A 56753-nucleotide genomic window follows, 5' to 3' on the forward strand; every position below is an offset into this window, starting at 1 on the left:
ATCCCTCGGGCCTACCGGCGGCACTCCGAGCTGAGCCGCGAGGAGATCGTGGACATGCTCGAGGACCGGCTCCTGGACTACAAGGCGAACGTGTTCCGAGAGACGGCGGAGACCGTCGCGGAGCGCATTGCCAGCCAGCTCGGGGCGTCCGCGCGGTACGTGATCCCCGAGGGCTTCGACACCGCCCTACTGCCCGAGGACACCGCCGCACGACGCGTGATCGTGGACCCGAACGACTCCCGGGGGGCCTCCGCGCTGTCCGTGCGAGAGCTCAACCGGGTGGACGCCGTGGTGACTTCCTCGACCGTCTCGTGCGCCCAGACGGGGACCATCTTCCTGTCGGGACGTCCGGACGAGGGGCGCCGGGCCATCACGCTCGTACCCGACCACCACATCTGCATCGTGCCGCTGGAGACCGTGGTGGAGCTGATCCCCGAGGCGATCTCGCGGGTGGAGCCCACCGTGCCGACCACCATGATCTCGGGCCCCTCAGCGACGTCGGACATCGAGCTCGAACGAGTGGAGGGGGTGCACGGTCCCCGCACCCTGGACGTGATCCTGCTGGGCTGAGCCCTGAGGCGATGAACCCCAGCCGCTCCATCCCCGACCCATGGGGGCACCTGAGCCGGCTCGCGCTGTAAAAGTGCAGCTTTCGACGCATTCCTGCTGGAGGAGGTCGAAAGCTGCGCTTTTTCTGTGTGTGGCGGGCGGCCGGTCAGTACCTGGGAAGGGACGGGTCCACGGCGTCGATCCAGGCCAGGATGCCGCCGTCCAGGTGCTTGACGCTGTCCTCGCGCACTGCGTAGCCCGATCGCAGGGCGGCCAGCGCCCGGGCGGAGCGGACCCCGGCCTTGCAGTGCAGGATGACGTCCCCCTCTGTTCCGGCAGGCAGCGCACGAACGCCTTCCGAGAGCAGCCGGTCCAGCGGAGCGGAGACCGCCCCCGGAATGGAGACGAGCTCCCGTTCCCAGTCCTCGCGGACATCCACCAGCGTGAACGTGGCCTCCCCGCGGTCCCGGGCGGCCAGCAGCGCGGCCAGCTCGGCGGCGTCGACGGTCTCGACGGCGCTCGGGGCCGGCGGCGCGGATGGGTCCAGCGGAGCACGGCTCTGGCCTGAACCCCCGGGGCCCTGGAGCGTTTCGGGGCCGGACGGGCCGGTCACCCTCTGGCCGGGCGCGGACTGGCCAGATGCGGAGAGCGCCGCGGCGTCGTCGGGCCGGGCCAGCCCGCACGCGACCATGACCTCGGAGAGGTCGGTGACCGGCTGCCGCTCGGGGTCCGGCAGCACGGTGAGGGTGCGCCAGGTCTGGGCGAGGGCGTCGTGGACGAGCACCCGCCCCACGAGCGGATCGCCCATGCCGGTCAGCAGCTTGAGGGCCTCGGTGGCCATGACCGACCCGATGGTCGCGGGCAGCACGCCCAGCACACCGCCCTCAGCGCACGAGGGGACAGAGCCCGCAGGAGGAGCCCCCGGGTAGAGGTCGCGGTAGACGGGGCCGCGCCCCGCCCAGAAGACGGAGACCTGGCCGTCGAAGCGCAGGATGGAGCCCCACACCACGGGGATGCCGGTGAGCTCTGCGGCGTCGGCCACGAGGTAGCGCGTGGGGAAGTTGTCAGCGCCGTCCAGCACGAGGTCGTACTGCCCGAGGATTTCCAGGGCGTTCTCCGTGGTGAGCCTGGTGTCGTGGGTGCGCACGGTCACCAGCGGGTTGAGACGCGCGATCGCATCCGCCGCGGAGTCCACCTTGGGCCGCCCCAGGTCGCCGACCGTGTGGATGACCTGGCGCTGCAGGTTGGACACCGAGACGACGTCGTCGTCAACGACCCCCAGCGTTCCGACGCCCGCCGCGGCGAGGTACTGCAGCGCCGGCGCGCCCAGCCCGCCAGCGCCTACCACGAGCACACGGGCGTTCTTGAGCCGCCGCTGGCCCTCTGGCCCGAACCGCTCGAGGGTGAGGTGGCGAGAGTAGCGTTCCAATTCCTCCCGCGTGAGGCGTTCCGCGGGCGCCACGAGGGGCTCGAAGCGGGACTCGACGCTCATCGGGTGGTGCCTCCGCCGGGTGCGGGGTCGTCGAGGACGTCCCGGGGTGCTGGGTCGGACGACGTCACCCGCTCGCCACTGGGTACCGGATCACCCGCCGCCTTCGCTGCGGAACGGGCGGGCCAGTCCCCGCGGGGAGCGTCGTCGTCCGCGGGGTCGATCCGCCCGGCCATGGGTGAGGACGCGAGCGCGTGGGTGCGCCGGGCGATCCGCCCCGCGCCCCGGGCCAGCCGCCCCGCCTGCACGGCGTGCTTCATGGCCTGCGCCATGGCCACCGGGTCCTGGGCGCGCGTCACCGCGGAGGCGAGCAGCAGGGCGTCGCAGCCCAGCTCCATGGCCAGCGCGGCCTCCGAGGCCGTGCCGATCCCGGCGTCCAGCACCACGGGCACCGACGCGCGGGACGCGATGAGCTCGATGTTGTGCGGGTTCAGGATGCCCAGACCCGTGCCGATGGGCGCGCCCAGCGGCATGACGGCCGATGCCCCGGCGTCCTCGAGGCGCAGGGCGAGAACGGGGTCGTCCGAGGTGTAGGCGAAGACGGTGAAGCCCCGGCGCACGAGTTTCTCCGTGGCATCCAGCAGCTCCACGCCGTCCGGCAGCAGGGTGTCCTCGTCCGCGATGACCTCGAGCTTGACCCAGTCCGTCTCGAGTGCCTCTCGCCCCAGCTCAGCGGTCAGCAGCGCGTCCCGTGCGGTGTAGCAGCCGGCGGTGTTGGGCAGCACGCGGATGTCGTTGCGCCGCAGGATGCCGTACAGGCTGCCCTGCGGCCTTCCGCTGTACGCCACTGCATCGCCCGACGACGCCGCGCGGCCGGGTGCGAAGCGGCGAAGCGCCACCGTGGTCAGCTCGGTCCCCGAGGCGGTCAGCGCCCGTTCGAGCATGGCGAGGTCGGTGAGCCCGCCCGTTCCCATGATGAGCCGGGAGGACAGCTCCACCCCGGCCACAGTGAAGGGCGTGGTCCGTGTGTTCTGTGCGCTCATGCTCAGCCTCCCTGCACTGCGGTGACGATCTCCACGCTCCGACCCGGGGCCACGGGCGTCGAGGCCCACAGGGAACGGGGGACCACGGTGTCGTCCACCGCCACGGCGATCCCCAGGGGGTGACCGTCCGCAGCGGTGCCGGCCGGGGTGATCTCACGGCCGGTGAGCCGGGCGACGGCATCCGTGAGCGTGAACCCCTCGTGGACTGCCACGGGGGAGCCGTTCATGGTCGCGGTGCCCCGCGCTGCGGAGGGTGCGGTTGGCGTCGTCACCGCCGAGGGCGAGGGGTGCGAGGGGTCGGTGGTCATGCGAGTCCTCCCGAGATGTGGGGGTGGTCGAGCGAAACGGTGTCTGTGTCGGCCTGCGAGTGCCGGGCGGGATCCGTCGAGGCGAGGAACTCGCCGTCCGCGCCGTGCTCCACGCCCGGATCGAGCACACCGGTGACGAGTTCCGCCGCGAGTCGGGACGCGACCGGGGTCAGCAGGATGCCGTGACGGAAGTGGCCCGTGCTGACGACCAGTCCGTGCACGGAGGTGCGGCCGAGGTAGGGGAGGTCGTCCGGGGTGCCGGGCCGGGCGCGGGCCATCATCTCGAGGACGTCGCAGTCATCGATCGCGGGCACCACCGTGCGGGCGTCGCGCAGCAGCTGGTGGACGCCGCCGGCCAGCACGGACTCCCGCCCGTCCTCGCGGCTGGTGGCGCCGAGCACCAGGGTGTGGTCCGCGCGGGGGACCACGTAGACGGGCCGTCCGAGCACCTGGGCCCGCACCGTGCGGGAGAGCAGGTGCTCCTCCCCGGAGGCGAGCACGGACTCGGGCACGCGCAGCCGCAGGATGTCCCCGAAGACCGGGCGCAGGCGCAGGTCGAGGTCCTGCGGCAGACCGCCCACGGTGCTGGCCGTGAGACCGGTGGCGAGCACCACGGCGTCCGCGGTGATCTGCTCGCCGCTGTCCAGGCGCACGCCCGTGACCTGGCGGATCCTTCCCGAGGTTGTCAGCAGGGAGTCCACCTTGCTGGTGAACCACCGCGCGGGCCCGGCATCCGTGGCGCCCTCGGCGGTCTCGAGGTGCGCGGAGTTCAGCGCCTCCACCATGGAGGAGGCGAGCAGCCGGGGGTCCACCTGACGGTCGGAGACGATGCGGACCGCTCCGGCCAGGCGCGGCGCGAGCGCGGGTTCCAGGGACCGGGCCTCCCGCACCGGGATCTCCTGGACGTCCATGCCGGAGGCGATCTGGTGCGAGGCGAGGTCCGAGAGGGAGCGAGCATCCGCGGCGTCCGCGGCGACCACCAGGGTCTCCTCCGTGCGGTAGCCCGTGGGCAGCCCGGTGGCGGCGGTGACCCGCTCCACAAACCGGGGGTACTCGGCGGCCGAGGCGCGCATGAGGGGGTAGAGCGGTTCCTGGCCGTACTGGGTCTCCGCGACCGGGGCGAGCATCCCCGCGGCGGCGCGCGTGGCTCCCCACGCGGGGCGCGGGTCCACCACGGTGACGGCGGTGCCGCGGCGTCGCAGCTCGAAGGCAGTGGCGAGACCGATCAGACCGGCCCCGGCGACGACGACGTGCTCGGGCACGTTCTCGGACATTCTTCCTCCCTCCGGCGGCATGACCCGCATCAGGTGACCGGTCGGCGACTCACGCCCTCTCAGCCCGCTGCGGTGGTGTCGTGCGACGTGTGCGGGCTCCCGTGGAACTCGTGGGGCGGCAGCGGTGCCGACCACGATCAGTGTGCCCAGTCTAGCTGTGCCCACCGTCGGCGTCTCCGGGGGACCGGCGGTGAGGAGAGTGCTTGCCGTGCGCACCGGCAGCGGGCTCGTGCCACGATGGCGTCATGGGACACACGAACGAGCCGGGCACGCGACGTCGTGCCGCACTGCAGAACGCGCGCCTCTACGTGTGCGTTACCGCCCGCCGCGATCGCGGTGACCTGCGGGAGTTCCTGCACGCCGCCTACGAGGGCGGAGTGGACGTCATCCAGCTGCGGGACAAGAGCCTGGAGGCGGCCGCGGAGATGGAGGCCATCGAGGTCCTCGCGGAGGTTGCCCGCGAGCACGGCAAGCTCTTCGCCGTCAACGACCGCGCGGACGTGGCGCTGCTGACCGGCGCGGACGTCTTCCACGTGGGACAGGGGGATCTGAGCACCGAACAGGCGCGCAAGGTTCTCGGCCCGGACGTGGTGCTGGGGCGCTCGTGCCACTCCACCGGACAGGTGGACGCCGCGCTCACAGACCCCGGCCTCGACTACTTCTGCACCGGCCCGGTCTGGGAGACCCCCACCAAGCCCGGTCGCGCCGCCGTGGGCCTGGAGCTGCCGCGCTACGCCGCCGATAACGCCGGGGCCACGCCGTTCTTCGCGATCGGGGGGATCGACGCCGCCCGGGTGCCCGAGGTGCTCGGCACGGGTGCGTCGCGGATCGTGGTGGTGCGGGCCGTCACCGAGGCCGACGACGTCGCCGCAGCCGCCCGCGCGCTGCGCACCGCCCTGCCGGCGTGACCTCGGGGGACCCTGACGGAACGCGCCGACCTCTCACGCGGCGCCCACCGCCCCGTGACTGCACCGGGGGCAGGGGGCGGTCAGGCCCGCCCGGGGGACCCGCACTGTCCGGGATGGGCCTCGCACCACGGGGTGACGCCGGGAAACATGTACCGGTGCGCGGCGACCCAGCGGTAGGCCGCCTCCAGCGTCCACCCGACCAGCGGCAGCCGGTAGACCCGTTCGACGAGCCGTGTTCCGAGCGCCGTGTCGAGGACGACGGCCACCGCGTGGGCGCCGCCGGTGGTCTCGTCCCGTACCGCCCAGACCGCGCTGTGCACCTGCTCCCGGGTGAGCCCGAAGCGCTCCAGGATGTCCGGGCACTGGGACGCGTGCAGCTCTATCCTCCCGTGCCGGTCGATGACCCGTACCCACCCGACGGCTCGCGTGCAGAACCCGCAGTTGCCGTCGAAGACCACGTGCAGTTGCGCGCTCACAGCAGCACGCTCCCGCTGACGCACACGGTGCACGTTCCGCCCACGAGGACGTCCTCACCCCGGGACGAGATCTGGACGAGACCCCGCCGCCCGAGACAGGTGCCCTGCCGCGCCACGTACTCGCGGGGTGCGCGGTCCGTGCGGATGAGCCACTGGGCCAGGCTCGCGTTGAGGCTTCCCGTCACCGGGTCCTCGTAGCCGCGGGTGCCGGGGACGAAGGCGCGCACCTCGAAACGGTGCGCGGAACCTTCTGGGGCGGGCCCCACCACCCCCACCTTGTGCTCGCCGAGGGCGGCGTAATCGGGGTCGAGGGCCAGCACCTCCTCCGCGGATCCGAGCACCACGGCCGCCCAGGCGGGGCCGTTGTCCACCCACTGGTGCGCCACCACGTCCCGGGCAGTGATGCCGAGGCCCTCGACCATTGACCGCAGGACGCGATCCTCCAGGTCCCCGGAGCGGACGGTGGGCGGGGCCTCGAAGGACAGGGCGGCGGCGTCCTTCCCGGAGGCAGAGGCGTGGATGCGCACGAGACCCGCGGCGCACTCCTGGACCAGCGTGCCCGCGAACCGCGGGGTGTTCCCGGCCTGCAGCCACGCGCGCGCGGAGCCGAGCGTGGGGTGGCCAGCGAAGGGGAGTTCGCCGTGGGGTGTCCAGATGCGCAGGCGGTGGTCCGCGTCCGTCGTGGTGGCTGGCAGGACGAACGTGGTCTCGGACAGGTTGGTCCAGCGCGCGAAGCGGGCCATCTGCTCGTCCGTGAGGTCGGAGCCGTCCAGGACCACTGCCACGGGGTTGCCCAGGTAGGGGTCGGCGGAGAACACGTCCACCTGTGCGAACGGGCGGGAACGGGGCAACGAGGTCATGCTCCGATTTCACCACATCGGTTTGGACCGTTGCGCCACACACCTGGGGTGGAGCGGGGCATCCGCCGAGTTCCGCGCCGTGCGGAGAGAACCTGGCGGGCGGTGGGTGGGATCGACGGGGCGAAAGGCTGCCGGGGACGACACGGGCTTGAAGGACAGGCCGGCATGAAAAAATCCCCTTGCTCCTGCGGACAGGTGCAAGGGGATTCTGGTCGGGATGACAGGATTTGAACCTGCGACCTCGTCGTCCCGAACGACGCGCGCTACCAAGCTGCGCCACATCCCGCTGTCCCACGGAGGAACTCCGCGAACAACTGCTCCAGCATAGCGTCAGGATTCGGGGAATGCGAAATCCCGGGTGGGTCGTCCCGGTACGCTCACAGCCATGGAGCACTCGGAGGAAGAGGCGGTCATGCCGCGCACGTGGCGTCGGGTGGGCGCGGCCATGTTCACCGTGGCGTTCGGCGCGAACCTCTTCGCGCCCATGCTGGAAGTCTACCGGGAGCAGGACGGCCTCTCGGAGTCGTTCGTGACGGGGATGCTCGGGATCTACGCCGCGGGTCTGGTGCCCGCGCTGCTGGTCTTCGGACCTGTGTCGGACCACCGGGGGCGGCGGGCCGTGATGCGCCCGGCACTCGCGGTGGTCTTCGCGGCGTCGCTGATCCTGGCCGCGGCCTCCCAGACCTCCGAGTGGCTGCTCTACCTGGGCCGCTGGATCATGGGCTTCGGGGTGGGTATGGCCATGTCCTCGGGATCGGCGTGGGTCAAGCAGCTGAGCACGGACCAGCCCGGTGCGGGACCCCGCCGTGCGACCGTGGTGCTCTCTGCCGGCTTCGGCGCGGTTCCGCTCGCTGCCGGTCTGCTGGCGCAGTTCCTCCCCGCCCCGCAGGTCACCCCGTTCATGGTGCACCTTGTCCTGGTGCTCGTGGGCGCCGCCATGGTCTGGTGCGTCCCGGAGACCCAGCCGGCGATCCAGGGACCCCGTCCGCGGCAGCCGCTCGTGCCGCCGATCGCCCTCACGGGCCGCTTCTTCTGGGTGGTAGCAGCTTGGGCGCCGTGGGTCTTCGGCACGGCCACCGTGGCTTTCGCGAGCATCCCCCTCTATACGCTGTCGAGCGTGCGCTTTCCCATCGCCTACCTGGGTCTCGTGGCCTCGGTGGTGATGCTCACGGGAGTTCTGGTGCAGCCGCTGGCCGCCGGGCTGGGGGAGGACGGCTGGCTCCCGCTCTCGGTCACCGGGCTGGGGGCGGCGAGCGCGGGCCTGCTCCTGGGTGCGCTCACGGTCACGTGGCACCTGAGCTGGCTCGCGATCCCCACGGCCGTGCTGCTCGGCGTCAGCTACGGGTTCATGATGGTCGCGGGCCTGCGCGAGGTGGAGCTGCTGGCCCGCCCGCACGAGCTCGGTGCCCTGATCGGCGTGTTCTACACCCTCACGTACGTGGGCTTCGCGGTGCCGTTCGTGCTCTCGTTCCTGGCCCCTGCGGTGGCGCGCGTAGCCGGGGTGGGGGAGACCACGGGGTTCGTGTGGTGCCTGCTCGCGGGCGTGGTGGTGTGCGCGGCCTCCGCGGTCCCGGTGGCGCGGGCGGCCTCCCGCGTGGTGCCGGATCCGGGGACGACGGCGCAGCGCCGCCTCACAGGGCCCGGGCCCCGAGGCGTCGCCTCCCGGGCCCGGGCACTGGAGCGCCGTCCCGGACGTCGGGGCCCTGGACTGCCCGACCAGGAACCCCTGCCCGGAGATCCGCTGCCCGCGTGCACCCCGTGGGACCGCCCCGCACACGGGGCGGACACCCTCAGCGCGTGACCCGCTCCAGGACCTGCAGCACGTGCTCGTAGGGGCGGCCGGTGGCATCCGTGAGGGCCTGCTCGCACGTCCGGTTCAATGATGCATACGCATCAAAGTCACCGGATCGCACCTCCGCCGCCTCCGGGGCCGTGGCCGCGGCCGTCAGCTCGGGGTGCAGCATGCCGCGGTCTCCGGCGTAGCCGCAGCAGCCCCACGCGACCGGAACGGTTACGTCCTGCGCGCAGGCGTGGGCCACGCGCAGCAGGTCATCTGCGATCCCGAGGTGCACGGACGAGCACGTGGGGTGCACAGCCAGGGTCTCCAGCCGGGAGTGCTCGGGCAGCAGGGGCAGCACGTGCTCGGCGGCGAACGTCACCGCGTCCACGAACGTGAGTGCGCCGTAGCGGGGGTGGTCCTTGGCCAGCTCCCGCATGGTCTCCAGGCCCTCGGTGCACGAGGACGCGTCGCAGACCACTGGTAGGCGGCCCCCGTCGGAGGCGTCCCACACCAACCCGAGCGTCCGCTCGCTCATGGTGGCGTAGCCGGTGGGCAGACCCTTGGACTTCCACGGGGTTCCGCAGCACGCGGAGTCGATGCCCTCCGGGATGCGCACCGCGACCCCCGCGCGCTCGCACACCCGCAGGAACGCCTCGGACGTGCTCGGTCCCTCGCTGCCGACCGTGCCGAACATCGCGTTGATGCACGCGGGGAAGAACACGGCGCGGACCGTTGCCGACCCGGCGTCCGGAACGGTGGACTCGGCAGGTGCCGCCCACCCGGCGTCGTGCCCACCGTCGCGCTCGGCAGGGAGCTGCCCGGGCGACGTCGTCAACCGGGACCGCGCGGACCCGCCGGACGGGAGCGTGGGGCTGTAGCGCGGCACGGTGTCCGCCCCGAGCGCTGCGCGGGCCGCACGGGTCGCGGAGACGGGCAGCACCGGGGGCATCCGGGAGGCGAGCGTGAGTGCGAAGGAGGCCCCCGCGGACGTGGTCGCCCAGGACCTCGCGGCGGCACCCCAGGCGAGGTCCGCGACCTTCGAGTGGTTCTCCGCGCGCAGCCGACGCACCAGGTCACCGGTGTTGATGTTCACGGGACACGCCGTGACGCACATGCCGTCCACGGCGCACGTCTGCAGCCCCGCGTAGTCGTAGTCCCGCCGCAGCCGGTCCGCGAGACCGCTCTCCCCACGCGCCTCGGCCTGCGCAATCTCGCGGCGGCCCACGATGCGCTGCCGCGGCGTCAGCGTGAGGTCCTGGGAGGGGCACACCGGCTCGCAGTACCCGCACTCCACGCACCGGTCCACCTCGGACTCCACAGGCGGCGCGGTCTTCAGGTCCCGCAGGTACGCGCGCGGGTCCTCGGTGAGGATCACCCCGGGGTTGAAGCGGTTCTGCGGGTCGATCAGCGCCTTCAGCTCGCACATGACCTCGTAGAGCTCGTCCCCGTACTGCCGCCGCACGAACGGCGCCATGATGCGCCCCGTGCCGTGCTCGGCCTTCAGCGAGCCCCCGCGCTCGAGCACGAGGTCCACCATCTCCTCGGTGAAGCGCTCGTAGCGCCGCAGCTGCGCGGGGTCGTCGAACTGCTCGTTGAGCATGAAGTGGACGTTGCCGTCCTTGGCGTGGCCGAAGATCACGGAGTCCCGGTAGTCGTGCGCGTCGAAGAGCCCGGTGAGCTCCTCGCACGTGCTGCCGAGCTGGTCCACGGGTACCACCACGTCTTCCAGCAGCGCGTTCGTGCCCGTTGGCCGGTTGCCCGCCACGGTCGTGTAGAGCCCCTTGCGCACGGTCCACAGGCTCTTGCGCTCGCGGGGGTCGGTGGTCAGGGACACGGGCCCGGTCAGGTCCAGGGCGTCGAACGTCGACGATGCCGCCGCGGCCAGCTCCCGCACGCCCTCCTGCGTGTCGTGCTGGTACTCCACGAGCAGCGCGGCCTGCTGGTCCACGGGGATGTCCATGATCGCGGACGGGGCGAGGCCCGTGCGCTGGGAGACCGCCAGGGAGGTGGCGTCGAGCAGCTCGAGCGTGGCGCAGTGCGAGCCCACGAGGTCCGGGACCGCGCTGGTGGCGGCCACCACGGTGGGGAACACGAGCAGGCCGGTGGCCACGTGCGGGTGGACCGGGATGGTGCGCAGGGTCGCGCTCGCCACGAACCCCAGTGTGCCCTCCGAGCCGATCATCAGGTGCTCCAGGATCCGCACCGGGTCCCGGTGGTCCAGGAACGAGTTCAGCCCGTAGCCCATGGTGTTCTTCATGGCGAAGAGCCGCTCGACGGTCCGCACCGACTCCGGGTTGCCCGTGACCCGATCGCGCAGCCGGAGCAGGCCCTCGAAGAGCTCGGGCTCGCGTGTCCGCAGCTGTTCGGCGGCATCGGGGGCGGCGGTGTCCAGCACGGTGCCCGAGGGGAGCACGAGCACCATCGACTCCAGGGTGCGGTACGTGTTGGACTCCGTGCCGCATGCCATCCCGGAGGAGTTGTTCGCCACCACGCCGCCAAGCGTGCACGCGGTCTCGCTGGCCGGGTCCGGGCCCAGCAGCCGACCGTGCGGGGCGAGCCGCGCGTTGACCTGGCGTACGGTGACGCCGGGCTGTACCCGCACGCGGGCGCCGTCGTCGAGGACCTCCACCGCCTTGAAGTGGCGCCGCACGTCCACGAGCAGCTGGTCCGTCACCGCCTGCCCGGACAGGGACGTGCCGCCCGAGCGCAGGGTCAGCCCCGCGCCGGTCTCGGCGGCCGCGGCGAAGATGCTCCCCACCTCGGTCTCGTCCCGCGGGCGCAGCACGGCGTGGGGCTGCATCAGGTAGTGCGAGGCGTCGTGCGCCACCGCCCGCCGTTCGAGCTCCCCCGCGACCACGACCCCGCTCCCGCACTGCCGCTCGATCCGCTGCACCGCGCGCTCCAGGGGCGACGCCGCCGCGGTTGCCGTGCTGGGCGCGCCGGTCCCGGACGCGACCCCGGACCGGCCCCCGGCGGACGCCCAGGACCCGGCGACGTCGCCGTTCCCGGCGGGGGTGCCCCGGGCTGCGTCGTCCCCGGTGCCCGTACGGCGCCCGTCGCGGGAGCGGGAGCGGGGGAAGGGGAGGGTGAACGGTGCCATGGTGAACTTCGCTGGGTGAGACGGTCGGTGGACGGAAGCGGTCGGGCGGTCAGTCCGTGAGCGTGACCAGCACGGCCTGGGGCGGGCAGAACAGGCGGACCGGTGCGAAGCGGGACTCGCCCAGTCCCTGGGAGATGTTCACGGTCACCCCGCGGTGCTCGATCAGTCCCTTGCAGATCGCGGGGTCGAGGTCGCAGTTGCTCACCAGGGCGCGGCCGCCGGGCAGGCACACCTGCCCGCCGTGGGTGTGGCCCGCGAAGACGATGTCTGCCCCGTCCGCCGCGAAGCGGTCCAGGGTTCGCAGGTACGGAGCGTGGGCCACCCCGATGCGCACGTCCGCGGGAGTGTCGTGGCCCTGCGGGAAGCCCGGGTGGCGGTCGTAGTGCAGGTGGGGATCGTCCACGCCGGAGAAGTCGATCACGGTCCCGGCCACCTCCAAGCGCAGCGCGCGGTTGATCAGACCGGTCCATCCGTGCCCGTCGAAGGCTCGGTGCATCTGGGCGGTGGGCAGCAGCTGCGGTGCCTCGTCCTGCCCGGCGCGGTCCGCCGCGGAGGTGCGCCACAGGTACCGCGTGGGGTTCTTGGGCTGCGGCGCGAAGTAGCAGTTGGACCCCGGCACGTAGACCCCGGGGAACGCGAAGAGCGGGTCGAGGATCTCCAGCAGGAACGGCAGCGCCTGCAGGTGGGACAGGTTGTCCCCCGTGTCGATCACCAGGTCCGGTCGCAGGGCAGCGAGCGAGTGCATGAATCGCAGCTTCGCCGCCTGGCCCGGCACCGTGTGCAGATCCGAGATGTGCAGGATGCGCAGGGGCCGGGCACCGGTGGGCAGGACCCGCACCGTCTCCTGGCGCAGCTGGAACCGCCGACGCTCCCCGAGCACAGCCCACGCGAGCGTCCCGGTCCCTGCCGCGAACAGGCCCGCCCCGGCCGCGGTGATCTGGCGCGCGGCCGGGGCGGGCCCGGTGCTGGCGGAGGCCACTACTTGCTCGTGGACAGCACGCTGGCGGGCGGCGAGGAGAACGCGTCGGTGCTGTAGCGCGGCGCAATCTCCTTCATGTAGTTCTGCCACTGGCCACCGGCGTACGTGGCACCGTCCACCCACTCGGTACCGGAGCCACCGGAGCGGCCGCCGATGTTCAGGCCGTTCAGGGAGCGCGAGCCGTACTGGTAGTTGCCCACCCAAGATGCCGTGGACAGGCCCTCGGTGTAGCCCACCATCCACGTCTGGGTGGAGTTGTCCGTGGTACCAGTCTTGGCCGCGGACGCGCCGGGCAGGCCGATGGAGCGTTGGTAGCCGGACCCTCTCACGAGCACCTGTTCCAGCACGTAGTTCACGCCCTGGGCGACCTCCTTTTTGATGACCTGCTTGCAGGAGTCGTTGCCGACGTCGTACGACTTGCCCTGCGCGTCCACCACCTTGGTCACGGCGCGGGGTTCGCACATCACGCCGTCATTCGCGAAGGCCGAGAACGCGCGGGCCATGGTCATGGGGGAGATGTCCGCCGAGCCACCCAGCAGGGAGGAGAGCACCGTGGTGTCCACGGGGTCGCCGGTCTTGCCGTCGTGGATGCCCAGCGCCTTGGTCAGGTCGCCGATCTCGCACAGGTCGAGGTCTGCGGCCATCGCGTACAGCGCCGAGTTGATGGAGTTGTAGATGCCGTAGTCCACGTCCATGATCTTCTGGTAGCCCTCGGTGGCGTTCTGGAAGGTCAGGCCGTTGCCGTCGGTGCCCGGTTCGATCTTGTACCCGTTGGGCAGGCAGGACGCCTTCCACTTGTAGTCCGCCGGGTAGCTCACCCTGCGGGCGTCGATGCTGGCCTTTACACCCTTGCCCGAGTTGATCCACTGGGCCAGGGTGAACGGTTTGAATGTGGAACCCACCTGGAACCCGCCGGCGCCGCCCACCGACGTGTCCACGTTGAAGTTGTACGTGGTGTTGCTGTCGCCCTCAGCTGCGGAGTAGTTCGTGTTCTGCGCCATGGAGGCGATGTGTCCGCTGCCGGGCTCCAGGGAGATCAGGGACGTGGAGACGCTGTCCGGGTTGTTGTCCTTGGGCTGCGTCTGGTTGACCTGGGTGTCCGCCGCCTTCTGGGCTGTGGGATCCAGGGTGGTGGTGATCGTCAGACCACCGCGCTGCAGGGTGGCCAGCCGCTCCTCCGGCGTGGTGCCGTAGGTGTCCGACTGCATGACCTCGTTCTCCACGTAGTCGCAGAAGTACGGTGCGGTCTTCGCCGCGGAGCACCCGGAGCTCGTGGTGTGGATGTCGAGGTTCATCGGCTCGTTGGCCGCCTTGTCCGCCTCCGCCCGGGTGATGGACCCGGTCTGGACCATGGTGTCCAGCACCAGGTTTCGACGCTGCGTGGACAGCTCGGGGTTCACCTGGGGGTTGTACGTGTTCGGGGACTGCACCATGCCCGCGAGGGTGGCCGCCTGGGCCACGCTCAGCTGTGAGGCGTGGATGCCCCAGAAGTACTGCGACGCCGCTTCGACACCGTAGTTGGAACCACCGAAGAGCACGATGTTGAGGTAGCCCTCGAGGATCTCGTCCTTGGACTTCTCCTGCTCCATGGACAGCGCGAGCTTCATCTCCTTGATCTTGTCGACCACGCCCTTGTCGGCGCCGATGGTGCTGGCCTGCTCGCCGTTGCGCACCTGCTGGTCGATGATGAGGTTGTTCACGTACTGCTGCGTGATCGTGGAGGCGCCCTGACGGTTGCTCGGGCGCAGCAGGTTGTTGCCGATGGCGCGCACAATGCCCCACGGGTCCACCGCACCGTGCTCGTAGAACTCTCGGTCTTCGATGGACAGCAGCGCCTTCTGCATGTTGGGGGAGATCTCGTCCAGGGGCACGGGGTCCCGGTTCTGGGCGAAGAACTTGGCGATCTCGGAACCGTCCTTCGCAACAACAGTGGAGGCGCGGGAGAGCGGGCCCGTCTCCATGTCCGCGGGCAGGGACTTGAACCATCCGATGGACGCGTTGGCGGCCAGCCCGGCTGCCGCGGCGGGGGGGACCAGGAGCCCGGCTGCGACCACTCCGGTGACCACAGCAACGGCGATGAACGCCACCACGTTGCCCAGTACCGACGTGGGCTCGGAGCCCGAGTTGTTGCGTGATGCCATTGCGCCAGTGTACAAGCCGGGGGCGGGTGGATCCGTGTATCCGAAGCTGCGGTCACACTGTGATCTCCCCGGGACCGGGGACGCGCGCCGCGCCCGCCTGGACAGTAGGGTGGTGGCCATGACCACTTGGGAATACGCAACCGTTCCGCTGATGATCCACGCCACCAAGCAGATCCTCGACAACTGGGGTGACGACGGCTGGGAGCTCGTGACCGTGCTGCCCGGCACCCAGGCCGCGGACACCCCCGCCGCGAACATGAACGCGCCGGTGCAGACCAACCCCATCGCCTACTTCAAGCGCCCCAAGAACTGACACGGCGAGGGAGGACCCGGACATGAGTGACAGGTACGAGGACCGGCTCGCGGAGCTGGGGCTGCAGCTGCCCGACGTCGCGGCACCCCTGGCCGCCTACGCACCAGCGGTGACCACCGGCAACCACGTGTACACCGCGGGCCAGCTGCCCCTGGTCTCGGGATCGTTGCCCCAGACCGGTGTGGTGAGCGACAGCGGCGCCGAGGGCACCGTGGACCCGCAGCGGGCGGCGGAGCTCGCCGAACGCTGCGCACTTAACGCGCTCGCGGCGGTGAAGTCGCAGATCGGCGAGCTGGAGCGCATCCGGCGCATCGTGAAGGTCACGGGTTTCGTGGCCTCCGCCCCGGACTTCTTCGCGCAGCCTGCGGTGGTGGACGGCGCGTCCCAGCTGCTCGGCCGGGTCTTCGGAGATGTCGGCGTGCATGCGCGCTCCGCGGTGGGCGTGAGCGTGCTGCCGCTGAACTCCCCGGTGGAGGTCGAACTGATCGTCGAGTTCGGCTGAGCATGAGCGGCGCGCCGGCGGGGGAGCGGATCTTCGCGATCCCCCGCTCCTACAGCAAGGCAGCCCGCGCCTGGATGGAACGCGGCCTCGGGATGCACGGCACGGCACCGCGCCGGGGTGCCGCCACAGTCTTCGTCCGGGACGGGGACAACGGGGTGGAGACCCTCATGCTCCACCGACCCGGCCGTCAGTCCATGGGTACGCTCTCCTTTCCCGGGGGGATCACCGAGACGAGTGACGACGAGCCCCTCGACTGGCGCGGTCCGAGCTCTTCCGAGTGGGCCCACAAGCTCCTCTCCGAGGACATCGGCCGCGCCCGGCGCAGCGTGGTCACCGCCGCGCGCAAGACGTTCGTGGAGACCGGCATCCTCTTCGCGGGCGCACCAGCCCACGGGGTGGCCGAGAACGTGGAGGGGGTGGACTGGATGCGCTCCCGCGAGCAGCTGGCCTCCGGGGACATCTCCTTCGCGGACCTGCTCGCCAAGCGCAGCATGGCGTTCCACAGCGAGTGCCTGCGCCCACTGTCCCACTGGACGACCTCGGACTTCGTGCACCAGCGGGTGGACCTGCACTTCTTCGCCGCGGCGGTTCCCGTGGGCCAGCGTGAGTCCCCGCTGGCCACACAGCGCGGACGTGCCTGGCTCGGCTGGGTGGACGCCCGCACGCTGCTCGACGACCCCTGGGCCACACCCCTGCCCGAGCTCTTCCGGGAGGAGAGCGAGGACTGTGCCCAGACCCAGGACCCCTGGCACTTCGACTTCAACGAGCTGACCACCCCGGGTGTGCAGTGCGCCGTGGAGGCCGTGGCGGAGGCGAGTTCAGCCATGGCGTTCCTCGCCGCTCGCCGGGACCTGCGGGTCAAGGTGCCTCGCCTGGACCTGCGCGACGACGAACCCGTCCTGGTGCTCGACGCCTGACTCCCGCCGCGGCGGGCGGGGCGGCGTCGACCGGGCCCGTCCGCACACGCGACGACGCCCGCGGCGGGTGCCGCGGGCGTCGTCGTCGAATCAGGGGGAACGCGTCAGCGCGAGCGCTGCTGGAGGCGCTGCAGGTTCAGGATGACCACCGCTCGCGCCTCCAGTCGGATCCAACCGCGCTGCACGAACTCGGCGAGAGCCTTATTCACGGTCTCGCGCGAGGCACCGACCAGCTGAGCGAGCTCCTCCTGGGTGAGCTCGTGGGCCACCAGGATGCCGTCCGTGGCGGGGCGCCCGAAGCGGTCCGCAAGGTCCAGCAGAGCCTTGGCCACGCGCCCGGGAACGTCCGAGAACACGAGGTCCGCGAGGTTCTCGTTGGTGCGGCGCAGCCGGCGGGCCAGTGCCTGCAGCAGCTGGGCTGAGACCTCGGGGGAGCGCTGGATGACCTTGCGCAGGTTCTCGTGCTTGAGCCCGGCCAGTCGCGTCTCGGAGACCGCGGTGGCGGAGGTGGAGCGGGGGCTGGGGTCGAACAGGGCCATCTCGCCGAAGATCTCGCCCGGGCCCATGACGGCCACCAGGTTCTCGCGGCCGTCGCTGGCCGTGCGGCCGAGCTTCATCTTGCCGGAGACGATGAAGTAGAGCTGGTCTCCCAGGTCGCCCTCGTAGAACAGGGTGGCACCGCGGGAGAGATCCACCTCCGTGATCTCCTCGGTCAGAGCGGCGAACGCCTCGTCGTCCAAAGAAGCGAACAGGGGAGCGCGGCGCAGGACGTCTGTATCCAAGGTGTATCTCCTCACCAAAGTCGGGGGGCACCCCGCAGGGGTGCATGCGTGCTTACGGTCCATCGTAACGAGTTTCACACCGCTCGTGGCCACTCCTGCGTTGTGCCCAGTGTGAACACCCGGGGAGCTCTGCGGTGGCAGCGCCGCCCGCTTCTCCCACCGGCGGTGCACGCTTTGCCCAGGCCCCCGCCGTATGCTCGGCTCCACACGTGGCCGATCCCCGCGTGCCCCCACACCGTGAGGACCTCCATGAGTCTGTCCCTGAACCTTCTGGACGTGCTGCTCGTCCTGGTGCTGATCGCGTACCTGGTGGCGGGTTTCCGCCGGGGGTTCTTCCGCTCCTCCGCCTCCCTGGCCGGGCTGGTGCTCGGCGCCGTGGTGGCGTTCTGGGCGGGTCCCGTGGTGGCCGCCTACGTGAGCGGCGAGTGGCGGATTCCCGCCGTGCTGCTCACGGTGCTCGTGCTCCTGGGCCTCGGCCAGTACCTCGGCTCCACGCTGGGCGGCGCCCTGGCCCGGATCACTGAGAAGACGGGGCTGGGGGTGCTCGACCGGCTGGGCGGGGCGGTGCTCAACGTGGCGGTCGCCGGGATCATCATGACGCTGCTGGGTTCCCTGGTGGGACAGATGGGCCTGCCCGCACTGTCCCAGCAGGTGGCGTCCTCCCAGGTGCTGCGCGGCATCGAACGCCTCACCCCGGAACCGGTGCGCAACGCCATGACCCAGACCCGCAACGCGGTGAGCGGCTCCCAGGGCATCCGTCAGCTGGACGAGCTGCTGTTCCCCACGCAGGCCGTCCCGGACCCGAAGGACACCCCCGACTCGCAGGTGGTGGCGGACGCCGGCCAGTCCGTGGTGCAGGTCTACGGCACCGCGGCGCAGTGCGCCCAGAACCAGACGGGCTCGGGCTTCGTGGCGCAGGACGGCACCGTGGTCACCAACGCCCACGTGGTGGCCGGAGTGGACCAGCCCGTGGCCCAGACAAGGGACGGGCAGGTCTACCGCGCGCAGACGGTGCAGTACGACGCCGCCTCCGACCTCGCGGTGCTGCGCGTCCCCGATCTCCCGGAGACACCGCTGCCCCTGGAGGACTCCGTGGTGCAGGGCGAGACGGTCTCCTTCGCGGGCTACCCGCTGGGCGGTCCGTACACGCTGCGTCCCGCCACCGTGCAGGGCGAGGCGGTGGCCCCGGTGCAGAACGTGACCACCGGCGAGACCCAGACCCGCAGCATCATCCAGTTCGCGGGCAACGTGGAGCAGGGCAACTCCGGTGGGCCGCTGCTCAACGACTCGGGCCACGTCGTGGGTGTGGTGTTCGCCAAGGCTGTTACGGACCAGGTGGGCTACGCCATCCCGGTGGCCCGTGTCACCGAGATCCTGGACGCCGCCGAGCAGTCCACGCAGGCCGTCTCCACGGGTCAGTGCGTGGCCTCCTGAGCCGTGTGCGCCCACGGGGCCGCGCGAGGTGGCCGGCGCGGCGGCAGGACCCGGGCGCCGTCGTCGTCCGCGCGCCGTCGTGGTCCGGAAGAGTCGTCATGCGGGCAGCGCTCTGGCCCGGGGAAGCGCCCCTGCCCCTGAGGGCTCAGCGCAGCCCGAGATGCTGGGCGACCACGTCCACGCCGAACTCGTAGCCCAGGATCCCCGCGCCCGCGATCACCGCGGTGGCCTGCGGGGACACGAAGGACGTGTGGCGGAAGGCCTCGCGCCGGTGCACGTTGGAGATGTGGACCTCCACCACCGGCACCTCGCACATCTCCAGCGCGTCGTGGATTGCCACCGAGTAGTGCGTGAGGGCCGCCGGGTTGATGACAATCCCGCAGGCCTGCGTGCGCGCCTGCTGGATCCACTCCACGATCTGGCCCTCGTAGTTGGACTGCTCGAAGACCACGTCCAGCCCGTAGGTCTGGGCGCGGGCCCGCACGTTCGCCTCCACGTCCGTGAGGGTCGCGTGACCGTAGACCTCGGGCCTGCGGGTGCCCAGGGTGTTGAGGTTGGGGCCGTTGAGGACGTAGACCGGTAGCTCGTTCATGGCCCCATTGAACACGACGCGCGCACGACATCAGCTCGGCGCGGGCCCGACGCGCGTTCCGCCGGGCGCGGGTGGGACGCCACGACGCCGCCGCGGTGCCTCCCGTGCGAGAGGCGCCGCGGCGGCGTCGTGGGTGGTGCCGTACCGTGGCCGCGCCGGTGGCGGACCCGGACGGGGCGCTGGCTACTCGCCCAGGGAGTCCACGATCTGCTGCATGACCGTCTGGTCCGCGAGTGTGGAGACATCCCCCACGGGGCGGTCCTCGGCGACGTCCTTGAGCAGGCGACGCATGATCTTTCCGGAGCGCGTCTTGGGCAGCTCGGGGACGATCAGAACCTTCTTGGGCTTGGCGATCGGGGAAATCTCGGTGCCCACGTGCCCGCGGATCTCCTCCGCCAGCTCGGTCTTGTCCCGGTCCTCGGCGGTGGCCTGGTCCGAGAGGATCACGAACGCGAAGACCGCCTGGCCCGTGGTCTCGTCCTTGGCGCCCACCACGGCCGCCTCCGCGACGGACGGGTGGGAGACCAGCGCGGACTCGATCTCCGGGGTGGAGAGACGGTGGCCGGAGACGTTCATGACGTCGTCCACGCGCCCCAGGATCCAGATGTCCCCGTCCGCGTCCCGCTTGGCGCCGTCGCCGGCGAAGTACTTGTCCCCGAACTGGCCCCAGTAGGTGTTCACGAAGCGCTCGTCGTCGCCCCAGATGGTCCGCAGCATGGACGGCCACGGCTCGCGGACCACCAGGAAGCCGTCCGTCTCGTTGGGCAGGGATGTGCCGGCGTCGTCGACGACGTCCACCGCGATCCCCGGCAGCGGAACCTGCGCGGAGCCCGGCTTGGTCGCGGTCACGCCGGGCAGCGGGGAGATCATCATGGCGCCCGTCTCGGTCTGCCACCACGTGTCCACGATGGGGCAGTGGTCCTGGCCGATCACCCGGCGGAACCAGGTCCACGCCTCCGGGTTGATGGCCTCGCCCACGGTGCCCAGCAGGCGCAGCGAGCTGAGGTCCCACTCGGCGGGGATCTCCTCGCCCCACTTCATCATGGTGCGGATGGCCGTGGGGGAGGTGTAGAGGATGCTCACGCCGTACTTCTGCACGATCTCCCAGAAGCGGCCGCGGTGCGGGGAGTCCGGGGTGCCCTCGTAGATCACCTGGGTGGCACCGTTCACGAGCGGCGCGTAGGTGATGTACGTGTGGCCGGTGACCCAGCCGACGTCCGCGGTGCACCAGTAGACGTCCGTCTCCGGCTTGAGGTCGAAGACGTACTTGTGGGTGAACGCCGCCTGGGTGAGGTAGCCGCCGGTGGTGTGCAGGATGCCCTTGGGCTTCCCGGTGGTGCCGGAGGTGTAGAGGATGAACAGCGGGTCCTCGGCGTTCTGCTCCGAGGGGGTGTGCTCCGTGGAGGCCTCTCCCACGACGTCGTGCCACCACACGTCCCGGCCGTCCTGGAACGCGACGTCCTCGCCGTTGCGCTTGATGACCACCACGTGGTTGACGGTTTCCCCGCCCTTCTCCAGTGCGGCGTCCACCGCGGGCTTGAGTGTGGTGGGCTTGCCGCGGCGGTAGGAGCCGTCCGCGGTGACCACGAGCTTCGCCTCGCCGTCCTCGATGCGCGAGCGCAGGGCGTCCGCGGAGAAGCCGCCGAAGACCACCGAGTGGATCGCGCCGATGCGCGCGCACGCGAGCATGGTGATCACGGCCTCCGCGATCATGGGCAGGTACACGGCCACGCGGTCGCCCTTGGAGACGCCGAGGGACTCGAACGCGTTGGCGGCCTTGGAGACCTCGTCCTTGAGCTGCGCGTAGGTGTAGACGGCGCTGTCACCGGGCTCGCCCTCGAAGTACAGGGCCACGCGGTCCCCGTTGCCGGCCTCCACGTGGCGGTCCACCGCGTTGTACGCGGCGTTGAGGGTGCCGTCCTGGAACCACTTGGCGAACGGCGGGTTGGACCAGTCCAGGACCTCCGTGAAGGGGGTGGACCAGGTGAGCAGGTCGCGGGCCTGGTCGGCCCAAAACTCCTGGCCCTTCGCCTCGGCCTCCTCGTAGAGCTCCGCGGTGGCATTGGCCTGCGCCGCGAACTCCTTGCTGGGCGCGAAGGTCTTCGGCTGGGATGCTGCGGGTTCCGGGGTCATGGTGCTCCTTCACTAGGCCGACCCGCACCGCACGCGGCGGTACGTGGTGCAGTTCACATTCTGTGCTCCACCTTAGACGAGGAGCTGCACCCCGCTCCATCGTGTGCGGGCAGGTGTCGTGCGGGCCCGGGCGCACCCGCCCGGGCCCGGCCTCCCGGTTTGACCGGCCACCCCGGGCCCAGCATGATCGAGGGCATGGACACCCCCGCCGCAGCAGCCCACGTGCGCTTCGTGACGCCGCGGCAGGCGGAGCAGGCGGCCGCGCGGCGTCGTCGTGCCGGGACCGAGACAGACCTGTCCAGGACGCGGCGTGCGCGGCGGATCCAGCGCGTGCTCGCGCAGACCTACCCCTACGCCGTCGCTGAGCTCGACTTCGACGACGCCTGGCAGCTGCTCGTGGCCACCGTCCTGTCCGCGCAGACCACCGACATCCGCGTCAACGCCGTGACGCCCGGGCTGTTCGCCGCATATCCCGGCCCGCGGGAACTGGCCGAGGCGCCGGCCGAGGACGTGCAGGAGATGGTGCGCTCGCTCGGCTTCTACCGCTCGAAGGCGCGCTCGATCCAGGCGCTGGCCACGCGCATCGTGGACGAGTACGACGCCGCCGTCCCCGGCACGGTCGAGGACCTCGTGAGCCTGCCCGGCGTGGGGCGCAAGACCGCGAACGTGGTGCTCGGCAACGCGTTCGGGGTCCCGGGGATCACGGTGGACACCCACTTCGGGCGGCTCGCCCGCCGCTTCGGATGGACCGAGAACGAGGACCCGGTCAAGGTCGAGAAGGACGTGGCCGCGCTGTTCCCGTCCGCCCTGTGGACCGAGCTGTCCCACGAGCTGATCTACCACGGGCGGCGGATCTGCCACTCCCGCAAACCCGCGTGCGGCGTGTGCCCCGTGGCGGACCTGTGCCCGTCCTACGGCGCCGGGCCCACGGATCCCGAGGCGGCGCGGAAGTTGCTCGGCTACGAACTGAAACCCGGCCGCGAGGACCTGCTGGCCGGGTTCATGGCGGGACGCACCCGGCGGCAGCTGCGCGCCGAGGGACACACGCTCAGCGCGTGAAAGGACGGACGATGACCACTTCTTCAGCGATGCCCGCGGGCCCGCGCGCGCAGCTCGTGGAGCTCGCGCGCCACGGCGACTCCGTGGTCATGCACGACCGCGAGCCGTGGCGGATCGGGCAGCTGGACGAGAACTTCCGGCACTCGGCGGTGCTCATCCTTTTCGGTGCGCTGGACAGCGTGCCCTCCGCCTACGCCGAGCACGCGGAGGGCCCCGGGCGGGACCTGGACGTGCTGCTGGTGCAGCGTGCCTCCACCCTGCGGGCGCATCCCGGTCAGGTGGCCTTCCCTGGCGGGCGCCTCGACCCACCCGACGGCGAACCCGGAACCACCCTGGAGACCCCCGGTGGAACCGTGAGCGCCCCACACGTGCGCGCGGCGCTGCGCGAGGCCCACGAGGAGACCGGTGTGGACCCGGACGGCGTGGAGGTGCTCGGAGCACTGCACGAGGTGCCGCTGCCCGTGAGCAACCATCTGGTGACCCCCGTCATCGGGTGGTGGCGCAGCCAGTCACCCGTGGACGTGGTGGACCATGCTGAGTCCTCCCTGGTGTTCCGTGTGCCCGTGCTGGATCTCATCAACCCCGCCCACCGCTACTACGCGACCGTGACCCGGGGGAACCAGACCTACAAGTCCCCGGCGTTCGACGTCTCCGTGGCCGGGGTCCCCGAGACCGTGACCGTGTGGGGCTTCACCGGCGTGGTGCTGGACCGCGTGCTCGAGTGGCTCGGGTGGTCCGTGGAGTGGGACCGATCGGTGAAGCGGCCGGCGCCGGGGATGGGGCCGAAGACGTAGGGCCAGGCCGGGCGGCGTGAGCTTGTCGCATGTGGTGGCCCGGTCGCGGAGGCCGCATCCGGGTGGCCTCTCCGTCGGGTGGGTGAGGCAGCGCCTCTACTTCGCGTCCGCGTAAGACGTCACCACGGTCGTGGCCACCGGGACCTCCACCGGCACCGTGCCGAACACCGTGTGCACCGCCTGCTCCGCGGCATGCTCCACGATCTGCCGCACCCGGTCCGCGTGCTGCTCGGCGCAGTGCACCATGACCTCGTCGTGGAGGAAGAACACGAGCTCCGCGTCCACCTCCGCACTGCGCAGGCCCTGGCGAATGTGGCCGAGCCACGCGAGCGCCCACTCCGCCGCCGAGCCCTGGACCACGAAGTTGCGGGAGAACCGGCCGTGGCTGCGGGACGCCTGCGCCGCGCGGCGCTCGCCGGCCTGCGTGTCCGTGGCGCGCTGCACCTCGAACCACTCCGGGCCCGGCGCGGGGGACCAGCGGCCCAGGTACGTGCAGACCTGCTGACCGCGTTCGCCCACCCGGGCGGCGTGCTCCACGTAGCCCACCGCTCGCGGGAACAACCTCGTCAGCTGGGGCATGAAGCGCCCCGCCGCGCCCGACGTCGCCCCGTACATCGCACCGAGCAGCGCGACCTTCGCGTCCGCGCGCTCCGTCAGTTCCGTGCGGCGTGCCTGGCCCTGCTCGGCGATGGACACGTAGAGGTCGCGGCCGCGCGAGGCCTCGGCCAGGGCGTCGTCGCGCGCGAGGATCGCGAGCACGCGCGGTTCCAACTGGGCGGCGTCCGCGACGACGAGCGCGCGTCCCGGCTCGGCCCGCACGGCGTCGCGAATGTACTTGGGGATCTGCAGCGCACCACCACCGCGGGCGGCCCACCTCCCGGTGACGACGCCGCCCACCACGTACTCGGGGTGGAACCGGCCGTCCTGCACCCAGGTCTCCAGCCAGTGCCAGCCCGTGGCGGAGAAGACGCGCGAGAGCTTCTTGTACTCCAGCACGGGCGCCACCACGGCCACACGCTGCTCCTGCGGCTGGCCGTTGACGAGCGTCCAGTCCTGGAGCTTCCACGCGCGGGTGGTGTCCACGTCCACCCCGGCGTTGCGCAGGGCCTTGAGTAGCTCCACGGGGGAGTCGGGGTTCAGGGTGGGCGCGGCGAGCACCTCGCGCACCCGCTCTGCGAGTTCCTGCATGCGGGCGGGGCGTTCCTCACCCCTGGGCTCCGGACCCAGCAGGTCCTCGAGGATCGCGCGGTGGACCTCCGTGTTCCACGGGATGCCACGGTGGCGCATCTCCTCGGCGACCAGCGCGCCCTGGGACTCCAGGCCGAGCAGGCGCCCCAGCCTCGCGGGATTGCGCGCACTCGCGCAGGCCTTCGTCTGTGCCGCAAGCTCCGCGGCCAGTTCGTCGATGCCCGGGCCGGTCTCGGAGGCAACGGCGAACAGCGAGCCCTGATTCGCGGCCACCGGTGCCCGCGGGCCCGGGGCGTGGCGGGCGGCCGGGGGGTCGACGACGGGCCGGTAGTCGAGCGGGTGCGGCACGTTCGCCTCGGAGCCGACCGCGGTCCCGGTGCCTTGATATGTCCCTCCAGCCCGCGGATTCTGGGTCTGAGGGGGTGTTCCAGATGTCGGGTTGCCCGCCGGTGCGGTCGCAGGCGGGGCACCCGAGCCGGGAGCCGTGGACGCGGTCGTCAGGATGGTCGAGCACAGCCCGAGGTCCCGGCAGCGGCTCACCCACACGCCCGCCGTGTTCAACAGGGCAACGGGGACGGAGGTGTCCAGCCACGTCCACACCGGTGGCGCCACACCGGCCCGGTGAGCGGCCTCCTCACGCTGGGCGACGAGACGGGGAAACTCGGCGTCCGTGACCGTGAGGTCGTCCCCCGCGCGCTCGCCGTCCGCGGAGACCACCCGCAGGACCCAGGTCCCGGGCTCGGCGGCGGCCACCACAATGTGCATGGGCCTCATTATGCGGTGGGTGTCCGACGCCGCGCCGGAGGCGTCACCCCGCCGCGAGCACGTCCCCGGGAGTGGGTGTGCTTGCGCGCCAGCCGCGCGCGGGTCTCCTTGTCCAGCAGGGCGGTTCGGGCGGGGTCGGTGCGGTCGTCCCGATCCGCCTGTTCCACGGCACGCGCCAGGGGATGAGCGGCCACACGCCGGTAGTAGACGTCTCTCCCCCCCCTGCCGCCGGGTCATGGCGTCCGCCCCGGTCACGATCTCCTCGGGGAAGTCCTCGCGGAGATCGTCGAGTGTGACCCCTGTGTCCTCCACGACGTCGTGCCACCACCCCACCACCTCTGCGGCCTCCTCCTGACCTGCCGGGGCGAAGTGGCGTGCCCGGTCCGCCACGCGGGCCGGAGCACCGCGGCGTCGTCGGCGGGGATCGGACGGCGGTGGGAGACTCGGTGCATGACGAGCGAGCCGAACGACGAGCAGGACGTCCCCTGGGCCATGCAGCTGGTGGTGCACCGGGACCGCGCGAACCCGGCGCGGGAGGTGGACGTGGTGGAGGCGGCCGCGCGCGCCGTCGTGACCCTGCTGGCGGACGAACGCAGCGTTCCCGGCGGGCCGTGGCACGAGGCCGTGCGGACGTGGCGGGACGTGCAGATCCGCAAACTCGTGCGGCGCGCGGATGGCAAACGGTGGGACGACGTCCAGCAGCTGCCCGGCGTGACCGTGCGGCAGGAGGGGGCGGGGGACCACGGGGACGCGATCGTGCGGGCGTTCGTGCCGGCGCCGGTGCAGCCGTTGCCGAAGGCCCTCCACAAGCTCCAGGTCTCGGGGACGAACTTCCCGGAGGACGGCGATTCGGCGTCGTCGGGCGCCGTGGTGACTGTGGAGGTGGCGCCCGGGCTCGGCATCTCGACCGGGAAGCTGGCCGCGCAGTGCGGGCACGCCGCGCAACTCGCCTGGGAGGCTCTGCCCGGGGACGTGCGCGAGCGGTGGGCGGCCGACGGCTACCGGGTGCGCGTGGTGTTCCCGTCGCGGGTGCAGTGGGATGCCGCGCGGCGACCGGTCACCGTCACGGACGCCGGACTGACCGAACTGGACGGGCCCACGGACACGACCCGGGCGTGGTGGTGACGGTCCTTCCCCGTGGCCGTGGCGGGGGACGACGACGCTCGGTCACCTCGCGCTGCTACGCGTCTTCGCGAGCAGAGACGGCCTGGGGCGGGGGTTTCATGGACCGCACGGGGGAACGCGTAGAGGTTCTTCTCGCGGCGACCCCAGCTGGTGATGTCCAGGGGAAACGCAGGGCGGCAGGCGGCAGTCGCCTCGGACTCGGTGGTCGGCACCGGTTCCACGGAGAAGCGGATGCGCTCACCCCAGGAGGAGGAAGAGATGCCGGTGGTGATGCTTCCTCCCTCCGCGGTGTTGGTCCGAAGTCCCAGCTCGGGGTCGTGGAGATACACGTCGTCGATCACCCGGGGGACATCAACTGCGGGACGATTGACGACGGTGCTGCACCGACGCTTGGCGCCATCGACCGTCGTCCCCATCCCCTTCTCCTGCCGGTTCTTCGCCCGCTGTGCAACGACGGCTGCGGCTGCGGTGGCGGTGGTGACCACGACCACCACCAGGGCGACCTGGAGCAACCACCATCCCAGTGCTTTCACAACCGATGACCTGTTCACAGGTTTGATGTCCATCAATCCATGGGTGGGAATCATGGCTGTGGCCACAATGGCCGATCGGCCGGAGTTGGGCTGAGCCGCGCCGGGCGCACTCCTGTTCCGGTCTTCTGGACGGGGCTCGTCCTGGCCAGTTCACCGGCCACACCACCGCAGCCCGACACCCGCGGCGGGCATCCTCCACAGGCCGTCGCACCGTCGCGGCGATGGCCTGGGCCTCCACAATCGGAGGGCCTCCGGGCCATGTGACGGCCCACCCCGACCACCGTGGGGGCATGACCAGCGCACCCCTTACAGGCCCCGGCACCCGGACCCGTCGGTCCCACCGTGCGGACACGTCAGCGCCCGTGCCGCCCGCCGCTGCGGGGGGCGGGGAGCTTTCCGTTTCTTCGCCGATCGCGGCGCGCAGTTCCCCGCAGCAGAGCCGGGTCGGGACCCCGTCGCACCGATCACAGCCCACCGGGCCCGAGGCTGCGGACCACCGCCCCGCCGTTCCCCGCGCCATGGCGGGAGCCGCACGCGGGGTGCATCTTCTCAGCACCTGCCCGCAGCTTGTGGAAGCCGTCGAGGCGGTGTGCATCGGGGTGGGTGTGCCGCTCTCGGTGACGTCGGGTGCCCAGCGGACGCGGGCGACGTCGTCGGAGCTGCTTCTCGTGGACGCCGCTCTGGGCGGTGACGAGGTGCCCCGCGGTGCCGTGATCGTGGCGCTCGCCGAGCAGGGCGACGCGTGGGACGCCGCCGCTCGCCGTGGTGCCTCGGCCGTGGTGGTGCTGCCCCACGCGGCGGCGTGGCTCGCCGAACTGATCTCCCGCTCGACCGCGCCCGAGGGGCCGATCGCGCTCGGGCGCGTGTACGGCGTCGCCGGCGCCACCGGGGGAGCGGGTGCCACCACCCTCGCGTGCTGGCTCGCCGGGCACTTCGCCGGGGACGGGACGCGGACCGCACTGGTGGACGGCGATCCCCTCGGCGCGGGTCTGGACCTCGCCCTCGGAGAGGAGACCGCCGACGGGCTGCGGTGGCCGGAGCTGAACCAGTTCTCCGGCGCCGTCGCCGCGGATCAGCTGTGGGCGGCCATGCCGCGGGTGGACTCCCTGCGCTACCTCTCGTGGGACCGCCGGGCCACCCACACGGACACGGTTCCCGCAACCACGGTGGTTGCCGCGCTGCGGGGCGCCGCCGACGTGCAGGTCGTGGACCTCTCACGCACAGAACTGGAGGAGCAGGCACGGTGGTGCGACGCCGTCGTGGTCGTGACGCCCCGCACCGTCCGTGGCGCGCTCGCCGCGGACCACACCGTGAGACGCTGCGGGCCGGTTCCCGTCGTGACCGCCTTGGCGGGGCTCAACGTGGCGGACCTGGAGGCCCGCGTGCTCGCCGAGACCACGGGTGTCCCGTGCGCGGCCACGATCGGCTTCGATCCCCGGGTGCCGCAGTACCTCGACGACGGCACCGTCCTGCGCCGCGGCCGTCGTCCCCGCCACGCAAGAGCGGTGGCAAGCATCGCGCAGGCCCTGGGAGACCTGTCGTGAACGCCGCCGGCACTCGGGGCGGTGCCGCCGAGCTCGACGACGCCTTCGTCGCCCAGGTCCGCGAACGCCTCCTTGCAGAAGGCGGTGCGATCACGGACACCCGGATCGCCCGGGCTGTTCGGGAGACCGGCCGCGTGCTCGGAGCCGTGGGATCGGTGCGGGCCGCCCTGCACGTGAAGGCCCAGCTGACCGGTCTCGGCCCCCTGGAACCGCTGCTGCCCACCACGGGTCTGAGTGACGTCTACGTCAACGGCCACGAGAATGTCTTCGTCGAGACCCTGGACGGGATCCGCCGGGTGGACAGTCCGTTCACGTCCGAGGCCGAGGTGCGGGCGCTCGCGGTGCGGCTCGTGACGGCCGCGGGTCGGCGGCTGGACGACGGCCACCCGTGCGTGGACGTCCAGACCGCCACCGGGCTGCGCGTCCACGCCGTGATTCCGCCGGTCTCCACCTCTGGGACCCTGCTGTCCATCAGGTTCCGGTCCCCGCAACGGCTCTCGCTCGCGGACCTGGTCGCCTCCGGGACGGTGCACCCGTTCCTCGCGGACGTCCTCACTGATGCCATGGCCGCGCGGGCCAACCTCATGATCAGCGGCGCGACCGGCTCCGGGAAGACCACTGTGCTCTCCGCCCTGCTCTCCCGCTGCCCGCCCGAGCAGCGGCTCGTGCTGGTGGAGGACGCCGCGGAGCTGGACCCGCACCATCCGCACGTGGTGGGTCTGCAGTCCCGCCAGGAGAACGTGGAGGGCGCGGGTTCTGTGGACCTCACGGAACTCGTGCGCCAGGCCCTGCGGATGCGCCCGGACTGGCTCGTGGTCGGAGAGTGCCGCGGCGCCGAGGTCCGGGACCTGCTGAGCGCCCTGAACACCGGTCACAGCGGTGCCGGGACGGTGCACGCGAACTCCGCCCGGGCCGTTCCCGCGCGCCTCGCCGCCCTCGGCTCCCTGGCTGGTCTCGACCGCGCTGCCGTGGACCTGCAGGCTGCCAGCGCACTGGACCTCGTGGCGCACGTCAGCCGCACTGCGGCCGGGCGGCGGTTGGACTCGGTGTGCACGCTGGCCCTCGACGACGGCGTGCTGATCACCCTGCCCGCCCTCACCGCGGAGCACGGGCAGCCGGTCAAGGGCCCCGGGTGGAACCGGCTCACGACGCTGCTGGCCCGAGGACGGGAGACGTCATGACCCTCGCCGTCCTCACGGGGATCCTCTTCCTCGCCGCGGCACTCGTCCTGACCGGTGCCCCGGGCTCCCGACGCCGCGTGCGCGCCCTCGCGGGTGGTCTCCGGGTCCCTTGGGACGCGGCCGAGCAGCCGTCCCCGCTTGCCCGGTGGCGCCGCCGGGACCGCGCAGGCGAAGCCATGCAGTGGGTTACCGCGGTGCGCCGTCTGGCGGCCCTGCTGCAGGCCGGCCGCTCGCCCTCCTCGGTGTTCGGGGAACTCGCGACGACCTCCCCGACGGCTGATCCCACGGGCCGTTGGATTGCGCGCCTGTGCCGCGACGTGCACGCCGCCGCCCGCGTGGGCGTTCCCGTCTCCACGGGCCTCGCCAGGTTCTCACACGGCTCCGTTCCCGTGGGGGACCGCCAGCTCGCCGGGACCGCCCGCTCGGTGTGCGCTCAGCTCACGGCCTGCTGGGAGATCTCGGAACGCTCCGGGGCTCCCCTGGGACAGACCCTCGGGGGAGTCGCCCGTTCCCTCGAGTCCCAGCTCGACGCCCAAGCCGCCCGGGACAGCGCCCTCGCCGGTCCCCGCGTCACGGTGCGAACCCTCTCGTGGCTGCCGGTTCTCGCGCTGGGTCTCGGGATGCTCATGGGCACCGACCCGGCGAGCACGCTGCTGACCACCACGTGGGGCAGACTCGCGCTCGCTGCCGGGGCCGCCCTGAGCATCGCGGGGCGGCTGTGGACACGCGCCCTGCTGCACCGTGCCGAGTCGGTGACGGGAGCGTGATCGCCGCGCTGCTCGCCGGTGCCCTGGGCGCGTGCGGGATGCTGCTGTGGCTCTCTCCCGGGGCACGGGTGCCGGGCCTCCGGGCGCGACGCCGCCCGGGTGGGTTCCTGCCGGTGCCGCGTGGTACTCGTCTCGTCGGCTCCACGGAGAGAACTGTCCTGGCAGGAGCACAGCGCTCGGCCCAGAGGTCTCACGGGCTGGCCGCGACCCCTGGACAGAGACCGGAAACCGGTCACGGAAGCGCGTCCTCGCTCGGTGGGGTCACACCCGGGAACACCGGATCGGAATCTTCCCCGAGCGAGGCGCCTGCGCTGCCCGCCGCAGCCCTCGTGGAACTCACCGCCTGTCAGCTGGACGCTGGGTTGCCGCTCTCGGAGGCCGTCGGCATCCTCTCCGAGGGCTGCGCTGGCACCGCCCATCCGGGGCTCGCCCGGGTCACGGCCGCCCTGCGTCTTGGCCTGCCCTGGGACAAGGCCTGGCCCGCGGACCGCGAACTCTCCCGGGACCTGCGTGACTTCCGGGACGCGCTGGAGTTCACGGCGTCGTCGGCCACGGCGTCCGCGTCCGTGCTGAGGGGGCAGGCCGAACTCGTGCGACGTGCCCAGTACCGCCGTGCCGAGCGGGCGGCCGAAGCGCTCGCCGTGAAGCTCGTCCTGCCGCTGGGCCTGTGCTTCCTGCCCGCGTTCATGTGCTGGGGCGTGGTCCCCGTGCTCATGAGCCTGCTGCCCCGGGTGTTCGAGTCATGACCCGCCCGCGGAGGCACCCGACCGGGCTGGGGCGCGCCCCGCCCGGGTGGCAGCCCAGCTCGCGGTCCTGTCCGCGGCCCGCCCCGTCGCACGTCCCGCACCAACCACACACACCTCACCACGCTAGGAGAACCACCATGTCAACGCTCACCCTTCCCGCCGTCCGCACCGGCCGTCCCGTTCCCGCCGCTGGGACCGAGATCCCGATGGAGACCATCGACCTGCGGCTGCTCGACGCGGTCACGGAGACCGAGGCGTACACCGTCACCGCACTCGCGGGACCCGCCACTGCCTCTGTCCCCGTACGCGGTGGAGCACCCGGCCCCGCGTGCGGCCCCGCATCCGGCGGCACCGCACTGGTGCGGGTACCGCAGGCCCTGTCCTGCGACGACCCGGACCTGGGCGCATCGACCGCGGAGTACGCGGTCATCGTGCTGGCTGCCGCGGCGTTCGGCGGGGTCATGGCTGCCGTGCTGTCCTCGGACTCCGTCTCTGGACTGCTGCTCGGCATCATCCAGAAGGCGCTCTCGTTCTGAGCCCGACGACGTCGTTGCCCGGGCATCCGTCGCGCGGTCCCCACCCACGGATGGCGGGCCGCGCGACGGTTCAGGGAAGCCGTTCACCTGGTGGCTGCTCCGTCAGTGCAGGGGCAGGACCGCCGTTCCACGGAAGGAAGACCATGGACCATCCACCACCGGCGCGACGGGGCAACCCGGCGGGTGACGCGGACCGCGCGTCCGGAGGCCGCCTCGGCCACCGCGGCAAGCCCGATCCGTCTCACGGCTCCGACCGCACCTTCGGCCGCGGCCCGGACCACGGAGCGGTGACGGTGGAGACCGCCGTCATCATGCCCGCGCTGATCCTCCTGCTCGCCGTTCTGCTCGCCGCGGCAGCCGCCGGCACCACGACCGTCCGCTTCGAGGAGGCGGCCCGAGCGTCAGCCCGGGCCGCCGCGCGCGGCGAGGACACCGCCGCAGTGGAGGGCGCGGCGCGCAGCGTTGCCGGGAACGACGCCGCGGTGCAGGTCTTCGCGGGCGGGAACCGGGTCACGGTGTCCGTGAGTGGACCCGCCCCGGGTGTCCTGGGGCAGTGGAGCTCCTGGCGGTTGCACGCGGAGGCGACGGCCGCCGTCGAGAACCACGGGGGCGACAGTGCCGGGCCGTGAGGACGGTGCTGCGGGGGCCGGGCAGCCACTCCTGGCTCGGGGAGGCCAGTGCGGCGCCTGCGACGGCGGAGGTCCGCACGGCTGGCACCGCGAAGCATGCGGGCCGCGGCCGGGCGATCCCGACGCGGGATCCGGCACCGTTCACGGCACGACCATGGCGGGGGCGCTGTGCTTCCTGCTCATCGCCCTGCTGCTCGTCGCACAGGCGGGGATCCTCACCCACCGCGCGGCGAAGGCGGCGGACCTCTCGGCGCTCGCCGCGGCGGACGTCGCCAGGGGCCTGAGCTCCGGCATCCCGTGCGACGTCGCCGCGCGGGTGGCGGAGGAGAACGGCGCCCAGCTCGCGGACTGTTCGGTGGTGGCACCGGAGAACACCTCGGTGGACGTCACCGCGACCATCGAGCTGCCGCAGCCGATCACGGGTCTGGGACCGGCCACGGGAGTCTCCCGCGCGGGACCGCCGGCGGGCGAGCCGTGACGGCGTCGTCAGTCCGCCGGGCCCTCGCGGGGCGGCTCTTCGGTGGGCGCGAAGCGCAGCACCCCGTTGAGCAGCTTCAGCGCCCCGGCCTTGTCCAGCGGGTTGTTGCGGTTGCCGCACTTGGGCGACTGCACGCAGGAGGGGCACCCGGACTCGCACTCGCACTGGGCGACCGCGTCCCGGGTGGCGGTGATCCAGCGCCGGAACATGTCGTAACCTCGCTCGGCGAAGCCTGCACCGCCGGGGTGGCCGTCGTGCACGAAGATCGTGGGCAGCTCGGTGTCCACGTGCAGCGCCGTGGAGAGTCCCCCCACGTCCCAGCGGTCGCACGAGGCGAGCAGCGGAAGGAGCCCGATCATCGCGTGCTCAGCGGCGTGCAGCGCCCCGGGGATCTCTGGCTCCTCGATGCCCATCGAGGCCAGCTGGGCGCCGGAGACCGTGAACCACGTGGCCACGGTGGACAGCTGCCGCGGAGGGAGCTCGAGCGGCTCCTCCCCGGCCACCTCGTTGGAGGCGGTGAGCTTGCGCTGGTAGCTGACCACCTGCGTCGTCACGTCCACCTCTCCTCGGTGGATGGTCACAGGACCCCAGGACACCGTGTCCGCCACGGAGCGCACGCGCACCTCGGTGACGTCGCGGGCCACCGTGTAGAAGTCCGGGAACGCGCGCCGCACTGCGGCCACGTTCAGCTCCTCGTCCAGCTCGTCCACCAGGTACGTGCGGCCCTGGTGCACGTACACCGCGCCGGGGTGCGCCTGGTAGTGCGACTGTGGAGCACCCATGGTCCCCAGCACGGATCCGGTGTCCGTGTCGATGATCTGCACGGGCCCGCCGTCCCCGGAGCGGATGGAGACCATTGCGGCAGGCTGCTCGGAGCGGGTCCAGAACCAGCCGGAGGGCCGACGTCGCAGGTGACCGGCGTTCATGAGGGAGTCCACGACGTCGTGCGCCGTGGGGCCGAAGCGCGCCAGCTCGTCCGGGCGCAGCGGGAGTTCGGCGGCCGCCGCGCACAGGTGGGGGGCGAGCACGTAGGGGTTGGACGCCTCGAAGACCGTGGCCTCCACCGGGACGTCGAAGATCGCCTCCGGGTGGTTGACCAGGTAGCCGTCCAGGGGGTCGTCCGCCGCGATCAGCGCCGCGAGCGCGCGCTGTCCGGAGCGCCCGGCGCGACCGATCTGCTGCAGGAAGGAGGCCCGGGTGCCGGGCCACCCGGCGACCAGCACGGCGTCGAGCCCCGCGATGTCGATGCCGAGCTCCAGTGCGGAGGTGCTCGCCACGGCGAGCAGGCGTCCGTCCCGCAGCTGCTGCTCGAGCTCCCGGCGCTCCTCCGGCAGGAACCCCGAGCGGTAGGCCGCCACGCGGTGACCGAGGGAGGCGTCCACCTCCTCGAGCTGCCGGCGGGCGTTCTGGGCAATGGTCTCCGCACCGCGGCGGGAGCGGATGAACGCAATGGTGCGGATCTGGCGCAGCACCAGGTCGGTGAGCATGTCCGAGGCCTCGGCGGTGACCGTGCGACGCCGCGGGGCGCCGTTGTCCGAGCCGCCGGGGGACTGCTCCGGCTCCCACAGCACCACGGTGCGGGAACCGCGCGGGGAGGTGTCCTGCTCCACCGCGGTGACGTCCGCGGGATCCGCGCCGATGAGCTTGGCGAAGGACTCCTGCGGGGAGGCGCTGGTGGCGGAGGCCCCGATGAAAGTCGGAGAAGCACCGAAGTGCGCGGCGATCCTCGTGAGGCGGCGCAGCAGGACCGCCACGTGGGAGCCGAAGACCCCGCGGTAGGAGTGTGCCTCGTCCACGATCACGTACCGCAGCCGGCGGAAGAACCGGGACCAGCCCGCGTGGTGCGGCAGGATCGCGTGATGCAGCATGTCCGGGTTGCACAGGATCACGTCCGCATGCTCACGGATCCAGCGCCGCTCGGAGGGGTCGGTGTCCCCGTCGTAGGTGGCGGTGCGCACGTCCTCGAAACGCAGCGAGCGCAGGGAGGAGAGCTGGTCCGCCGCGAGCGCCTTGGTGGGGGAGATGTACAGCGCGGTGGCCTCGTCCGGGTGGTGCAGCATCCCGGGGCGCTGGGCCACGGCCAGTTTCCCGCGGTGGACGGCGTCGAGCACGAGCGACTGGTAGACCAGCGATTTGCCGGAGGCCGTTCCCGTGGCCACGATCGCGTGGCGGGGTGCGTCCAGCGCGGCTACCTGGTGCGCGTAGGGCTCGTGGATGCCAAGCCGTTCGTAGGCGGCGACGACGTCCGGGTGCAGCCATGCGGGCCACGGCGCGTGGGTGGCCTGCCGCTCCGGAATCTCGCGCACGTGGCGCACCTGCTCGGGGCGCGGACCGCGGCCGAGCAGGTCCACCATCTCCTGCGACGTCGTCATCCCCTCATTGTCCCCCAGCGCACCTGCCGGATCCGCGCCTCCCGCGCCCGCAGCGCCCTCGTCCGCGGCGGGCGAAGAGCGGAATGCTGTGCACCGCCCGCTCGGGGTCGGTGCGTGGAATCATGGAACCATGGACAACACCGAGCACCCCATGAACATCGCCCACGAGCAGGACGACTCCCGGCAGGAGCCGCCCGTGACCGAGCTGAGCGAAGCGGAGAGCTGGGAGCTGCTCAAGCAGTCCCGTTTCGCGCGCCTGGCCACCCGGGACGGGGACGAGATCGACATCACCCCGCTGAACATCGTCACGGACGGTGAGAAGCTGTTCTTCCGCTCGGCCAAGGGCACCAAGGTGCTGCACCTGCAGCTGAACCCCAACGTCACGGTGGAGATCGACCGCGCCGCTGGCTCGCAGGCGCACTCCGTGGTGGTCCGCGGAACCGCGGCCATGGTCACGGACACGGAGCAGATCAAGCACGTGGAGGAGCTCGGGCTGCGGCCGTGGCTGGAGACGGAGAAGATCGAGTTCGTGGAGATCACCCCCACGCGCATCACTGGCCGCAAGTTCCGCCTGGGACACTGAGGGTGGCGGACACGCAGCACGGCAGCGCCCAGCGCGGCACGGGGCTCCCCGATTCCGGCGGGCTCTCCGACGTCGGCGCCCGCCCCGATGCCAGCGCTCTCCCTGACTCCGGGGCTGCGCTCGATCCCGGGTTCAGGCCCGAGTTCAGTACCGTTCCGGGCGCTCCGCGCTCCGACGACCCCGCGACGCTGCGGGAGCTCCACACGGACCTCACGGCCGCGGGGTTCACCGTGGACGGGGTCACCGAGCTGGTCGGGGAGCAGGCCATGTCCGCGTGGTCGCGGGACGAGGCCGTCCCTGCCCGACGGGCGCTGGAGCGTCACTGCCACGCGGCTCCGGCGCTGGCGACCCTCGCCTCCTTCTTCCTGCTGGGGGATCCCGTCCCGGCCGCGGCGCTCGACGCCGCCCTGCCCACCGTGGGCGCGGCGGGCCTGCGCGCCCTGGGACTTGTCGAGGACGGCCCCTCCGACGACGCCCTGCTGGCGACGATGGATCTGCGCCCCTACGCCACGGACGCCTCGGACGAGTGGTTCGTGGCGAGCGACCTCGGTGCCTTCCAGCGCCCGGGGGTGCTGCGCCACGACCACGTGCTGGGCATCGGCGGGGCCTCCACCACGCTCGTGCAGTCGACGCCGCGCCGCGCGGTGGACCGCGCCCTGGACCTCGGCACCGGCTGCGGGATCCAGACCTTCCACCTGCTCTCCCACGCCCACCACGTCACGGCCACGGACATCTCCGACCGCGCCCTGGCCACGGCGCGCTTCAACCTGCTCCTCAACGCGGAGGCCCTCGGCCTGGACGCGGAGGACCTCGATGCCCGTGTGAGCCTGCGGCGCGGCAGCCTGCTCGAGCCCGTGGCCGGGGAGAGCTTCGACATGGTGGTCTCCAACCCGCCGTTCGTCATCACGCCGCGTTCTCCCGGCGACGACGCCGAGCGCTACACCTATCGCGACGGCGGACTGCCCGGGGACCGCCTCGTCAGCGACCTGCTCGGCTCGCTTCCGGACGTGCTGAACCCGGGCGCCACGGCGCACATGCTCGCGAACTGGGAGATCCCCGCAGATCCCGACGCTGGCCCGGAGGAGACGTGGTCCCGCCGGCCGGCGTCCTGGATCGCCCCCGGAATCGGTGCGTGGTTCATCCAGCGCGAGCTGCAGGACCCGTGCGAGTACGCGGAGACGTGGTTGCGCGACGCTTCGCAGCAGCGGGACCTCGCACACTACGAGGCCGCCTACCGCGCCTACCTGGAGGACTTCGACTCCCGCGGCGTCGTGGCGGTGGGCTTCGGCATGGTGTGGCTCTACCGCCCCGCCGCGCAGGACGCCGCCCCCGCGCCGCGCATCTTCGAGAGCATTCCGCACCCCCTCCAGCAGCCGATTGCCCCGGCCCTGGGTGCCGAGTGGGACCGGATGCTGCGCCTGGCGGCCGATGGCGGCGGAAGCGGCAGCGACGGCGAGCTGGGTGCAACAGCCGGGCACGACGTCGTCGGGACCGCCCACGACGGCTGGCAGGACCGGCACTACACGGTCGCGCAGGACGTGACCGAGGAGCGCCACGGCGCGCCCGGCGCGGAGGACCCAGCCCTCATCCTGCTGCGCCAGGGCGCGGGGCTGCGGCGCACCGTGATCCTCTCGAGCGAGGCCGCCGGTTTCACCGGGGTGTGCGACGGGGAGCTCAGCGCCCGTCAAATCCTTACGGCGCTCGGCTCGCTGCTCGGCTGGGAGGTCGGCCCGGCGCCCCAGCTGCTGCGCGAAATCAAAGCCCTGATCGAGCACGGCTTCCTGGTGGAGGTGTAAGACTGATCCCATGAGTGAGAATGCGAATCCCGTTCAGACCATGGACTCCCAGCGCGTGTGGGAGCTGCTGAGCGAGTTGCCGTACGGCCGTCTGGCCGTGCAGGCGGCGGGATTGGTGGACATCTTCCCGGTCAACCACGTGGTCAGCCACCGCAGGTTGTTCTTCCGCACCGCGCAGGGCACCAAGCTCGCGAGCCTCGTGGTGAACAACCACGTGGCGTTCGAGGTGGACCGGGTGCGCGACGGCCACGTGGAGTCCGCGGTGGTCCACGGCCGGGCCCGCCGGCTGGAGACGCGCGCAGAGCTGGAGGCGGCCGAGCAGCTGCCCCTGCAGCAGTGGGCGCCCACCGAGAAGTTCCACTTCGTGGTCCTTGAGCCGGACGACGCCACGGGACGAGAGTTCACCCTGGGCTCTGACCCGGCGTGACGGTGCGTACCGTACGCTGACGGTTCGGGAGCGGCACGGCACCGGCCCCGGGAAGGACCCGGGCGCCGTCGTGGGGCACCGAGCGCGAGGAACAGGAACAGACCCGGCGAGGACGCGCGGGTCATGACGAGGAGCACTATTGGCATCCAAGGCCACCAAGAACGCCGGTACGGGCAAGAGCCTGCTGATCGTGGAGTCACCGTCCAAGGTGAAGACGATCGCGGGGTACCTCGGGGACGCCTACGAGGTGGAGTCCTCCATGGGCCACATCCGCGACCTGCCCCAGCCCTCGGAGCTGCCCACGGACATGAAGAAGGGTCCGTACGGCAAGTTCGCCGTGGATGTGGAGCACGAGTTCGACCCGTACTACGTGGTCAACCCGGACAAGAAGAAGAAGGTCACGGAACTCAAGCGCAAGCTCAAGGACGCGGACGCGCTCTACCTCGCCACGGATGGTGATCGCGAGGGCGAGGCCATCGCGTGGCACCTGCTCCAGGTGCTCAAGCCGAAGGTCCCGGTCTACCGGCTCACGTTCCCGGAGATCACCAAGGAGGCCATCGAGCGCGGCTTCGGCCAGCTGCGCGACATCGACCAGGACCTTGTGGACGCCCAGGAGACCCGCCGCATCCTGGACCGCCTCTACGGTTACGAGATCTCGCCCGTACTGTGGCGCAAGGTCTCCTCCGGGCTCTCCGCGGGACGCGTGCAGTCCGTGGCTACGCGACTCGTGGTCCAGCGCGAGCGGGAGCGGATCGCGTTCGTCCCCGCCGACTACTGGGACCTCACGGGCCAGTTCGCCCGCCCGGAGGGCCAGGACGCCGGGCGCCCGTTCAGCGCGCGCCTGAGCTCCCTCAACGCTCGCCGCGTGGCCACTGGCAAGGACTTCAACGACCGCGGAGAGCTGAAGTCCTCCGCCGCGGACGGGCCGGTCGCGCTCGACGAGACGGTGGCGACGGCGCTCGCGGCCGGGTTGCAGGACGCCGCCTTCGCGGTCCGCTCCCTGGAGACCAAGCCCTACACCCGCCGCCCGGCGGCCCCGTTCACCACCTCGACACTGCAACAGGAGGCGGCCCGCAAGCTGCGGTTCACCTCCCGCACCACCATGCGCGTGGCGCAGCGGCTGTACGAGAACGGCTACATCACCTACATGCGAACGGACTCGGTGGCGCTGTCCGACCAGGCCGTCAACGCGGCTCGGGCGCAGGCCAAGGAGCTCTACGGGGCCGAGTTCGTGCCCGCCTCCAAGCGCGTGTACGCCTCCAAGTCCAAGAACGCCCAGGAGGCCCACGAGGCCGTGCGCCCCGCCGGGGACCGCTTCCGCACGCCGTCGCAGGTGCGCTCTCAGCTGTCCGTGGACGAGTTCAAGCTCTACGAGCTGATCTGGAAGCGCACTGTGGCCTCGCAGATGGAGGACGCCAAGGGCAGCACTGCCACCGTGCGCCTGGGTGCCGAGGCCACCGCCGCCGCGGGAGACCACGCCGGGGACGACGCCGAGTTCTCGGCCTCCGGAACCGTCATCACCTTCCGCGGGTTCCTGGCCGCGTACGAGGAAGGCCGGGATGTGAACCCGGAGCTCGCGCAGGACTCCGGGAAGAAGTCGCAGAAGGACGAGGACAAGCGCCTGCCCGTGATGTCCGAGGGGGACGCGCTGGACGCCTCCGAGGTCACCGCGGACGGGCACACGACCACCCCTCCGGCGCGCTACACCGAGGCGTCCCTGGTGAAGACGCTGGACGAGCTCGGCATCGGGCGCCCGTCCACGTACGCCGCCACGATCTCCACGATCATGGACCGCGGCTACGTGCAGGTGCGCGGCTCGGCGCTGATCCCGTCCTGGCTCGCGTTCTCCGTGGTGCGTCTGCTCGAGGACCACTTCTCGGACTACGTGGACTACGACTTCACGGCGGAGCTCGAGGACGACCTGGACCGGATCGCCCGCGGCGAGGCCGAGCGCGTGAAGTGGCTCTCTGGCTTCTACTTCGGGGAGAACCCGTCCGAGCCCGGGCTCAAGCCCATCGTGGACGACCTCGGGGAGATCGACGCCCGCGCGGTGAACTCCATCCCCATTACGGACGAGATCACCCTGCGCGTGGGCAAGTACGGCCCCTACCTGGAGGCCGGCGGCACCGTGGACCCGGAGACGGGCGAGATCAGCGACCCCGTGCGGGCGAACGTCCCCCTGGACCTCGCCCCGGACGAGCTCACACCGCAGAAGGCGCGGGAGCTCATGGAGATCGGCAAGGCGGACGGCCGCGAGCTGGGGGTGAACCCGGAGAACGGTCGGACGATCGTGGCCAAGGACGGCCGCTACGGACCGTACGTCACCGAGATCGTGCCCGAGCCCACCCAGGAGGAGCTCGACGCGATCCCCACGGAGTACTACAAGAACGGCAAGCCCAAGCCCAAGAAGATCGAGAAGCCCAAGCCCAGCACGGCGTCGCTGTTCTCGTCCATGAACCTTCAGGACATCACGCTCGACGACGCCCTGAAGCTGCTGTCCCTGCCGCGTGAACTCGGCCAGGACACGGACGGCGAGACGATCACCGTGCAGAACGGCCGCTACGGCCCCTACCTGAAGAAGGGCTCGGACTCGCGCTCCCTCTCCTCCGAGGACCAGATCTTCACGATCACCCTGGACGAGGCGAAGACCATCTACGCCCAGCCGAAGCAGCGGGGGCGCCAGGCCGCCAGGCCGCCGCTCGCGGACCTCGGCGCGGATCCGCTCACCGAGAAGCGGATGGTCATCAAGGAGGGCCGCTTCGGTGCGTACATCACGGACGGGGAGACCAATGTGACGGTCCCGCGCGCGGAGGCGATCGAGCAGATCACCGCCGCCCGTGCGTCCCAGCTGCTCGCGGAGAAGCGTGCGAAGGGCCCCGCCCCGGCGAAGTCAGGCTCGCGACCCCGCGCGAAGAGCACGACCGCCAAGAAGCCCGCAGCCAAGAAACCTGCCGCCTCGAAGGCGACGGCGAAGAAGCCCGCAGCCAGGAAAGCTGCCGCCACGAAGCCGGCCGCCAGCAAGACCGCGGCGAAGAAGTAGCACCCTGCTCCATCGGGGTCCGTCGCACGGCGGGCCCCGGCATGGCCGCTCACGGGAGCGTCCGCACGCCCTCGACCGAAGCGAAGGAACAGCATGAGGCTCTCCGTCCTGGACGTCGGCTCGAACACGGTGCACCTGCTGCTGCTGGACGTCTATCCCGGGTCCCGCCCGGAGCCGTACGCGTCCCACAAGGTGGCGCTGCGCCTGGTGGACCACCAGGACGAGTTGGGTCGGATCACGGACGAGGGCCGGGACCTGCTGACCGCGTTCGTGGTGGAGGCGCGGGACTTCGCCGTGGAGCACCGGGCGCAGGACCTGCTGGCCTTCGCCACCTCCGCCATCCGTGAGGCCGCCAACGGTGCCGAGGTGCTGGAGCACGTGCAGTCGGTCTCCGGCGTCACGCTCACGGAGCTCTCCGGGGACCAGGAGGCGGCCATCACGTTCTCCGCGGTGCGCCGCTGGTTCGGCTGGAGCGCGGGGCGGGTCCTGGACCTGGACATCGGCGGCGGCTCCTTCGAGATGGCCATCGGCACGAACGCGCTGCCCAGTGTGGCCACCTCAGTGCCGCTGGGGGCCGGCCGGCTGTACCGCGCGTACCTCGCGGGAGCGGACGTGGCCTCTCCCGCTCAGTTCAAGGCGCTGCGCAAGCACGTGCGGACCACGCTGCGCCCGGCGGCGGACCGGATCGCGGCCGGGGGACACCCCAACCTGGTGGCGGGCACGTCCAAGACGTTCCGCTCCCTCGCCCGGATCTGCGGTGCGGCGCCGTCGGCCCAAGGCCCGTACGTGCAGCGCGTGATGCACCTGGAGGACCTCCGGCTGTGGACGCGGCGCATGGAGGCCATGTCCGTGACCGAGCGTGCGGACCTGCCCGGGGTCTCCGTGCAGCGCGCCGCACAGGTGGTCGCGGGCGCGATCGTGGCGGAGACCGCCATGGACGTGCTCAAGATCGAGACCCTGCAGATCTCCCCGTGGGCCCTGCGGGAGGGGCTGATCCTGCGTCGCATGGACCGGCTGGTGCGGGACTCCGCCAGCGAGACCGTCGACCCGAAGGACCTGGTGACCAGTTCATGAGCGAGAAGAACGTCGAGTACCGTCCGCACGTGGCGCTGTCCACGAGCTCTCTCTACCCGCAGGGCGTGCCCGAGACCTTCGAGGTGGCCCAGCGGCTGGGCTACGACAGCGTGGAGGTGCTCGTGACGCACGAGCGCATGAGCCAGCTGACGCACCAGCTGCTGGACAACGTCCAGAAGTACCAGATCCCCATCTCCACGATCCACGCGCCCACGCTGCTGTTCACGCAGCAGGTGTGGGGCAAGGCCTGGACCAAGGTGCAGATGGCCGCGAAGCTCACCCACCAGGTGGGCGCCGAGGTGGTGGTGGTGCACCCGCCCTTCCGGTGGCAGCGCAAGTACGCCAAGAACTTCGTGGCGGGCGTCCGGGAGGTCTCGCGCATGACGGACACGAAGATCTCCGTGGAGAACATGTACCCGTGGCGCGTGGCCGGGCGGGAGGCAGTGGTCTACTCACCGCACTACAGCCCGCTGGGCCAGGACTACGAGTGGGTCACGTGGGACTTCTCCCACGCAGCCACCGCGAAGATGGACTCCCTCGCGGCGGTCAAGGAGATCGGCCCGCGGCTGGGCCACGTGCACCTCACGGACGGCTCTGGCGAGACGCTCGCGGACGAGCACCTGCTGCCGGGCCACGGTGTGCAGCCGGTTGCCGAGACGCTGCAGTACCTGCGCGACCAGCGCTGGCAGGGCGTGGTGGGTGTGGAGGTCTCTACGCGCAAGTCCCGGGACACGGACCAGCGCGACAAGTGGCTCGCGGAGTCCCTCGACTTCGCGCGGCGGCACATGACGGTGGGGCACATGACGGTGGAAGGAACCGCGTCGTGACATCAGATTCCTCAGCGGCCGCGGACCGGGACGAGACCGCCTCCCATCTCCAGGGGGAGTACTTCCCTGTCGTGCAGCTCACGGTGGCCGAGCGGGACGGCACGCCCGTGGCGTTCTCGGGAACCCTCGACGGCGGGCTGGAGATGCTCTTCGTCGATGCATCCCAGCGGGGCAGCGGTGTGGACGGCGCCCTGCTCACGCACGTCCTCGCCACCCAGGGCGTGACCCGGGTGGACGTCAACGGGCAGCACCCCGGGGCACGCGGCTTCTACGAGCACCACGGCTTCTGTCCGGTCGGCCGCGACGAGACCGACGACGCCGGGCGCCCCTATCCGGTCGTGCACCTGGCGCTGGAGGCCTGAGAGGAAGAGAACCTAGGTCGCGGCGGGGCGCGCCGCGCGATAGCGTCATGGACGAGACCGCGAGCATGACGGCCCCAGGCCCACCGGCCGGTCACGAAAGGTGGGCCCTGGAGTGCGCGTCGCGCACCGAGAGGATTGTTGAGATGAGCGAGACCACCCTGGCCTTCCTGGGCACAGGATCCATGAACGGCGCCATCCTTCGGGGCGTGCTGGCGGGCGGCACGGACGCCGCGCAGGTGCGGGCGACGACCCGTTCGATGTCGTCAGCCGAGAAACTGCGCGAGGAGACCGGAGTGACCGTCTTCGCGGGCGAGGAGAACGAGGACGCGAACACACAGGCCGTGCAGGGCGCGGACATCGTGCTGCTCGGCGTGAAGCCGTACGCGATCCTGGACCTCGCCCGGGAGGTCGCCCCCGCGCTGGATCCGGAGACCGTGGTGGTCTCGGTGGCCGCAGGCGTCACCGTGGACGCGCTGCAGAAGGCACTGCCCGAGGGCCAGCCGGTGGTGCGCTCGATGCCCAACACGCCGTCGAGCGTGGGGCGCGGCGCGCTGTCCGTCACGGCGGGGGAGCACACCTCGGACGAGCAGCTCGCGGGCGTCAAGGACGTCCTGTCTGCCGTGGGCACCGTGGTGGAGGTCCCCGAGAACCTGATCCGCGCGGTCACGGGTGTCTCGGGCTCCGGCCCGGCGTACGTGTTCTACCTCGCGGAGGCCATGCAGCAGGCGGGTGAGGCCCTCGGGCTGGACCCGGAGACCGCGCGCGTGCTCGCCAAGGAGACGGTCTCCGGCGCCGGTGTGCTCCTGGCCCCGCAGGACGCCGATCCCGCGGCGCTGCGCCAGGCGGTCACGAGTCCGGGCGGCACCACGGAACAGGCGATCACCACGTTCGACGAGAAGGGGCTGCGCGACATCATCCGGGCGGGGGCGGAGGCGTCGGCCGCCAAGGGGGATGATATGGAGAAGGAGTACGGCGGCGAGTGAGTCGGCTGCCACGGCCCATCCCACGAGAGAAGGCGGCAGCACCGTGAGCACGTTCGGCATCGAGGAGGAGTTCCTCCTCATGGACGGGCAGGACCACCTGCCCGCGCGGCCCACCCAGCAGCAGTCCGTGCAGCTGACCACGCTGGAGGCCGGAGGGGCGTCCGCGACCCCCGAGTGGCTCGCGTGTCAGGTCGAGGAGACCTCCCCGATCTTTCACGACTCGGCCACTGCCATGGACTCGCTGGTGGAGTTCCGCACGGCCCTGAAAGACGCCGCCGCACCCATGGGGATGGACGTCGTGGGCCTGGCCTCCGCCCCGCAGATCCGCGCCGAGCCCGCGGACCCCTCCTGGAACGAGCGCTACCAGCGCCACTCGCTCCAGACCCCGGCGATCGCCGCGGACCAGTACATCAGCGGTCTGCACGTGCACCTGGGCTTTCCTGACCTCGAGGTTGCGGTGCAGGCGCTCAACGGCCTGCGCGGCTGGCTGCCCGCGCTCGTGGCGCTCGGAGCCAACTCACCCCTGTGGCGCGGTGCGGAGTCCGGGTTCGAGAGCTGGCGCTCCATCCACTACCGCCGCTGGATGGCCAACGGCGTGCCCCCGCACTTCACGGACCTCGAGGACCACGAGGTGCGCGTGGCCATGCTCAGCGCGTTCGACGTGATCGAGAACCCGTCGAGCCTCAGCTGGCTGGCCCGGCTCTCGCACCGCCACGGCACCTTGGAGATCCGGGCGTGCGACGTCCAGCTCGAGGCCCGCGACTCTGTGTCGATCGCTGTGCTGATCCGCGCGCTCGGCAACTACGCGCTGGAGAATCCCCCGGAGATCCAGTTCACGCAGGAGTACCTGGACATCGCCCTGTGGCAGGCCGCCCGCTGGGGCCTGGGCGGGCGGGTCCTGGACCCGGAGTCCGCCGGTCCCGTGCCCGTGGACGCACTCATCGAGTCCCTGCTGAAGCGGGTCCGCGGGTACTACACCAGCGAAACGGACCGCGATTTCGCGGAGTCCGGGATCCACCGCATCCTCAGGAACGGCAACGGGGCCATCCGCCAGCGCCGCGCCTTCTCGCAGGGCGAGCTGCCGGGCCTGATGGCCATGGCCTCGGAGGCGATGACGGCGCGCAGCTGAGCGCAGCGGCGCGGTGTGGGATGACGACGCGCGGCCACTCCTCGGAGTGCGTCGCTGTGCGCTCGGCCGCGAGGAGCCCGGTGCCCCCGCGAACCGTCCGGGCCCCGGGGAAGGCGGCCACGCGGCGTCGTCGGGCGGGGCTACGGGCGCGCCGCGAAGCGTTCGATGAGGTCCACGTGGCCCGAGACGATCAGCAGGTCCCGGGAGCTCACGGTGGTGTCCGGGCGGGCGTAGGTGAAGTCCTCGCCCGGGGACTTCACGCCCACCACGGTCACGCCGTACTTGGAGCGGATGTCCGACTCACCCAGCGTGAAGCCCTGGGTCTCGCGGGGCGGGTACATCTTGACGATCGCGAAGTCGTCGTCGAACTCGATGTAGTCCAGCAGGCGCCCGGAGACCAGGTGTGCGGTGCGCCGCCCCGCGTCCGCCTCCGGGTAGATCACGTGGTGTGCGCCGATGCGCGAGAGGATCTTGCCGTGCGCCGGGGAGATGGCCTTGGCCCAGATCCGGTCGATGCCCAGGTCCACCAGGTTGGCGGTGATCAGCACGGAGGACTCGATGGACGTGCCCACGCCCACCACCGCGGAGGAGAACTCCGCCGCGCCGATCTGGCGCAGTGCGTCCGTGTCCGTGGCCTCGGCCTCCACCACGTGGGTGAGCTGCCCGGACATCTTCTGCACCAGCCCGGCGTCCCGTTCCACGCCCAGCACCTCGCGGCCCTGCTGGATGAGCTGCAGGGCGGTGGCGGCGCCAAAGCGGCCGAGCCCCACGACCAGGACGGGCGCGGAGTGGGAGGAGTTCTTAGCCAATGATCGGCCTCTCTTCCGGGTAGGAGTACAGCCGGCGCCGCGAGCGCAGCGCCAGGGCGGTGGCCACCGTGTTGGTGCCGATGCGCCCCACGAGCATGATGACGGACAGCACGATCTTGCCGGCGTCCGGGGACGCCGCCGAGACCCCCGTGCTCAGCCCGCACGTGGCGTAGGCGGAGATCACCTCGAAGAGCACGTGGTCCAGCGGCAGGTGCGTCAGTGCCACCATCACGGCCGAGCCCAGCAGCACCACCGAGGCCCCCATCATGATCACGGAAATCGCGATGCGCAGGACGGAGTCGGGGATGGTGCGGAAGAAGGCGATCACGGACTGGTCGCCGCGCGCCTCGGCCAGGATGGCCAGGAAGACGACGGCGAGCGTGGTCACCTTGATCCCGCCGGCCGTGGACGCCGAGCCGCCCCCGGCGAACATCATGGCGTCCGAGAGCAGCAGCGTGACCTGTGAGGTGTCCGGCATGTCCACCAGGTTGAAGCCCCCCGAGCGCATCATCACGGAGGCGAAGAACCCCTGGAACAGGCGTTCCGGTGTGGACATCCTGCCCAGAGTGGCCGGGTTGCTCCACTCGACGAGCGTGAACAGCAGCCACGCGAGCACCAGCAGGATGCTCGTGGTGACCACGGTGAGCTTGGCGTTGAGGTTCCACCGGTTGAACCGGAAACCCACCTGTCGCAGCACGAGGATCACGGGGAATCCCAGGGAGCCCACGATCACCCCGATGCACACGGGCAGCAGGATCAGCCAAGCGGTGGGCCCCGCGTGGTCGTAGGGCACCAGGCCGTCCGTGTGGGGGGTGAACCCGGCGTTGTTGAAGCTGGAGATCGCGTAGAAGACGCCGTGCCACAGGGCCGTGCCCAGGGGCTCACCCTCCGCGAGGAAGCCGATGGAGAGCACCGCGGCCAGTGCGGCCTCGATGCTGATGGAGGTGATCACGATGATCTGCAGTAGCGAGCCAACCTCTCCGAGGCGCCCGATGTTCAGGGCCTCCTGAGTGATGAGCTTGGACTTCAGCCCGAGTTTGCGCCCGATGGCGAGAGCCAGGATCGAGGTCAGCGTCAGGGTGCCCAGGCCACCCACCTGGATGGCCACGAGGATCACGACCTGGCCGAACAGGGACCACTGCGCCGCGGTGGACACGGTCGTCAGCCCGGTGACGGTCACGGCGGAGGTCGCGGTGAAGACGGCGTCCACGAAGTCAGTGTCCTGCCCGTGCTTGGCGGCCACCGGGAGCCACAGCAGCAGTGCGAAACCGAGGTCCACGATGACGAAGACGATGACGGCGAGACGGGCTGGGGAGGAGTTCGCGATCTGGTCGACGAAGTCGCGGACACCGCGTGCGGCGCGCGTGGTGAAGGGTTCCGCATCGGGGGCCTGCGAGGAGGACTCGTCGACGGCGTGCGGCTGCTCGAGCTCGCTCACTGCACCTCCTCAGTGGAATCGTCACTGTGCTCCGGCCTCACTGGTCGTGCGGACCGGGAGGGTTGCGGGACGCAACATGTGCCAGTATCCCCCGATGTGGCGCGCTGCCACGACACCCCCCGGTTCCCGAGTGTTCTAATGGGTTTGTGACCTCTGCAACATCTGGCAAAGACGCCGCCGTCCCCACCAGTGTCTACTGGGATCCCCAGCTGCTCAGCTACAACTTCGGGGACTACCACCCCATGAGCCCCACGCGTCTGGACGCCACCATGCGCCTGGTGCAGAGCCTGGGCCTGGACACCGCGGAGAACGTCAGGGTCACGGTGCCGGAGGTCCCGGATGACAGCGTCCTGGAGCTCGTGCACACCAAGAAGTACGTGCAGTCCGTGCGCGCGGTCTCGGAGGACCCCACGCGGCAGATCCCGGAGAGCGGTTTGGGAACCGAGGACACACCGGGCTACGAGGGCATCCACGAGTCCAGTGCCCGTCTGGTGGGCGGCAGCTACCAGGGCGCGATGGACCTGCTCAGCGGAAAGGCCGTGCACGCCGTGAACTTCAGCGGTGGCATGCACCACGCGGCCGCGGACAGGGCCTCCGGCTTCTGCGTGTACAACGACTGCGCGGTGGCCATCCAGTACCTGCTGGACAGCGGGGTGAACCGGGTGCTCTACGTGGACGTGGACGGCCACCACGGGGACGGCACCCAGTCGATCTTCTACGACGACCCCCGGGTCATGACCATCTCCCTGCACGAGACGGGTCTCGCCCTGTTCCCCGGCTCCGGCTTCGCCAACGAGATCGGCACGGGGGAGGCCGCCGGCACCTCGGTGAACGTGGCCATGCCCACGCGCTCGGACGACTCCCAGTGGCTGCGGGCGTTCGACGCCGTGGTGCCGCCGATCGCCCGGGAGTTCCGTCCGGAGGTGATCGTCTCCCAGCACGGTTGCGACTCCCACTTCCATGACGAGCTGACCCACCTGCGCGTGAGCGTGGACGGTCAGCGGCAGATCGCCCTGGCCATGTCGGAACTGGCCGCCGAGCTGTGCGAAGGGCGGTGGATCGCCACGGGCGGGGGCGGGTACGACTGCCACGACGCCGTTCCCCGGGGCTGGGCGCACCTCGTAGGCGTGGCCGCGGGTCACCCGGTGGCGGTCACCACACCCGTGCCGCAGGACTGGCGCAGCTACATGGTGGAGAAGTACGGCGGGAACCCTCCGGAAATCATGGGGGACGAGGTGGACCTGTGGTGGCGCTCGTGGGAGATCGGCTACGACCCCAACGACGAGACCGACCGCAGCATCATGGCCACCCGCAGGGAGGTCTTCCCGCACTGGGGACTGGACCCCTGGTACGACTGATTCCTGCCACCGCTGACCCCGGTGGGACCGAGCTCCGGAAGGACGGGCCCGAGGCCCGGGGCCGCCGCGGATTGGGGCCTGACCAGGCCACCCGTCTAAGGTGTTTCCTATGTCCCACGACGCATATTCCGCTCTGTCCGACGTCACGCGGCGGCGCATCCTCGAGGCCCTGCGCGGTGGTCCGCGACCCGTGGGCGAGCTGGTCACCGAGCTGCAGGTCTCCCAGCCCACGGTCTCCAAGCACCTGAAGGTGCTGCGCGACGCCGGGATGGTCGGAACGCGCCCGCAAGGGCAGAAGCGCTTCTACAGCCTGACGGCGCAGCCGCTCACCGAGGTCGTGGACTGGGTTGAGACCCTGATCGCCGCAGCCGCCACCGGGCCGGCGGAGCAGGACCCGCAGGTGGAGCAGGCTCAGCAGACGGAACCCGCAGCGCCGCGCCCCACCGCAGCTCCTGCCGCGGAGATGGATCCGGGGGCCCCGGAGGGCGACGACGACGCGGCCGGTGTCGAGGACGTCGCGCACGATCCGGAGGCGGATGGCTCCGCCCCCGAGACCGAGCCGGTGGCCGCCCAATCGGCCGAGAGCGACGACGACGCGGTCACCGCCTCTGCCAACGAGGCCTCCCGTGCCGGGACCACCGACGCCGCCCCGCTCCGGGCGGAACCGGACGAGCGAGCGCTGCCCTGGTTCACCGCGCGGGTGACGGAAATCACGGAAAAGGACGAGGGCGACGTCGTCGAGCCTGACGGCGAGGAGGCCGCCGAGGATGCCGGGACGGGGGAAACCGCCCGGGATTCCGCGGCGGCGGACGAGGCGCGGGATGCCGTCGACGCGGCGGAGGCCGAGAGCGGAGAGGGCTCCCCGGGACCGGAGGAGGAGGTTGAGCAGGGAGAGTCGCAGGTCACAGGGGATACCCTGGACACTGATGTCCACGCCGCGCCGGCCGCCCAGCTCGAGGCTGCGGACGGTGCCGAACCCCGCGACGTCGCGCCCCGCACCACCTCCCCGGAGGTGTTCACGAGTGAGAACGCCGAGCAGCTTCGGCCGCGCGGGGGAGCGCACCGCCGTCAGAGCGGTCTGCTGTCCACCCTGACGGGACTCCGGCGCCGTGGTCGTGGCACACGCCGCGACTGAGTGGTCATCCGCGAGAGATTCCAAGACGGCAGGAGAGACATGCACGAGAAACTGATCCCCATCCGACAGATCGTCACGGCGCGCAACCCGGGTGAGGCCGAGTTCCACCAGGCCGTGGACGAGGTCTTCGAGTCGCTGGGACCGGTGGTGGCCCGCTACCCGGACCTGCTGGACTCCGCCATCGTGGAGCGCATCTGCGAGCCCGAGCGCCAGATCATCTTCCGGGTGCCGTGGACGGACGACAAGGGCAAGGTGCACATCAACCGGGGCTTCCGCGTGGAGTTCAACTCCGCTCTGGGTCCGTACAAGGGCGGGTTGCGCTTCCACCCCTCCGTGTACCTGGGCATCGTGAAGTTCCTGGGCTTCGAGCAGATCTTCAAGAATGCCCTCACGGGCATGCCCATCGGCGGCGGCAAGGGCGGCTCGGACTTCGACCCGTCGGGTCGCAGCGACGCGGAGATCATGCGCTTCTGCCAGTCCTTCATGACGGAGCTGTACCGCCACATCGGCGAGTACACGGACGTCCCTGCCGGCGACATCGGCGTGGGCGGGCGTGAGATCGGCTACCTCTTCGGCCAGTACAAGCGGATCACCAACCGCTACGAGTCCGGTGTGCTCACCGGCAAGGGGCTGTCCTGGGGCGGTTCGCTCGTGCGCACCGAAGCCACCGGCTACGGCGCCGTGATGTTCGCCGAGGAGATGCTCAAGACCCGCGGTCTGGACCTTGAGGGCCGGGACGTGATCGTCTCCGGCTCCGGCAACGTGGCGATCTACGCGATCGAGCGCGCGCAGGCACTGGGCGCCAAGGCGCTGACCGCCTCGGACTCCAGCGGCTACGTGGTGGACTCCAAGGGCATCGACCTCGAGCTGCTCAAGCAGGTCAAGGAGGTGGAGCGCGCCCGCATCAGCGAGTACGCCGAGCGCCGGGGCCCCAGTGCCCGCCTGGTCACGGACGGCTCCGTGTGGGACGTCCCCGCAACGGTCGCGCTGCCGTGCGCCACCCAGAACGAACTCAACGGCCGCCAGGCCAAGCGGCTGCTGGAGAACGGTGTGGTGGCCGTGGCGGAGGGTGCCAACATGCCCAGCACCACGGAGGCCGTGCACCTGTTCCAGGAGTCTGACGTGCTCTTCGCGCCCGGCAAGGCCGCCAACGCCGGCGGTGTGGCCACCTCCGCGCTGGAGATGCAGCAGAACGCGTCCCGGGACTCGTGGAGCTTCGACTACACGCAGCAGCGGTTGCAGGAGATCATGCGCGGCATCCACGACCGCTGCGCCGGGACGGCCGACGAGTTCGGCATGCCCGGCAACTACGTGGCCGGTGCGAACATCTCGGGGTTCATCAAGGTTGCCCGCGCCATGGTGGCGCAGGGGATCATCTGAGGAAACATTCGTCCCCACAGCGGGGCTCTACGGCGGTTCGGCGGCGCCATGACGCCGTCGGACCGCCCCCGAGTTTAGGGTAGGGATCATGGCAACGCATCGAGAGGTTCTGCAGTGGCTCGAGAACGAGCTGTTCGACGGACACCTGGTACTGGGTCAGCGGTTGCCCACTGACAAGGACCTGGCCGCGATCTTCCGCGTCTCTCGCAGCTCCATGCGCGAGACGCTGAAGATCCTGGAGGCCCAGGGCATCGTCAAGCTCTTCGAGGGCCAGCACCGCAGTATCCTGCCCATCCTGGTGCGTGAACCGGCTGCCTCCGCGGGCCCGGCGCTGCAGCTGCACATGGCCACGTCCGAGCACCCGCTGCGGGACATCGTGCGCACGCGGGTGCTCCTGGAGACGGCGTCGCTGGAGAACGCCGAGCAGCGCAGCGTGCCCCGCGAGGAGCTGCTGGGGATCATGGAACAGATGGACCGGGAGGACCTCGGTCTCAAGCAGTTCCACGACCTCTACGTGAGCTTCCACATCGCACTCGTGAAGTCATCAGGCAACGCGGTGAACGTGGCCCTGTTCACAGCGCTACGGGACTCCATCTACGAGTACACGATGGCTCTGGTGGGCCACGTGCCGCTGTGGTCCACCACGTCCAGCCGCATCCGGGCGGAGCACCGCGCGATCGTGTGTGCGCTGGAGGCGGGGGACCGTACGCTCGCGGCGCGGCTCGTGGCGGAGCACATCGCCTACCAGTACGAGGAGGCGGGGGTGGATCCGGGGGACGCCCGGGCGACTCCGGCCGAGCCCCGCCCGCTCGAGCGCAAGGGCCGTTCGCGCCGCAGGCCTGCGACGATCCGCGGGACCAAGGCGACGGCCGAGCCCGGCGACCCGGACGACGTCGGCGGCCTTGACGACACCCACCGCGCCAGCGCCTGAGGTGCCCGTTTTCCAGCGGAACGGGGTCAGGCGGTAGGGTGGGGCGATAGTTTGCCGTTCATCGGAAGTTGCCCCTGAGTTCCAGGGGCGGTGCGGTGCTCCGGCGCCGCTCCACGCAAACACCACTGTCCAGACAACTGTGAGGGATCCTATGGGTTCGGTCATCAAGAAGCGCCGCAAGCGCATGTCCAAGAAGAAGCACCGCAAGCTGCTTCGCAAGACTCGTCACCAGCGCCGCAACAAGAAGTAGTCGCGCGCCTCGTGACAGGCCCCGTTCCTCACCGGGAACGGGGCCTTCGTCGTGCCTGGGTGTGCAGGGCGAGGTCCGGGCACGACGCCGCCCGCGCCCTGCCCGCGGTGCGTAGCATGGGCGCCATGTCCTCAGAACACCCCGCCCCCTCAGAACTCGTGCGGCGTCGGGCTCCGCTGCTGTCCGGCGTCGACTGGACCCGGAAGCCCCCCGCGCACACTGTGACCCTGCTGGGCAGGCCGGGCTGCCACCTGTGCGAGGACGCGCGAGAGATCGTGGTGGCCGTGTGCGCGGAGACGGGCAGCGGCTACGAGGAGCGGGACGTCACGGCAGACCCGGACCTGTTGCGGGACTACGGCGAGCACGTGCCCGTCGTCTTCGTGGACGGTGTGGCCTGGGACCGCCTCCGGGTGGACGCCGACCGGTTGCGCGCCGTGCTCTCCTGAACCGTCCAGCGGGCTCACGGATTGGGGCGTTCCCAGGGCTTTTGAGACACTGGAGACATGCCTTCAGCGACCGTCCACCTCCTGCGCCACGGCGAGGTCCACAATCCCGAGCACGTGGTCTACGGACGACTGCCGGACTTCCACCTGTCCGAGAAGGGCGCCCGGATGGCCGAGGCCGCCGCAGCCGAGCTGGCCCGGCGCGTCCAGGGCGGGGAGCGGATCGTGCACCTCGCGGCGTCGCCCCTGACCCGCACCCGCGAGACCGCCGCCCCGGTGGCCCGCGAGCTCGGCCTGGACGTGCACACGGACGAGCGGCTGATCGAGCCGGCCAACCACTTCGAGGGCCTGCACGTGACCGGGCGCGAACTGGCCAAGCCTCAGCACTGGCCGTTCATGCTCAACCCGCTGCGCCCCTCCTGGGGCGAGCCCTACCGCAGCCAGGTGCAGCGCATGACCGAGGCCGTCCGCGAGATCGCGCGGGAGGCCGCGCGCCGCGGGGGCGACGGCGCCCAGGCAGTGGCCGTCTCCCACCAGCTGCCGATCTGGCTCACCCGGCTCTGCGCGGAAGGTCGTCCGCTGCCCCACGACCCGCGCCGCCGGGAATGCAACCTGGCCTCGCTGACGTCCCTGACCTTCGACGACGTCGACCGCCCCGGGGTGCCCGGCGTGTCCTACAGCGAGCCCGCAGCACATCTGTATTCAGGCGTCAATCAGCTTCCCGGCTCATAATCGGTGTCCCATCCCTCGACCTTTCCTCAGGTGCTGTCCCCGTGAATCCTCTGTTCCGCTCGCCCTCCCGCCCTGCCGCACGAGTCCGTGCGCGCACGGGGCTGGTGGCCGTGGTGGCCGCGCTGGGCCTCGCGCTCGCGGGCTGCTCCACGACCGACGACAACCTGGCGCAGCAGGCGAACGCCGGGGGCGACAAGGGCTACGTGGCCGGGGACGGCTCCGTGAGCGAGTACGCGCCCGCGGACCGCGGTGAGCCGGTGGCCTTCGACGCCGAGATGTTCGACGGCAGTTCGGTGACGGCCGAGAGCCTGCGGGGCAGGCCCGCCGTCGTGAACTTCTGGTACGCCGGGTGCGCGCCGTGCCGCGCTGAGGCCCCGGACCTCGTGGCCCTGCACGGCGAGTACAAGGACCAGGCACAGTTCCTGGGTGTGAACCTGCGCGACCAGCGCGCCACCGCGGAGGCGTTCGAGCGCAACTTCGGGGTGGACTACCCCTCCGCGAGCGACCTCAACGGCGCGGTGCTGCTCGCCCTGAGCGACTACGTCCCGCCGCAGGCCGTGCCCACCACGCTGGTGCTCGACTCCAAGGGCCGGGTGGCCGCCCGCGTGCTGGGCAAGGCGGACAAGTCCACGCTGGACGCGCTGATCAAGGACACGGTGGCCGAGACCGCATGAACGGCAATCCCTTCGCCGAGGTCATCCTCGACGGCTCCCTGATTGCTGCGTTGCCCGTGGCACTGCTCGCGGGCTTCGTCTCCTTCGCCTCACCGTGTGTGCTGCCCCTGGTTCCCGGCTACCTGGGCTACGTCACCGGTCTCACCGGCGCGGACCTGCGGGAGCAGCGGCGCGGGCGGGTGCTCACGGGCGTGGTGCTCTTCGTGCTGGGGTTCTCGCTGGTCTTCGTGGTGATGTCCGTCGTGCTCGCCCAACTCGGTGCGTTTGCATGGTTCCTGGGGCAGCGCTGGATCATGGTGGTGCTCGGGCTGCTCGTGGTGCTCATGGGCATCGTCTTCCTGGGCGGCCTCTCCTGGTTCCAGCGGGACCGCAAGATCGAGCGCCGCCCGCCGCCGGGACTGTGGGGTGCGCCCCTGCTGGGCATGACCTTCGGCCTCGGCTGGGCGCCGTGCATCGGCCCCACGTTCGCGGCCGTGCAGGCCCTGGCCTACGTGGACGGCGCCTCGACCGGCAAAGCTGTGGTCCTCACTGCCGCCTACTGCCTGGGTCTCGGAGTCCCCTTCGTGCTCATCGCCCTCGCGCTGCGCCACGGGATGGGCGCCATGTCCTTCTTCCGCCGCCACCGCCTCACCCTGCAGCGCATCGGTGGCGGGGTGCTCGTCCTCATCGGGCTGGCCATGGCCACGGGTGTGTGGTCGGCGCTGGTGTCCTGGGTCCAGTCCGAATTCGTAACCGATTGGGTGATGCCGATATGACCAAGGCGCCAACACCGCGTGAGCGGAAGGAGCATCGCACGTCCGTGGAGGTTCCCGCACTGGGGCCCGTGGGCATGGCGCGCTGGGCGTGGCGGCAGCTGACCAAGATGTCCACGGCACTCGTGCTGCTGCTGCTGCTCGCGATCGCGGCGGTCCCGGGCTCGCTCTTCCCGCAGCGCGTGCAGGATCCGGACGCCGTGGCCGACTACATCAAGGCGAACCCCGTGATGGGGCCCTGGCTCGACCGGTTCCAGCTCTTCGACGTCTTCTCCTCCTACTGGTTCTCCGCGATCTACCTGCTGCTGTTCATCTCCCTGGTGGGCTGCGTGATCCCGCGGGCGTTGCAGCACTTCAAGGCGTGGCGCTCCAAGCCGCCGCGCACTCCGCGCCGGATCTCGCGGCTGCCCCAGTACCGCAGGGTCATGCTGGGCGGGCGTGACGGCGCCGAGGCACCCACCCCGGACAACGCGATCGAGCAGGCTGCGGCCGCCCTGAAGAAGCGAGGCTACCGGGTGCAGGTGCAGGACCTCGGCACCGGGGCGCCGTCGGTCGCGGCCGAGCGGGGGATGCTCAAGGAAGTGGGCAACATCCTCTTCCACGTGGCGCTGCTGGGCGTGCTGATCTCCGTGGCCGCCGGCTCGCTGTTCGGGTACAAGGGGCAGAAGGTGATCGTGGAGGGGGAGTCTTTCGTGAACACCCTCGTGGACTACGACTCCTTCAACCCGGGCACCAACTTCAACGCGGACTGGCTCAACCCGTTCTCGGTCACCCTGAACTCGTTCGAGGCCACCTTCAACCGGGACACCGCGGACCCGGACCACTACGGCCAGCCCACCGACTTCAACGCGGACCTCACCGTCAGGGACTCGCCCGGGGCCACCCCGCAGGACGTGAACCTCGCGGTCAACAAGCCGCTGAACGTGGACGGCACCAAGGTGTACCTGGTGGGCAACGGCTACGCCCCGGTGATCCGGGTGAAGGACGGCAACGGAGACGTCGCCTACGAGGGTCCCGTGGTCACGGTCCCCTCCGACTCCGTCTACACGTCCTCCCTGACACTGAAGGTCCCGGACGCGCGCCCGGACCAGCTCGGCTTCGTGGGGCTGCTGCTTCCGACGGCGGTGTCCCAGGACGGTTCGATCCCCAAGTCCGTGGACCCCGCACTGAACAACCCCGCACTGATCCTCTCCTCCTACACCGGGGACCTGGGACTGGACGGCGGCCAGCCGCAGAACGTCTACGTGCTGGACACCCAGGGGCTCAAGGAGCTGAACTCGATGTCCAGCTCCAACGGGCCCATCCTGCTGGACGGCCAGCACCGGAAGGTGGACCTCCCGGACGGAAACGGCAGCATCGAGTTCCTGGACGTCAAGCGCTACGTGGGCCTGGA

At 71.2% G+C, this 56753-nt stretch carries 52 protein-coding genes and 1 tRNA gene (2 of these 53 only partly in view); 36 read left to right on the forward strand and 17 right to left on the reverse strand.

Annotation, left to right across the window (positions count from 1 at the left end):
- A protein-coding gene (locus ABD264_RS06760; protein ID WP_055082296.1) for a LutC/YkgG family protein crosses the window boundary here: on the forward strand, positions 1–570 show its 3' portion. Its footprint begins 75 nt before the window's first position; only the last 570 of its 645 coding nucleotides appear in the window; the start codon falls outside the window, past its left edge; its stop codon occupies positions 568–570.
- A 145-nt stretch (positions 571–715) separates the two neighbouring features.
- On the opposite strand, the gene moeB is transcribed toward ABD264_RS06760, so the two are convergent.
- Genes moeB through thiO form a run of 4 tightly spaced genes read right to left on the reverse strand, consistent with a single transcriptional unit; the run spans position 716 to position 4819 of the window.
- Positions 716–2041, reverse strand: a complete 1326-nt coding sequence (moeB, locus tag ABD264_RS06765) for a molybdopterin-synthase adenylyltransferase MoeB (protein ID WP_303104489.1) — start codon at positions 2039–2041, stop codon at positions 716–718.
- Complete coding sequence (locus tag ABD264_RS06770) at positions 2038–3021, reverse strand: thiazole synthase (RefSeq protein ID WP_145010064.1); 984 nt, start codon at positions 3019–3021, stop codon at positions 2038–2040. The genes moeB and ABD264_RS06770 overlap by 4 nt, the downstream gene beginning before the upstream one ends.
- Positions 3022–3023: 2 nt before the next feature.
- Positions 3024–3329 (reverse strand): sulfur carrier protein ThiS, encoded by a 306-nt coding sequence (thiS, locus tag ABD264_RS06775; protein ID WP_344205090.1) that lies wholly within the window; start codon positions 3327–3329, stop codon positions 3024–3026.
- Positions 3326–4819, reverse strand: coding sequence for a glycine oxidase ThiO (gene thiO, locus ABD264_RS06780; protein WP_422653746.1), 1494 nt, complete (start codon positions 4817–4819; stop codon positions 3326–3328). The genes thiS and thiO overlap by 4 nt, the downstream gene beginning before the upstream one ends.
- 29 nt (positions 4820–4848) lie before the next feature.
- Between thiO and thiE the strand changes: the two genes are divergently transcribed.
- The gene (gene thiE, locus ABD264_RS06785; protein ID WP_144940900.1) at positions 4849–5511 is read left to right on the forward strand and encodes a thiamine phosphate synthase; all 663 of its coding nucleotides are present in this window, start codon (positions 4849–4851) and stop codon (positions 5509–5511) included.
- A gap of 80 nt (positions 5512–5591) precedes the next feature.
- Here the strand turns inward: thiE and ABD264_RS06790 are convergent, their stop codons facing one another.
- The 3 genes from ABD264_RS06790 to ABD264_RS06800 form a co-directional block, all read right to left on the reverse strand.
- A complete protein-coding gene (locus ABD264_RS06790) occupies positions 5592–5987 on the reverse strand; it encodes a thiol-disulfide oxidoreductase DCC family protein (RefSeq protein WP_260983270.1) in 396 nt (131 codons plus the stop codon).
- A complete protein-coding gene (locus tag ABD264_RS06795; RefSeq protein ID WP_344205097.1) occupies positions 5984–6847 on the reverse strand; it encodes a PhzF family phenazine biosynthesis protein in 864 nt (287 codons plus the stop codon). The genes ABD264_RS06790 and ABD264_RS06795 overlap by 4 nt, the downstream gene beginning before the upstream one ends.
- A gap of 209 nt (positions 6848–7056) precedes the next feature.
- A tRNA-Pro gene (locus tag ABD264_RS06800) sits at positions 7057–7133 on the reverse strand.
- 99 nt (positions 7134–7232) lie between these two features.
- On the opposite strand from ABD264_RS06800, the gene ABD264_RS06805 reads away from it, so the two are divergent.
- Positions 7233–8648: an MFS transporter gene (locus tag ABD264_RS06805; protein ID WP_344205099.1), complete on the forward strand. Its 1416-nt coding sequence runs from the start codon at positions 7233–7235 to the stop codon at positions 8646–8648.
- Here ABD264_RS06805 and ABD264_RS06810 read toward each other — a convergent pair.
- The 3 genes from ABD264_RS06810 to ABD264_RS06820 are packed head-to-tail and all read right to left on the reverse strand — an operon-like array spanning position 8638 to position 14847.
- Positions 8638–11727: an FAD-binding and (Fe-S)-binding domain-containing protein gene (locus ABD264_RS06810; RefSeq protein WP_260983268.1), complete on the reverse strand. Its 3090-nt coding sequence runs from the start codon at positions 11725–11727 to the stop codon at positions 8638–8640. The two genes, ABD264_RS06805 and ABD264_RS06810, sit on opposite strands and share 11 nt — an antisense overlap.
- Before the next feature lie 49 nt (positions 11728–11776).
- Complete coding sequence (locus ABD264_RS06815; protein WP_094395090.1) at positions 11777–12706, reverse strand: metallophosphoesterase; 930 nt, start codon at positions 12704–12706, stop codon at positions 11777–11779.
- Entirely contained in the window at positions 12706–14847 is a 2142-nt protein-coding gene (locus ABD264_RS06820; protein ID WP_144940891.1) for a transglycosylase domain-containing protein, read from the reverse strand. Before ABD264_RS06820 ends, ABD264_RS06815 begins: the two co-directional genes overlap by 1 nt.
- A 118-nt stretch (positions 14848–14965) precedes the next feature.
- Here ABD264_RS06820 and ABD264_RS06825 point away from each other — a divergent pair, with 118 nt between their 5' ends.
- The 3 genes from ABD264_RS06825 to ABD264_RS06835 are packed head-to-tail and all read left to right on the forward strand — an operon-like array spanning position 14966 to position 16579.
- Entirely contained in the window at positions 14966–15160 is a 195-nt protein-coding gene (locus ABD264_RS06825) for a DUF4177 domain-containing protein (RefSeq protein ID WP_055082311.1), read from the forward strand.
- Positions 15161–15182: 22 nt separating this feature from the next.
- A complete protein-coding gene (locus ABD264_RS06830; RefSeq protein ID WP_145010054.1) occupies positions 15183–15662 on the forward strand; it encodes a RidA family protein in 480 nt (159 codons plus the stop codon).
- A 2-nt stretch (positions 15663–15664) separates the two neighbouring features.
- Positions 15665–16579 (forward strand): NUDIX hydrolase, encoded by a 915-nt coding sequence (locus ABD264_RS06835; RefSeq protein ID WP_344205106.1) that lies wholly within the window; start codon positions 15665–15667, stop codon positions 16577–16579.
- 104 nt (positions 16580–16683) lie between these two features.
- On the opposite strand, the gene ABD264_RS06840 is transcribed toward ABD264_RS06835, so the two are convergent.
- Positions 16684–17361: a Crp/Fnr family transcriptional regulator gene (locus ABD264_RS06840; protein ID WP_344205108.1), complete on the reverse strand. Its 678-nt coding sequence runs from the start codon at positions 17359–17361 to the stop codon at positions 16684–16686.
- Positions 17362–17610: 249 nt separating this feature from the next.
- On the opposite strand from ABD264_RS06840, the gene ABD264_RS06845 reads away from it, so the two are divergent.
- The gene (locus ABD264_RS06845; protein WP_344205110.1) at positions 17611–18795 is read left to right on the forward strand and encodes a MarP family serine protease; all 1185 of its coding nucleotides are present in this window, start codon (positions 17611–17613) and stop codon (positions 18793–18795) included.
- 145 nt (positions 18796–18940) lie between these two features.
- On the opposite strand, the gene aroQ is transcribed toward ABD264_RS06845, so the two are convergent.
- Together aroQ and acs are read right to left on the reverse strand one after the other, a co-directional pair.
- Positions 18941–19387: a type II 3-dehydroquinate dehydratase gene (gene aroQ / locus ABD264_RS06850; protein WP_055082321.1), complete on the reverse strand. Its 447-nt coding sequence runs from the start codon at positions 19385–19387 to the stop codon at positions 18941–18943.
- A gap of 183 nt (positions 19388–19570) precedes the next feature.
- Positions 19571–21520, reverse strand: coding sequence for an acetate--CoA ligase (gene acs / locus ABD264_RS06855; protein WP_344205112.1), 1950 nt, complete (start codon positions 21518–21520; stop codon positions 19571–19573).
- A gap of 195 nt (positions 21521–21715) precedes the next feature.
- Between acs and nth the strand changes: the two genes are divergently transcribed.
- A complete protein-coding gene (gene nth, locus ABD264_RS06860) occupies positions 21716–22579 on the forward strand; it encodes an endonuclease III (RefSeq protein WP_174233408.1) in 864 nt (287 codons plus the stop codon).
- Between the two features lie 11 nt (positions 22580–22590).
- A complete protein-coding gene (locus ABD264_RS06865; protein WP_344205114.1) occupies positions 22591–23373 on the forward strand; it encodes an NUDIX hydrolase in 783 nt (260 codons plus the stop codon).
- A 96-nt stretch (positions 23374–23469) separates the two neighbouring features.
- On the opposite strand, the gene ABD264_RS06870 is transcribed toward ABD264_RS06865, so the two are convergent.
- Positions 23470–25326, reverse strand: coding sequence for a bifunctional 3'-5' exonuclease/DNA polymerase (locus ABD264_RS06870; protein WP_344205116.1), 1857 nt, complete (start codon positions 25324–25326; stop codon positions 23470–23472).
- Between the two features lie 450 nt (positions 25327–25776).
- On the opposite strand from ABD264_RS06870, the gene ABD264_RS06875 reads away from it, so the two are divergent.
- The 8 genes from ABD264_RS06875 to ABD264_RS06910 all read left to right on the forward strand — a co-directional run bounded on the left by ABD264_RS06875 (position 25777) and on the right by ABD264_RS06910 (position 32865).
- Positions 25777–26451: a peptidyl-tRNA hydrolase gene (locus tag ABD264_RS06875; RefSeq protein ID WP_344205118.1), complete on the forward strand. Its 675-nt coding sequence runs from the start codon at positions 25777–25779 to the stop codon at positions 26449–26451.
- 1072 nt (positions 26452–27523) lie between these two features.
- A complete protein-coding gene (ssd, locus tag ABD264_RS06880; protein WP_344205120.1) occupies positions 27524–28528 on the forward strand; it encodes a septum site-determining protein Ssd in 1005 nt (334 codons plus the stop codon).
- Positions 28525–29709, forward strand: a complete 1185-nt coding sequence (locus tag ABD264_RS06885) for a TadA family conjugal transfer-associated ATPase (protein ID WP_344205122.1) — start codon at positions 28525–28527, stop codon at positions 29707–29709. Before ssd ends, ABD264_RS06885 begins: the two co-directional genes overlap by 4 nt.
- Positions 29706–30476: a type II secretion system F family protein gene (locus ABD264_RS06890; protein WP_344205124.1), complete on the forward strand. Its 771-nt coding sequence runs from the start codon at positions 29706–29708 to the stop codon at positions 30474–30476. Before ABD264_RS06885 ends, ABD264_RS06890 begins: the two co-directional genes overlap by 4 nt.
- A gap of 329 nt (positions 30477–30805) precedes the next feature.
- Complete coding sequence (locus tag ABD264_RS06895; RefSeq protein WP_244944728.1) at positions 30806–31222, forward strand: type II secretion system F family protein; 417 nt, start codon at positions 30806–30808, stop codon at positions 31220–31222.
- 137 nt (positions 31223–31359) lie between these two features.
- Positions 31360–31758 carry a DUF4244 domain-containing protein gene (locus ABD264_RS06900; RefSeq protein ID WP_244944727.1) on the forward strand — a complete coding sequence of 133 codons (399 nt, stop codon included), beginning with the start codon at positions 31360–31362 and terminating at the stop codon, positions 31756–31758.
- Positions 31759–31901: 143 nt separating this feature from the next.
- Complete coding sequence (locus ABD264_RS06905) at positions 31902–32387, forward strand: TadE family type IV pilus minor pilin (RefSeq protein ID WP_303104449.1); 486 nt, start codon at positions 31902–31904, stop codon at positions 32385–32387.
- On the forward strand, positions 32374–32865 hold the full coding sequence (locus ABD264_RS06910) for an Rv3654c family TadE-like protein (protein ID WP_344205129.1): 492 nt from the start codon (positions 32374–32376) through the stop codon (positions 32863–32865). The genes ABD264_RS06905 and ABD264_RS06910 overlap by 14 nt, the downstream gene beginning before the upstream one ends.
- Before the next feature lie 8 nt (positions 32866–32873).
- Here ABD264_RS06910 and ABD264_RS06915 read toward each other — a convergent pair whose 3' ends face one another.
- The gene (locus tag ABD264_RS06915) at positions 32874–35237 is read right to left on the reverse strand and encodes a DEAD/DEAH box helicase (RefSeq protein ID WP_344205131.1); all 2364 of its coding nucleotides are present in this window, start codon (positions 35235–35237) and stop codon (positions 32874–32876) included.
- Between the two features lie 130 nt (positions 35238–35367).
- On the opposite strand from ABD264_RS06915, the gene ABD264_RS06920 reads away from it, so the two are divergent.
- From ABD264_RS06920 to ABD264_RS06960, 9 genes are all read left to right on the forward strand, one after another.
- Positions 35368–35820, forward strand: a complete 453-nt coding sequence (locus ABD264_RS06920) for a pyridoxamine 5'-phosphate oxidase family protein (RefSeq protein ID WP_244944725.1) — start codon at positions 35368–35370, stop codon at positions 35818–35820.
- Between the two features lie 2 nt (positions 35821–35822).
- Positions 35823–37616 carry a DUF7059 domain-containing protein gene (locus ABD264_RS06925; RefSeq protein WP_303104446.1) on the forward strand — a complete coding sequence of 598 codons (1794 nt, stop codon included), beginning with the start codon at positions 35823–35825 and terminating at the stop codon, positions 37614–37616.
- A 10-nt stretch (positions 37617–37626) separates the two neighbouring features.
- Complete coding sequence (locus ABD264_RS06930; RefSeq protein WP_055084392.1) at positions 37627–38043, forward strand: pyridoxamine 5'-phosphate oxidase family protein; 417 nt, start codon at positions 37627–37629, stop codon at positions 38041–38043.
- A 139-nt stretch (positions 38044–38182) separates the two neighbouring features.
- Positions 38183–41083, forward strand: a complete 2901-nt coding sequence (gene topA / locus ABD264_RS06935; protein WP_144940852.1) for a type I DNA topoisomerase — start codon at positions 38183–38185, stop codon at positions 41081–41083.
- A gap of 93 nt (positions 41084–41176) precedes the next feature.
- The gene (locus ABD264_RS06940) at positions 41177–42157 is read left to right on the forward strand and encodes a Ppx/GppA family phosphatase (protein WP_290499248.1); all 981 of its coding nucleotides are present in this window, start codon (positions 41177–41179) and stop codon (positions 42155–42157) included.
- Complete coding sequence (locus tag ABD264_RS06945) at positions 42154–42984, forward strand: sugar phosphate isomerase/epimerase family protein (RefSeq protein WP_344205137.1); 831 nt, start codon at positions 42154–42156, stop codon at positions 42982–42984. Before ABD264_RS06940 ends, ABD264_RS06945 begins: the two co-directional genes overlap by 4 nt.
- Positions 42981–43346, forward strand: a complete 366-nt coding sequence (locus ABD264_RS06950) for a GNAT family N-acetyltransferase (RefSeq protein WP_344205139.1) — start codon at positions 42981–42983, stop codon at positions 43344–43346. The genes ABD264_RS06945 and ABD264_RS06950 overlap by 4 nt, the downstream gene beginning before the upstream one ends.
- A gap of 143 nt (positions 43347–43489) precedes the next feature.
- Positions 43490–44329, forward strand: a complete 840-nt coding sequence (gene proC, locus ABD264_RS06955; RefSeq protein WP_144940843.1) for a pyrroline-5-carboxylate reductase — start codon at positions 43490–43492, stop codon at positions 44327–44329.
- A gap of 43 nt (positions 44330–44372) precedes the next feature.
- Positions 44373–45458: a carboxylate-amine ligase gene (locus ABD264_RS06960; RefSeq protein ID WP_186367237.1), complete on the forward strand. Its 1086-nt coding sequence runs from the start codon at positions 44373–44375 to the stop codon at positions 45456–45458.
- Between the two features lie 140 nt (positions 45459–45598).
- Here ABD264_RS06960 and ABD264_RS06965 read toward each other — a convergent pair whose 3' ends face one another.
- Complete coding sequence (locus ABD264_RS06965) at positions 45599–46267, reverse strand: potassium channel family protein (RefSeq protein ID WP_144940837.1); 669 nt, start codon at positions 46265–46267, stop codon at positions 45599–45601.
- Positions 46260–47705: a TrkH family potassium uptake protein gene (locus tag ABD264_RS06970; RefSeq protein ID WP_144940834.1), complete on the reverse strand. Its 1446-nt coding sequence runs from the start codon at positions 47703–47705 to the stop codon at positions 46260–46262. Before ABD264_RS06970 ends, ABD264_RS06965 begins: the two co-directional genes overlap by 8 nt.
- Positions 47706–47851: 146 nt before the next feature.
- Between ABD264_RS06970 and ABD264_RS06975 the strand changes: the two genes are divergently transcribed.
- The 10 genes from ABD264_RS06975 to resB all read left to right on the forward strand — a co-directional run.
- Positions 47852–49063 carry an acetoin utilization protein AcuC gene (locus ABD264_RS06975; RefSeq protein ID WP_055084408.1) on the forward strand — a complete coding sequence of 404 codons (1212 nt, stop codon included), beginning with the start codon at positions 47852–47854 and terminating at the stop codon, positions 49061–49063.
- A 109-nt stretch (positions 49064–49172) separates the two neighbouring features.
- Positions 49173–50198, forward strand: a complete 1026-nt coding sequence (locus ABD264_RS06980) for a metalloregulator ArsR/SmtB family transcription factor (protein ID WP_344205143.1) — start codon at positions 49173–49175, stop codon at positions 50196–50198.
- A gap of 39 nt (positions 50199–50237) precedes the next feature.
- Positions 50238–51578 carry an NADP-specific glutamate dehydrogenase gene (gdhA, locus tag ABD264_RS06985; RefSeq protein ID WP_094395057.1) on the forward strand — a complete coding sequence of 447 codons (1341 nt, stop codon included), beginning with the start codon at positions 50238–50240 and terminating at the stop codon, positions 51576–51578.
- 88 nt (positions 51579–51666) lie between these two features.
- A complete protein-coding gene (locus ABD264_RS06990; RefSeq protein WP_244944722.1) occupies positions 51667–52509 on the forward strand; it encodes a FadR/GntR family transcriptional regulator in 843 nt (280 codons plus the stop codon).
- A 151-nt stretch (positions 52510–52660) separates the two neighbouring features.
- A complete protein-coding gene (locus ABD264_RS06995) occupies positions 52661–52759 on the forward strand; it encodes a 30S ribosomal protein bS22 (RefSeq protein WP_005504750.1) in 99 nt (32 codons plus the stop codon).
- 125 nt (positions 52760–52884) lie between these two features.
- Positions 52885–53205: a glutaredoxin family protein gene (locus ABD264_RS07000; protein WP_144940831.1), complete on the forward strand. Its 321-nt coding sequence runs from the start codon at positions 52885–52887 to the stop codon at positions 53203–53205.
- Positions 53206–53262: 57 nt separating this feature from the next.
- Positions 53263–53934, forward strand: a complete 672-nt coding sequence (locus ABD264_RS07005; protein WP_295108230.1) for a histidine phosphatase family protein — start codon at positions 53263–53265, stop codon at positions 53932–53934.
- A gap of 41 nt (positions 53935–53975) precedes the next feature.
- The gene (locus ABD264_RS07010; RefSeq protein ID WP_425554297.1) at positions 53976–54608 is read left to right on the forward strand and encodes a TlpA family protein disulfide reductase; all 633 of its coding nucleotides are present in this window, start codon (positions 53976–53978) and stop codon (positions 54606–54608) included.
- Positions 54605–55363 (forward strand): cytochrome c biogenesis CcdA family protein, encoded by a 759-nt coding sequence (locus ABD264_RS07015; protein ID WP_126874503.1) that lies wholly within the window; start codon positions 54605–54607, stop codon positions 55361–55363. Before ABD264_RS07010 ends, ABD264_RS07015 begins: the two co-directional genes overlap by 4 nt.
- On the forward strand, positions 55360–56753 hold the 5' portion of the coding sequence (resB, locus tag ABD264_RS07020) for a cytochrome c biogenesis protein ResB (protein ID WP_344205148.1). It continues 286 nt past the right edge of the window; only the first 1394 of its 1680 coding nucleotides appear in the window; it begins with the start codon at positions 55360–55362; the stop codon falls past the right edge of the window. Before ABD264_RS07015 ends, resB begins: the two co-directional genes overlap by 4 nt.

This window comes from Kocuria salsicia (genome assembly GCF_039532055.1).
In the GTDB taxonomy this organism is placed as follows: domain Bacteria; phylum Actinomycetota; class Actinomycetes; order Actinomycetales; family Micrococcaceae; genus Kocuria; species Kocuria salsicia.

What these genes read in the sequence shown, in the direction of transcription:
- moeB (WP_303104489.1), bottom strand. Translation starts at nt 2,041, where the DNA reads ATGAGCGTCGAGTCCCGCTTCGAGCCCCTCGTGGCGCCCGCGGAACGC.
- ABD264_RS06770 (WP_145010064.1), bottom strand. Translation starts at nt 3,021, where the DNA reads ATGAGCGCACAGAACACACGGACCACGCCCTTCACTGTGGCCGGGGTG.
- thiS (WP_344205090.1), bottom strand. Translation starts at nt 3,329, where the DNA reads ATGACCACCGACCCCTCGCACCCCTCGCCCTCGGCGGTGACGACGCCA.
- thiE (WP_144940900.1), top strand. Translation starts at nt 4,849, where the DNA reads ATGGGACACACGAACGAGCCGGGCACGCGACGTCGTGCCGCACTGCAG.
- ABD264_RS06795 (WP_344205097.1), bottom strand. Translation starts at nt 6,847, where the DNA reads ATGACCTCGTTGCCCCGTTCCCGCCCGTTCGCACAGGTGGACGTGTTC.
- ABD264_RS06805 (WP_344205099.1), top strand. Translation starts at nt 7,233, where the DNA reads ATGGAGCACTCGGAGGAAGAGGCGGTCATGCCGCGCACGTGGCGTCGG.
- ABD264_RS06810 (WP_260983268.1), bottom strand. Translation starts at nt 11,727, where the DNA reads ATGGCACCGTTCACCCTCCCCTTCCCCCGCTCCCGCTCCCGCGACGGG.
- ABD264_RS06820 (WP_144940891.1), bottom strand. Translation starts at nt 14,847, where the DNA reads ATGGCATCACGCAACAACTCGGGCTCCGAGCCCACGTCGGTACTGGGC.
- ABD264_RS06825 (WP_055082311.1), top strand. Translation starts at nt 14,966, where the DNA reads ATGACCACTTGGGAATACGCAACCGTTCCGCTGATGATCCACGCCACC.
- ABD264_RS06830 (WP_145010054.1), top strand. Translation starts at nt 15,183, where the DNA reads ATGAGTGACAGGTACGAGGACCGGCTCGCGGAGCTGGGGCTGCAGCTG.
- ABD264_RS06835 (WP_344205106.1), top strand. Translation starts at nt 15,665, where the DNA reads ATGAGCGGCGCGCCGGCGGGGGAGCGGATCTTCGCGATCCCCCGCTCC.
- ABD264_RS06845 (WP_344205110.1), top strand. Translation starts at nt 17,611, where the DNA reads ATGAGTCTGTCCCTGAACCTTCTGGACGTGCTGCTCGTCCTGGTGCTG.
- aroQ (WP_055082321.1), bottom strand. Translation starts at nt 19,387, where the DNA reads ATGAACGAGCTACCGGTCTACGTCCTCAACGGCCCCAACCTCAACACC.
- acs (WP_344205112.1), bottom strand. Translation starts at nt 21,520, where the DNA reads ATGACCCCGGAACCCGCAGCATCCCAGCCGAAGACCTTCGCGCCCAGC.
- nth (WP_174233408.1), top strand. Translation starts at nt 21,716, where the DNA reads ATGGACACCCCCGCCGCAGCAGCCCACGTGCGCTTCGTGACGCCGCGG.
- ABD264_RS06865 (WP_344205114.1), top strand. Translation starts at nt 22,591, where the DNA reads ATGACCACTTCTTCAGCGATGCCCGCGGGCCCGCGCGCGCAGCTCGTG.
- ABD264_RS06870 (WP_344205116.1), bottom strand. Translation starts at nt 25,326, where the DNA reads ATGCACATTGTGGTGGCCGCCGCCGAGCCCGGGACCTGGGTCCTGCGG.
- ABD264_RS06875 (WP_344205118.1), top strand. Translation starts at nt 25,777, where the DNA reads ATGACGAGCGAGCCGAACGACGAGCAGGACGTCCCCTGGGCCATGCAG.
- ABD264_RS06890 (WP_344205124.1), top strand. Translation starts at nt 29,706, where the DNA reads ATGACCCTCGCCGTCCTCACGGGGATCCTCTTCCTCGCCGCGGCACTC.
- ABD264_RS06900 (WP_244944727.1), top strand. Translation starts at nt 31,360, where the DNA reads ATGTCAACGCTCACCCTTCCCGCCGTCCGCACCGGCCGTCCCGTTCCC.
- ABD264_RS06905 (WP_303104449.1), top strand. Translation starts at nt 31,902, where the DNA reads ATGGACCATCCACCACCGGCGCGACGGGGCAACCCGGCGGGTGACGCG.
- ABD264_RS06915 (WP_344205131.1), bottom strand. Translation starts at nt 35,237, where the DNA reads ATGACGACGTCGCAGGAGATGGTGGACCTGCTCGGCCGCGGTCCGCGC.
- ABD264_RS06920 (WP_244944725.1), top strand. Translation starts at nt 35,368, where the DNA reads ATGGACAACACCGAGCACCCCATGAACATCGCCCACGAGCAGGACGAC.
- ABD264_RS06930 (WP_055084392.1), top strand. Translation starts at nt 37,627, where the DNA reads ATGAGTGAGAATGCGAATCCCGTTCAGACCATGGACTCCCAGCGCGTG.
- ABD264_RS06940 (WP_290499248.1), top strand. Translation starts at nt 41,177, where the DNA reads ATGAGGCTCTCCGTCCTGGACGTCGGCTCGAACACGGTGCACCTGCTG.
- ABD264_RS06945 (WP_344205137.1), top strand. Translation starts at nt 42,154, where the DNA reads ATGAGCGAGAAGAACGTCGAGTACCGTCCGCACGTGGCGCTGTCCACG.
- proC (WP_144940843.1), top strand. Translation starts at nt 43,490, where the DNA reads ATGAGCGAGACCACCCTGGCCTTCCTGGGCACAGGATCCATGAACGGC.
- ABD264_RS06980 (WP_344205143.1), top strand. Translation starts at nt 49,173, where the DNA reads ATGTCCCACGACGCATATTCCGCTCTGTCCGACGTCACGCGGCGGCGC.
- gdhA (WP_094395057.1), top strand. Translation starts at nt 50,238, where the DNA reads ATGCACGAGAAACTGATCCCCATCCGACAGATCGTCACGGCGCGCAAC.
- ABD264_RS06990 (WP_244944722.1), top strand. Translation starts at nt 51,667, where the DNA reads ATGGCAACGCATCGAGAGGTTCTGCAGTGGCTCGAGAACGAGCTGTTC.
- ABD264_RS06995 (WP_005504750.1), top strand. Translation starts at nt 52,661, where the DNA reads ATGGGTTCGGTCATCAAGAAGCGCCGCAAGCGCATGTCCAAGAAGAAG.
- ABD264_RS07000 (WP_144940831.1), top strand. Translation starts at nt 52,885, where the DNA reads ATGTCCTCAGAACACCCCGCCCCCTCAGAACTCGTGCGGCGTCGGGCT.
- ABD264_RS07005 (WP_295108230.1), top strand. Translation starts at nt 53,263, where the DNA reads ATGCCTTCAGCGACCGTCCACCTCCTGCGCCACGGCGAGGTCCACAAT.
- ABD264_RS07015 (WP_126874503.1), top strand. Translation starts at nt 54,605, where the DNA reads ATGAACGGCAATCCCTTCGCCGAGGTCATCCTCGACGGCTCCCTGATT.